The organism is Nocardia sp. NPDC055050 (genome assembly GCF_053608345.1).
Window position 1 is genome coordinate 1 of the sequence record NZ_JBSGVG010000016.1, and the last position, 56,638, is coordinate 56,638.

General features: G+C 69.0%; 51 protein-coding genes and 1 riboswitch (1 of these 52 cut by a window edge). Of the genes, 12 read left to right on the plus strand and 39 right to left on the minus strand.

The window, feature by feature from the left end; translation table 11 throughout:
• Window positions 1-83 precede the first annotated feature (83 nt).
• From ACWGCN_RS18430 to ACWGCN_RS18495, 14 genes are all read right to left on the minus strand, one after another.
• Window positions 84-1,577, minus strand: coding sequence for an MFS transporter (locus ACWGCN_RS18430; RefSeq protein WP_378992529.1), 1,494 nt, complete (start codon window positions 1,575-1,577; stop codon window positions 84-86).
• A gap of 232 nt (window positions 1,578-1,809) precedes the next feature.
• Window positions 1,810-3,081, minus strand: a complete 1,272-nt coding sequence (locus ACWGCN_RS18435) for an FAD-binding oxidoreductase (RefSeq protein ID WP_378660387.1) — start codon at window positions 3,079-3,081, stop codon at window positions 1,810-1,812.
• Between the two features lie 51 nt (window positions 3,082-3,132).
• A complete protein-coding gene (locus ACWGCN_RS18440; RefSeq protein ID WP_452460162.1) occupies window positions 3,133-4,686 on the minus strand; it encodes an alkaline phosphatase D family protein in 1,554 nt (517 codons plus the stop codon).
• A 97-nt stretch (window positions 4,687-4,783) separates the two neighbouring features.
• On the minus strand, window positions 4,784-6,163 hold the full coding sequence (locus tag ACWGCN_RS18445) for an ABC1 kinase family protein (RefSeq protein ID WP_379313483.1): 1,380 nt from the start codon (window positions 6,161-6,163) through the stop codon (window positions 4,784-4,786).
• Window positions 6,164-6,337: 174 nt separating this feature from the next.
• Window positions 6,338-7,066: a lysophospholipid acyltransferase family protein gene (locus ACWGCN_RS18450; RefSeq protein ID WP_378992532.1), complete on the minus strand. Its 729-nt coding sequence runs from the start codon at window positions 7,064-7,066 to the stop codon at window positions 6,338-6,340.
• Window positions 7,067-7,179: 113 nt separating this feature from the next.
• Window positions 7,180-8,175 carry an ROK family protein gene (locus ACWGCN_RS18455; RefSeq protein WP_378636564.1) on the minus strand — a complete coding sequence of 332 codons (996 nt, stop codon included), beginning with the start codon at window positions 8,173-8,175 and terminating at the stop codon, window positions 7,180-7,182.
• Window positions 8,172-8,873 (minus strand): hypothetical protein, encoded by a 702-nt coding sequence (locus ACWGCN_RS18460; RefSeq protein WP_452460163.1) that lies wholly within the window; start codon window positions 8,871-8,873, stop codon window positions 8,172-8,174. Before ACWGCN_RS18460 ends, ACWGCN_RS18455 begins: the two co-directional genes overlap by 4 nt.
• The gene (locus tag ACWGCN_RS18465; RefSeq protein WP_452460165.1) at window positions 8,863-10,143 is read right to left on the minus strand and encodes an ArsA family ATPase; all 1,281 of its coding nucleotides are present in this window, start codon (window positions 10,141-10,143) and stop codon (window positions 8,863-8,865) included. Before ACWGCN_RS18465 ends, ACWGCN_RS18460 begins: the two co-directional genes overlap by 11 nt.
• Complete coding sequence (locus tag ACWGCN_RS18470; RefSeq protein ID WP_378992534.1) at window positions 10,140-10,577, minus strand: SRPBCC family protein; 438 nt, start codon at window positions 10,575-10,577, stop codon at window positions 10,140-10,142. The genes ACWGCN_RS18465 and ACWGCN_RS18470 overlap by 4 nt, the downstream gene beginning before the upstream one ends.
• A 39-nt stretch (window positions 10,578-10,616) precedes the next feature.
• Complete coding sequence (locus ACWGCN_RS18475) at window positions 10,617-11,012, minus strand: polyketide cyclase / dehydrase and lipid transport (protein WP_378992536.1); 396 nt, start codon at window positions 11,010-11,012, stop codon at window positions 10,617-10,619.
• A 43-nt stretch (window positions 11,013-11,055) separates the two neighbouring features.
• Entirely contained in the window at window positions 11,056-12,183 is a 1,128-nt protein-coding gene (locus ACWGCN_RS18480; protein ID WP_452460164.1) for a glycosyltransferase family 4 protein, read from the minus strand.
• Window positions 12,184-12,252: 69 nt separating this feature from the next.
• Entirely contained in the window at window positions 12,253-13,260 is a 1,008-nt protein-coding gene (locus ACWGCN_RS18485) for a peptidase MA family metallohydrolase (RefSeq protein ID WP_378992540.1), read from the minus strand.
• 9 nt (window positions 13,261-13,269) lie between these two features.
• Window positions 13,270-14,334, minus strand: coding sequence for an NlpC/P60 family protein (locus tag ACWGCN_RS18490; protein WP_379314817.1), 1,065 nt, complete (start codon window positions 14,332-14,334; stop codon window positions 13,270-13,272).
• A gap of 224 nt (window positions 14,335-14,558) precedes the next feature.
• Entirely contained in the window at window positions 14,559-15,128 is a 570-nt protein-coding gene (locus ACWGCN_RS18495) for a C40 family peptidase (RefSeq protein ID WP_378636581.1), read from the minus strand.
• A gap of 712 nt (window positions 15,129-15,840) precedes the next feature.
• Between ACWGCN_RS18495 and ACWGCN_RS18500 the strand changes: the two genes are divergently transcribed.
• From ACWGCN_RS18500 to ACWGCN_RS18510, 3 genes are all read left to right on the plus strand, one after another.
• On the plus strand, window positions 15,841-17,700 hold the full coding sequence (locus tag ACWGCN_RS18500) for a DEDD exonuclease domain-containing protein (RefSeq protein WP_452458760.1): 1,860 nt from the start codon (window positions 15,841-15,843) through the stop codon (window positions 17,698-17,700).
• 105 nt (window positions 17,701-17,805) lie between these two features.
• Window positions 17,806-18,357, plus strand: a complete 552-nt coding sequence (trpF, locus tag ACWGCN_RS18505; protein ID WP_452458759.1) for a phosphoribosylanthranilate isomerase — start codon at window positions 17,806-17,808, stop codon at window positions 18,355-18,357.
• Window positions 18,358-18,361: 4 nt separating this feature from the next.
• Window positions 18,362-18,637, plus strand: coding sequence for an Lrp/AsnC family transcriptional regulator (locus ACWGCN_RS18510; RefSeq protein WP_101463603.1), 276 nt, complete (start codon window positions 18,362-18,364; stop codon window positions 18,635-18,637).
• Between the two features lie 10 nt (window positions 18,638-18,647).
• Here ACWGCN_RS18510 and trpD read toward each other — a convergent pair whose 3' ends face one another.
• Entirely contained in the window at window positions 18,648-19,709 is a 1,062-nt protein-coding gene (gene trpD, locus ACWGCN_RS18515; protein WP_378992544.1) for an anthranilate phosphoribosyltransferase, read from the minus strand.
• A gap of 91 nt (window positions 19,710-19,800) precedes the next feature.
• Window positions 19,801-20,217 (minus strand): hypothetical protein, encoded by a 417-nt coding sequence (locus ACWGCN_RS18520; RefSeq protein WP_378992545.1) that lies wholly within the window; start codon window positions 20,215-20,217, stop codon window positions 19,801-19,803.
• Between the two features lie 179 nt (window positions 20,218-20,396).
• On the opposite strand from ACWGCN_RS18520, the gene ctaE reads away from it, so the two are divergent.
• From ctaE to qcrB, 4 genes are all read left to right on the plus strand, one after another.
• Window positions 20,397-21,008, plus strand: coding sequence for an aa3-type cytochrome oxidase subunit III (gene ctaE, locus ACWGCN_RS18525; protein WP_378712418.1), 612 nt, complete (start codon window positions 20,397-20,399; stop codon window positions 21,006-21,008).
• Between the two features lie 57 nt (window positions 21,009-21,065).
• Window positions 21,066-21,938 (plus strand): cytochrome bc1 complex diheme cytochrome c subunit, encoded by an 873-nt coding sequence (qcrC, locus tag ACWGCN_RS18530; RefSeq protein ID WP_452458758.1) that lies wholly within the window; start codon window positions 21,066-21,068, stop codon window positions 21,936-21,938.
• 73 nt (window positions 21,939-22,011) lie between these two features.
• Window positions 22,012-23,151: a cytochrome bc1 complex Rieske iron-sulfur subunit gene (gene qcrA / locus ACWGCN_RS18535; protein ID WP_378992547.1), complete on the plus strand. Its 1,140-nt coding sequence runs from the start codon at window positions 22,012-22,014 to the stop codon at window positions 23,149-23,151.
• Entirely contained in the window at window positions 23,148-24,770 is a 1,623-nt protein-coding gene (gene qcrB, locus ACWGCN_RS18540) for a cytochrome bc1 complex cytochrome b subunit (protein ID WP_378992549.1), read from the plus strand. Before qcrA ends, qcrB begins: the two co-directional genes overlap by 4 nt.
• A gap of 77 nt (window positions 24,771-24,847) precedes the next feature.
• Here the strand turns inward: qcrB and ACWGCN_RS18545 are convergent, their stop codons facing one another.
• The gene (locus ACWGCN_RS18545; protein WP_378992678.1) at window positions 24,848-25,345 is read right to left on the minus strand and encodes a polyadenylate-specific 3'-exoribonuclease AS; all 498 of its coding nucleotides are present in this window, start codon (window positions 25,343-25,345) and stop codon (window positions 24,848-24,850) included.
• 179 nt (window positions 25,346-25,524) lie between these two features.
• Here ACWGCN_RS18545 and ACWGCN_RS18550 point away from each other — a divergent pair, with 179 nt between their 5' ends.
• Complete coding sequence (locus ACWGCN_RS18550) at window positions 25,525-26,910, plus strand: class II 3-deoxy-7-phosphoheptulonate synthase (RefSeq protein WP_452458757.1); 1,386 nt, start codon at window positions 25,525-25,527, stop codon at window positions 26,908-26,910.
• A gap of 78 nt (window positions 26,911-26,988) precedes the next feature.
• On the opposite strand, the gene pknB is transcribed toward ACWGCN_RS18550, so the two are convergent.
• The gene (gene pknB, locus ACWGCN_RS18555; RefSeq protein WP_378992680.1) at window positions 26,989-28,908 is read right to left on the minus strand and encodes a Stk1 family PASTA domain-containing Ser/Thr kinase; all 1,920 of its coding nucleotides are present in this window, start codon (window positions 28,906-28,908) and stop codon (window positions 26,989-26,991) included.
• A 125-nt stretch (window positions 28,909-29,033) separates the two neighbouring features.
• On the opposite strand from pknB, the gene ACWGCN_RS18560 reads away from it, so the two are divergent.
• The gene (locus tag ACWGCN_RS18560; protein ID WP_379312815.1) at window positions 29,034-29,402 is read left to right on the plus strand and encodes an Rv2175c family DNA-binding protein; all 369 of its coding nucleotides are present in this window, start codon (window positions 29,034-29,036) and stop codon (window positions 29,400-29,402) included.
• 62 nt (window positions 29,403-29,464) lie between these two features.
• Here the strand turns inward: ACWGCN_RS18560 and ACWGCN_RS18565 are convergent, their stop codons facing one another.
• The 4 genes from ACWGCN_RS18565 to ACWGCN_RS18580 all read right to left on the minus strand — a co-directional run bounded on the left by ACWGCN_RS18565 (window position 29,465) and on the right by ACWGCN_RS18580 (window position 35,085).
• Window positions 29,465-30,529 carry a phytoene/squalene synthase family protein gene (locus ACWGCN_RS18565; protein ID WP_452458756.1) on the minus strand — a complete coding sequence of 355 codons (1,065 nt, stop codon included), beginning with the start codon at window positions 30,527-30,529 and terminating at the stop codon, window positions 29,465-29,467.
• Window positions 30,530-30,561: 32 nt separating this feature from the next.
• Window positions 30,562-32,223 carry an alpha-(1->6)-mannopyranosyltransferase A gene (locus tag ACWGCN_RS18570; protein ID WP_378660424.1) on the minus strand — a complete coding sequence of 554 codons (1,662 nt, stop codon included), beginning with the start codon at window positions 32,221-32,223 and terminating at the stop codon, window positions 30,562-30,564.
• A gap of 101 nt (window positions 32,224-32,324) precedes the next feature.
• The gene (gene crtI, locus ACWGCN_RS18575) at window positions 32,325-33,917 is read right to left on the minus strand and encodes a phytoene desaturase family protein (protein ID WP_452458755.1); all 1,593 of its coding nucleotides are present in this window, start codon (window positions 33,915-33,917) and stop codon (window positions 32,325-32,327) included.
• 13 nt (window positions 33,918-33,930) lie between these two features.
• Window positions 33,931-35,085, minus strand: a complete 1,155-nt coding sequence (locus tag ACWGCN_RS18580; protein ID WP_379312817.1) for a polyprenyl synthetase family protein — start codon at window positions 35,083-35,085, stop codon at window positions 33,931-33,933.
• A gap of 251 nt (window positions 35,086-35,336) precedes the next feature.
• Here ACWGCN_RS18580 and ACWGCN_RS18585 point away from each other — a divergent pair, with 251 nt between their 5' ends.
• Window positions 35,337-36,338, plus strand: coding sequence for a methylenetetrahydrofolate reductase (locus ACWGCN_RS18585; RefSeq protein WP_378636616.1), 1,002 nt, complete (start codon window positions 35,337-35,339; stop codon window positions 36,336-36,338).
• A 9-nt stretch (window positions 36,339-36,347) separates the two neighbouring features.
• On the opposite strand, the gene ACWGCN_RS18590 is transcribed toward ACWGCN_RS18585, so the two are convergent.
• Window positions 36,348-36,926 (minus strand): DUF2867 domain-containing protein, encoded by a 579-nt coding sequence (locus ACWGCN_RS18590; protein WP_452458754.1) that lies wholly within the window; start codon window positions 36,924-36,926, stop codon window positions 36,348-36,350.
• A gap of 151 nt (window positions 36,927-37,077) precedes the next feature.
• Window positions 37,078-38,655, minus strand: a complete 1,578-nt coding sequence (locus ACWGCN_RS18595) for a DHA2 family efflux MFS transporter permease subunit (RefSeq protein ID WP_452458753.1) — start codon at window positions 38,653-38,655, stop codon at window positions 37,078-37,080.
• 84 nt (window positions 38,656-38,739) lie between these two features.
• Between ACWGCN_RS18595 and ACWGCN_RS18600 the strand changes: the two genes are divergently transcribed.
• Entirely contained in the window at window positions 38,740-39,222 is a 483-nt protein-coding gene (locus tag ACWGCN_RS18600; protein WP_378992558.1) for a MarR family winged helix-turn-helix transcriptional regulator, read from the plus strand.
• Between the two features lie 39 nt (window positions 39,223-39,261).
• Here the strand turns inward: ACWGCN_RS18600 and ACWGCN_RS18605 are convergent, their stop codons facing one another.
• The 12 genes from ACWGCN_RS18605 to ACWGCN_RS18660 are packed head-to-tail and all read right to left on the minus strand — an operon-like array spanning window position 39,262 to window position 52,814.
• Window positions 39,262-40,410 carry an LLM class flavin-dependent oxidoreductase gene (locus tag ACWGCN_RS18605; RefSeq protein WP_452458752.1) on the minus strand — a complete coding sequence of 383 codons (1,149 nt, stop codon included), beginning with the start codon at window positions 40,408-40,410 and terminating at the stop codon, window positions 39,262-39,264.
• Window positions 40,407-41,216 carry a DUF1684 domain-containing protein gene (locus ACWGCN_RS18610; RefSeq protein ID WP_387447625.1) on the minus strand — a complete coding sequence of 270 codons (810 nt, stop codon included), beginning with the start codon at window positions 41,214-41,216 and terminating at the stop codon, window positions 40,407-40,409. The genes ACWGCN_RS18605 and ACWGCN_RS18610 overlap by 4 nt, the downstream gene beginning before the upstream one ends.
• Window positions 41,213-42,580 carry an NtaA/DmoA family FMN-dependent monooxygenase gene (locus ACWGCN_RS18615; RefSeq protein WP_452458751.1) on the minus strand — a complete coding sequence of 456 codons (1,368 nt, stop codon included), beginning with the start codon at window positions 42,578-42,580 and terminating at the stop codon, window positions 41,213-41,215. The genes ACWGCN_RS18610 and ACWGCN_RS18615 overlap by 4 nt, the downstream gene beginning before the upstream one ends.
• Window positions 42,577-43,704 (minus strand): LLM class flavin-dependent oxidoreductase, encoded by a 1,128-nt coding sequence (locus ACWGCN_RS18620; protein ID WP_452458750.1) that lies wholly within the window; start codon window positions 43,702-43,704, stop codon window positions 42,577-42,579. The genes ACWGCN_RS18615 and ACWGCN_RS18620 overlap by 4 nt, the downstream gene beginning before the upstream one ends.
• On the minus strand, window positions 43,701-45,368 hold the full coding sequence (locus ACWGCN_RS18625) for a dipeptide ABC transporter ATP-binding protein (RefSeq protein ID WP_449971340.1): 1,668 nt from the start codon (window positions 45,366-45,368) through the stop codon (window positions 43,701-43,703). The genes ACWGCN_RS18620 and ACWGCN_RS18625 overlap by 4 nt, the downstream gene beginning before the upstream one ends.
• Window positions 45,365-46,300, minus strand: a complete 936-nt coding sequence (locus tag ACWGCN_RS18630) for an ABC transporter permease (protein WP_378992566.1) — start codon at window positions 46,298-46,300, stop codon at window positions 45,365-45,367. Before ACWGCN_RS18630 ends, ACWGCN_RS18625 begins: the two co-directional genes overlap by 4 nt.
• Entirely contained in the window at window positions 46,260-47,384 is a 1,125-nt protein-coding gene (locus ACWGCN_RS18635; RefSeq protein ID WP_378992568.1) for an ABC transporter permease, read from the minus strand. Before ACWGCN_RS18635 ends, ACWGCN_RS18630 begins: the two co-directional genes overlap by 41 nt.
• A 1-nt stretch (window position 47,385) precedes the next feature.
• The gene (locus ACWGCN_RS18640; protein ID WP_452458749.1) at window positions 47,386-49,005 is read right to left on the minus strand and encodes an ABC transporter substrate-binding protein; all 1,620 of its coding nucleotides are present in this window, start codon (window positions 49,003-49,005) and stop codon (window positions 47,386-47,388) included.
• Entirely contained in the window at window positions 49,002-50,072 is a 1,071-nt protein-coding gene (locus tag ACWGCN_RS18645) for an LLM class flavin-dependent oxidoreductase (RefSeq protein ID WP_452452188.1), read from the minus strand. Before ACWGCN_RS18645 ends, ACWGCN_RS18640 begins: the two co-directional genes overlap by 4 nt.
• Window positions 50,069-51,028, minus strand: a complete 960-nt coding sequence (locus tag ACWGCN_RS18650) for an ABC transporter substrate-binding protein (protein ID WP_378992572.1) — start codon at window positions 51,026-51,028, stop codon at window positions 50,069-50,071. Before ACWGCN_RS18650 ends, ACWGCN_RS18645 begins: the two co-directional genes overlap by 4 nt.
• Before the next feature lie 32 nt (window positions 51,029-51,060).
• Window positions 51,061-51,822, minus strand: a complete 762-nt coding sequence (locus ACWGCN_RS18655) for an amino acid ABC transporter ATP-binding protein (RefSeq protein ID WP_452452191.1) — start codon at window positions 51,820-51,822, stop codon at window positions 51,061-51,063.
• Entirely contained in the window at window positions 51,819-52,814 is a 996-nt protein-coding gene (locus ACWGCN_RS18660) for an amino acid ABC transporter permease (RefSeq protein WP_379312187.1), read from the minus strand. Before ACWGCN_RS18660 ends, ACWGCN_RS18655 begins: the two co-directional genes overlap by 4 nt.
• Window positions 52,815-52,924: 110 nt before the next feature.
• Window positions 52,925-53,018, minus strand: a riboswitch (SAM riboswitch).
• A 366-nt stretch (window positions 53,019-53,384) separates the two neighbouring features.
• Here ACWGCN_RS18660 and ACWGCN_RS18665 point away from each other — a divergent pair.
• Entirely contained in the window at window positions 53,385-54,104 is a 720-nt protein-coding gene (locus ACWGCN_RS18665; RefSeq protein WP_378992576.1) for a hypothetical protein, read from the plus strand.
• A gap of 252 nt (window positions 54,105-54,356) precedes the next feature.
• Here the strand turns inward: ACWGCN_RS18665 and ACWGCN_RS18670 are convergent, their stop codons facing one another.
• The 3 genes from ACWGCN_RS18670 to ACWGCN_RS18680 all read right to left on the minus strand — a co-directional run.
• Complete coding sequence (locus ACWGCN_RS18670) at window positions 54,357-55,529, minus strand: glycosyltransferase family 2 protein (protein ID WP_452458748.1); 1,173 nt, start codon at window positions 55,527-55,529, stop codon at window positions 54,357-54,359.
• A 1-nt stretch (window position 55,530) separates the two neighbouring features.
• The gene (locus ACWGCN_RS18675; RefSeq protein WP_378992682.1) at window positions 55,531-56,286 is read right to left on the minus strand and encodes an LppM family (lipo)protein; all 756 of its coding nucleotides are present in this window, start codon (window positions 56,284-56,286) and stop codon (window positions 55,531-55,533) included.
• A gap of 147 nt (window positions 56,287-56,433) precedes the next feature.
• Window positions 56,434-56,638, minus strand: the 3' portion of a protein-coding gene (locus ACWGCN_RS18680; RefSeq protein ID WP_452458747.1) for a carotenoid biosynthesis protein. Its footprint extends 731 nt past the window's final position; only the last 205 of its 936 coding nucleotides appear in the window; the start codon falls outside the window, past its right edge; its stop codon occupies window positions 56,434-56,436.

The following is a 56,638-nucleotide window of genomic DNA, read 5'->3' on the forward strand; positions in this document are numbered from 1 at the left end:
CCGTTTTCGTTGTCGGAGGATGTCTCCCGAGAACGGCAGAGCCGGTCGTGCGAGCGCACGACCGGCTCTGGGCATCGAATGCCTCAGTGCGCGAACACCAGTCCTTCCTCCGGCCCTTCCACCGTGCGCGGAGCGGACAGCTGCACGATCCGGCGGGGCAGCGCCGCCGCGACCACCGCACCGATGAGCGCGGTCGCACCACCGATCAGGAAGGCGATCGTGAAGCCGCGGTCCAGATAGAACACCGCGCCCTGCGTCATCTCCGGCGGGATCGGCGCGATGTAGGAGTTGTTCATGATCGTGAAGGCGATAACCGGCAGGACGGCGGGGAACACGCTCTGCGAGACGCCGACGATGCTCGCGGTGCCTGCCTGCAACTGCGGCGGCACGGCCTCGATCAGCAGATTCGGGATCGCGGCGTAGGCCATGCCCATGCCCGTGCCGAAGATGCCCGCGAAGACGATCAGCAGGGGCTTGCTGTCGTGCACGGCGGCGGTCAGCACGAATCCGACGGCCATCAGCAGCATGCCGCAGGTCATCAGGATGCGGGGGCGGACGTCGCGGCGGCCGACGAGCACACCCACGAGCACGCCGCCGACCACCACCATCAGCCCCACCGGCGCCTGGAAGATCGCGAAACCCTCCGCGGTGACGCCGAATCCGTAGTCGAGCCCGAACACGGCGGGCGTCATGGCCATCATCGGCAGCAGGATGGTGAACAGCCCGCTGGCGCCGTAGCAGAGTCCGGCGCCGATCGTGGTGAGCAGCACCGAACGGCGGCCGAGCACATCGAGGTCGATCAGCGGTTCCCGGATCATTCGCGCGCTCGCCAGCCAGGCCAGCAGCAGCACCACGCCACCGAAGAGGTACGCCATGGTCGTACTGTCACGCCAGCCCCAGGTCGGTCCGAAGCTGACCGCGATGAGGATGCCGGCGATGCCGCCGCCGAGCAGAATCGCTCCGAGCGGGTCGATCCGTGAGCGCAGCCGCACCGACGACTCGGCCGTCGTGAAGAAGATCAGCGCGCCCAGCACGGCGAGACCGATGACGAAGAACCAGAAGATGCTGCGGAATCCGTGGTTGTCGATCAGCCACCCGGTGAGGAACGGCGCGGGAATCGCGATCAACCCCATGCCGCTGGTCGCGATGCTCACCGCCAGCGCGATCGTCTTCGCCGGGAACACGTCCCGGATCAGCGAGTAGCTCAGGAACAGGCAGGGGATGAGCAGGCCGGTCAGCGCACGGCCCGCGATCAGGACGGCGTAGCTGCCCGCGATCGCCGACAGCAGCGATCCCGCCGCTGCCACGGTCACGCACCCGAGCAGGGCTTTGCGCTTGCCGTACATGTCCGCCAGCTTGCCGATCAGCGGCGCGGTGACGGCGCCGACCAGCAGGAACGACGTCAGCAGCCAGGCGCCCTGGGTGGTCTGGTAGTGCGCGGCGATCGACGGTAGCGCCGTCGAGATCATCATGTAGCTCACCGCGAGCATCTCCAGCAGGAGCACGATCGAGGCGAGCGAGAAGATCAGGCGTGGGGTCCAGCGGTCCACGGCGGGTGTCGGAGTGGGAGCGACCATCAGAGGTCCTTTCGAGGATGGGGCCCGCATTCGACGAACGATCGAAATGCGTAACCGACATCACACTTTCTCCGCGTGATCCGTAGAGCCGACTATCCCATCCACTGGGAGATGGATATGACTGATAGTCAGATAGCCGCCGTCGGACCCGACGTGACCAGCGGGTTCGGCGTGTAACACAGTGCGCGAATACGCGCAGCCGGGCGAAACGCCGAACCCGCCGAGTCCGTCCTCAGACGCTGTAGCGCAGGCCCTGCTCCGAGCGGCAGATGTCGTCGATGCCCGAGACGATCTCGCGCAGCTGCTCCGAGGGCAGGGCCGAGGGACGCAGGCGGCAGGTGAAGGTGATCAGGCCGTAGTCGGCGGGCGTGAGGCCGCGGGCGGCGGCTTCGGCGCGCAGGTACTCCGAGCGCACGCCGTAGGTCATCGCGGAGATGACGGTGAAGCAGCCCGAGCGCTCGCGGTGCGCCGAGAACAGATCGTGCAGGCCGTAGAAGACCGAACCGTAGTTGGCCAGCGGGGCGAACACGCCGACGCGGTAGGCGGGGCCGCGTTCGGAGGAGTTGATGACGGTGTCGGCCAGGTACTCGGCGTCGCGCATGGTGAGGACCTTCGGCGCGAACATCAGCGCGCCCGCCGCCGCGTTGCGGACCGGCATGCCCGCGCGGCCGCCCGCGGCGGAAGCGATGGCGCCCAGCGACTTCCGAGTCCGCGTGCCGACCTCACGCCGGGCCCGCAGGCCGCGCGTGGGGGCGGTGGGGTACAGGCTCGACCACTGACCGAAACGGACGGCACCGAGGGTCACCTGGCCGGTGCCGACCGGGCGCGCCACCTTCAGCGGGGCGGTGTCGACCCAGCGACCGACCTGCAGCGCCGCGCTGCCGGGGTTGGTGATCTCGTTGGTCGCGTGCTCGACGAAGGAGTCGAAGTCGAGGAACCGGTCGGCGTCGGTGGTGAGCATGGTGTGGTCTTTGTCGACCTCGACCACGTCCAGGGTGAGGGCGGTGATGATGCCCGCGCGACCGCCCGCGCCGAGGATGCGGTGGAACCGCTCGGTGTGGTGGCCGCGCCCGCAGGTGCCGATCCGGCCGTCGGGGTCGACGTACTCGAGGTCGACGATCTGGTCGATGAACATGCCGTAGCGGTGTGAGGCGGTGCTCACCCCGCCGACGGAGGCGAAGCCGCCCGCGGTGATGTCGCGATGATCGCCGACCACCGGCAGGCCGAGACCGTGCGCGCCGAGCCTGCGGTCGATCTCGGACAGCTTCGCGCCCGCCTGCACGCGCACGGTGCGCCGGCCCAGGTTGATGTCGAGCACCGAATTCATCTTGCGCAGCGAGAGCGCCCCGCGCTGATCGGTCAGGCCATAGGACTCTTCGGTCTGTTCACCGCCGCGCACCGTCAACCGTTCCGACCGACCGCGCGAATCACGCACAGTGCGAACGACATCCGCCGTATCGGTGGGGAGATATTCTTCGGAGATGACGGTATGCGGCGTGCCCATGACCGCATAGCTAACCATAGGTGCGCGGTTCTTGCGCAGGGTACTTCGCACCTATTTCCGCGTGGGCGCGAGTTGCTTGGTGAACAGGACTTTTCCGGTCGCGTCGCACAAGTTGACGGTCATTTCTCCGGTGCGGCCGTCGATTTTCACCTCGCCGAAGTGCTGGTACTCCGGATCCATCGGGGAGGTGTTCGCGGTGGGCGGCGCGTGGACGTAGACCGCCTCGGGCCCGAAGGTGGGATCGAGAGGGTTGGGGCCGAACGCGCCCGCGTTGAGCGGGCCCGAGACGAACTCCCAGAACTCGTCGAAATCGGTGAAGGCGGCGCGGGCGGGGGAGTAGTGGTGCGCGGCGGTGTAGTGGACATCCGCGGTGAGCCAGACGACATCGCCGACCTTGTTCGCCTTGATCGCCGAGAGCACCTGGGCGATCTCGGTCTCGCGGCCCGACGGTGCGCCGGGGGCGGCGTTGGCGGGGCCTTCGAAGGCGGTCTTGCCGTCGGGGACGACCACACCCAGCGGCAGGTCGGCGGCGACGATCTTCCAGGTGGCCTTGGAGTTCTTCAACCCCTCGGTGAGCCAGGCGATCTGGGCGGCGCCGAGGATCTGGCCCTGGGGCGCGGTATTGGCGGTGTTGGCGTCCTTGTAGGCGCGCATGTCCAGGACGAACACGTCCAGCAGCGGGCCGTAGGAGATCTTGCGGTAGAGGCGGCCGTCGACGGCTTCCTTGGGCTCCAACGGCATCCACTCGTGGAAGGCCTGCCACGAACGCGTAGCGAGGGTGTCCATGCTGCGCTCGGTGTAGCCCTTGTCGGCGGCGACCGTGCCGCCGGGGGACCAGTTGTTGGTGGTCTCGTGGTCGTCCCACTGGACGATCTGGGCGACGGCGGCGTTGAACCGGCGGTAGTTGTCGTCGGTGAGGTTGTAGGCGTAGTTGCCGCGGAACTGGTCGAGGGTTTCCGCGGGGGCGTTTTTCGCTTCGGCGGTGATGTTGCGCCAGATCCGCCCGTCGGGCAGCGTCACCGATTCCTTCAGCGCGTTGTCGGCGTAGATGCAGTCGCCGGAATGCAGGAACAGGTGCGGGTCGCGAGCGGCCATGGCGGAGAACACCTTCATGCCGCCCAGGTCCGGGTTGATCCCGAAACCCTGGCCGGCGACGTCACCGGACCACAGCAGCGAGATGTCGGCGGGCGCGGTCGGCGCCGTGCGGAACACGCCGGTGAGCGTCTCCGAGCTGGCGCCGCCCTCCCTGTCGAGGCGTACCCGGTAGTGCACGAGCTGCCCGGCGGGCAGACCGTTCACCCGCACCCGTCCGGTGCCGTCGGTAGCCGGGGTGAGCAGCGGCCCCGTGAATCGCTTGACGTCGGTGAACTTCTCGCTCGCCGACGTCTCCACCACCAGCGTCGCGGGCGTATCCGAGCGAGCCCAGATCAGGGCGCCATCACTACGCGGATCCCCGACCGCCACCCCGTGCGTGAGCGAAGGCCTGGCTCGTACCAATGCGGGCCCATCGTCACCGCAGGCCACCAGGGCGGGAGCGGTCACCACACCGAGGGCGGTTGCGCGCAGCAGCGTGCGCCGAGACATCGCGAAATCCGAAACAGCCATGAACGTCACGGTGCGCCACCGGTCGGAACACCCGGTCGTTAGCAAGGCAACGGAACATGAACGATGCCGTACGGCAGACCGAACTCGGGTGAGGCGTCTACAGCCCCGCGGCGGCGGCGGTTTCGGGGTACCAGCGGGTGCATTCGGCGCGGAGGGGGACGGCGGTGTGGAGTTGGCACAGCACTGCCAGACCGCCGAGGAAGGAGCGCAGGATCGGGGTGTGGGCGGGGGGCATGGTGAGTTGGCGCAGGATGTTCGTCAGACGCAGGTCGGTGGCGAGGCGGACCTGTTCGCGGAGCCAGTCGGCCGAGAGCGGGTAGGTGGGGGCGAGGAGGGCTTCGCGGACCGGTTGCAGGCGGGCGGCGACGGTGGCGATGTCGAGGTCGCGGTCGGGGGCGACGAAGCCGTGGCGGCGCATGGCGGCCTCGAGGTCGGCGGGGGAGTCGGCGATGACGGCGGCGCCGACATCGCTCGCGACGTCGAGGAAGGTGCCGGGCCACGGTGTGCAGGCGCCGAAGTCGACCACGCCGAGCCGGCCGTCGGGCATGCGAAGGAAATTACCGGGGTGCGGGTCGCCGTAGACGAGGGCGGCGCGGGCGGGAGCGGAGAACAGGAAGCGCATGATCAGCACGCCGAGCCGGTCGAGTTCGTTCGCATTGCCGCGAATGATCAACCGGGACAGGGGAACACCGTCGAGCCATTCGGTGACCAGTACGTCACCGTGCTGGGCGATCACCCGGCTCACCACGACATCGGGGTCGTCGGCGAAGGCGGTGGCGAAGGCGCGCTGGTTGACGGCCTCGCGGGCGTAGTCGAGTTCGTCGCGGATCTCGTTGCACAGCGCCTCCACCACCGGGCGGGTGTCGGCGCCGGGCAGCAGTGCGGTGAACAACGGTGTGGCGCGTCGCAGAGCTTGCAGGTCGGCCAGCACCGCGCGGCGGGAGCCGGGGTACATGACCTTGACCGCGACCTGCGTGCCGTCGTGCCAGCGGGCCCGATGGACCTGGCCGACCGAGGCGGCGGCGGAGGCGCGGTCGTCGAATTCGAGGAACAGCGAGCGCCAGTCCGGGCCGAGATGGGTGGCGAGCTCGGCGTGGACCGCGCCCGGAAGCATGGCGGGCGCCGAATCGTGCAGTCGGGCAAGGGCTTGGCGATACGGTTCGGCCAGGTCGGGGGCCAGGCCGAGTTCGAGCAGGCCGAGGAGTTGGCCCAGTTTCGCGACACAGCCCTTGAGCTCGCCGAGTACCTGGAAGAGGTGTTCGGCGGTGCGAACGCGGATGTCGCGGTCGACGGCGGCGGGGTCGCGACCCGCGGCGCGTTTGCCGAAGCCCGCGATGCGGCGGCCCGCGTAGGCCACCGGTACCGCGGCCAAGCGCGCGCTGCGCACTACCCGGCCGGTGGGCGGATTGCCGTCACGCGGGGTCGTCCGCCGGGCGAACGGCATGACGCGGCCCTCGTCGGATTCGCCTCCGGCCATCGTCTACCTCGCTGTCCCCGACGCCCGCCACCTGTGGTGGCCGCCCGCCCGTGCCTGGCAAAGGTTACCAATCGGGCGCGAAGGTGTCCGGGCAACGGCGGACGCGTGCGCGGAGAAACGATCCGGGCAACGACGACGTACGCCGGTTCATCGTGTGGCGCACCAGGGTTCGGCTCAGCCGGCCTTGGTCTCGGGGATGCGGGTGGCGTCGATCTGGTTGTCGGTGGGCGCGACGCCCTTCTTGAGGCTGTGCGCGTACACGTCGACATATTCCTGGCCGGTGAGCCGCATCAGCTCGTACATCACCTCGTCGGTGACAGCGCGTTCGACGAAGCGGTTACCGCTCATGCCCTCGTAGCGCGAGAAATCAAGAGGCGCACCGAACTTCAGCGTGACCTTCTGGCGACGCCACTTGAACGGTCCGGGCGGGCTCACCTTGTCGGTGCCGATCACCGCGACCGGGATCACCGGGACGCCGGTCTCCAGCGCGAGGCGCGCCATGCCGGTCTTGCCCTTGTAGAGGCGGCCGTCGGGGGAGCGGGTGCCCTCGGGGTACAGGCCGACGAGGCGACCTTCGTCGAGGAGTTTGGTGGCGGCGATGAGTGCGTCGTCGGCAGCCGAGGCGCCACTGCGATCGATCGGGTACTGGCCGGTGCCGCTGAAGAAGAACTTCTGCAGGCGCCCCTTGAAGCCGGGGGTGGTGAAGTACTCCGCCTTGGCGAGGTAGTTGATCCGCCGCGGGCTCAGCAGCGGTGCGAACAGCCAGTCGGAGAACGACAGATGGTTACCCGCCATGATCGCCGGTCCATCGGCCGGGACGTTCTCGAGGCCCTCGACAACGGGCCGGTTGTACAGATGCATGAACGGTCCCGGGAAGACGTACTTGAGCAGCCAATAGAACATGGCGTCCTTTCTTCGGACCGGGATCGTGGTGTGCGGCTTCGGACAACGACTTTACCGCTGGTCGCAGGTCACAACCAACCCGAGCTGGTAGCTGGAGCACATGGCTGTGACCCTTATCTCGCCGCGCGACCGGCCACCGGCGCATCGACCGCCGCCCTGGCCAATTCCGCGGCGCCGATCATGCCCGCGGCCTCCCCGAGCTGCGTGGTGCGCAGACGCGCCAGCGGCCGATGCCCGGCTCCGGTGACCGCGCTCGCGTAGTGTTCGCGAGCCTCGTCGAGGAACAGCGGCGCCGAACTGCTCACCCCGCCCGCGATCACCACGAGGTCGGGATCGAACAGATCGCTGACGAAGGCGAGGCCGAGTCCGAGCCACCGCGCGAAGTCGGCCATCACCCGCACCGCGAGCGGATCGCCGTCCTGTGCGGCGCCCGCGACCCGGCGGCCGGTGAGCGAGCCGGGGTCGCGCAGCACATCGCGCGCCAGCACCGAACGCACGGGGTCGGTGGCGAGCATTTCGATGGCGGTGTCGGCCAGCGCCGTTCCGCTGCAGTAGCGCTCCCAGCATCCGTGTTTGCCGCACGGACAGGCACGGCCCTCGGGCACGACCTGGAGATGGCCGAGTTCGGGGGCGATGCCGTGGCTGCCGCGATAGAGCTGACCGTCGATGAGCAGCGCGGCGCCGATGCCGGTGCCGATCGCGACGAGCACCACCGTCTGCCCGCCCGCCGCCGCACCGAAGCGGTACTCGGCCCAGCCCGCGGCGTTCGCGTCGTGTTCGAGGATCACCGGCAGGCCCAGCCGCGCGGTGAGCCGTTGGGCGACCGGGGCGTTCTGCCACGGCAGGTGCGGTGCGAACAGGACCGTCGATTGATCGGTCGAGATGAAACCGGCGACGGCCAGCCCCACCGCCGCGATCGGATGCCGCCGGGCCAGCTCGCGCACCGAGCGGTCGATCGCGTCCTCGAGGGCGCGCGCCGAATGCGGGGTCGGCGCCTGCACAGTGTCGAGCACCTCGCCGTCGACGTCGACCACCGAGGCACGAATGTTGGTGCCACCCACATCGATGCCGACGGTGAGCAGGTGTTGAGGGTCGATCCTGCTGGTCATCCCCGGATCGTCACCGGAATGTCGACATATTGCGAGCGCGGCGCGCGGGCAGCGGCCGACCGATCCTCGGCGGTGGGCCTGGGGCGCTGGTTCGGGTTGGCGGCCGTCGGCGGCGCGGTGGTGGCGAATGCGTCAGCGTCCGGCGCGGTCGCGTCGGCGCGGTCGGGTTCGGGGGTGATGTGTGGTGTGCGCGTGGTCCGCGGCGCGTTGTACTCGTCGACCCGGCGCGGGCGAGGGGCGCTGGACTGGTCCGGGCGCGGGGCTCGCGAGCGCGGGCTGGAACCCGGATCCTGCAGACCCGTGGCACCGCTGGGGCGTGGGGGCTGACCTGTGGGCTCGTGTGCGGTGGCATGGTCGTCGGCCGAATTCGGGTGTCCCGCAGCGTGCTCGGCCCATTCCGGCGGGAGGACCGGTTCGACGGGAATGCCCGCGAGGGCTTCGCGCAGGACCGTCACCATGGAGGTGCCGTGGTCGGCGAGGGCCGCGACGACGTCGTGGTGGTCGCCGCGCAGCAGGGCCGCGGCCGCACAGACCGGGCACCAGGCGCAACCGCCCAGGTCGGCCCGACCGTCGGCGGCGGTGCGGCGTAGCACGGGTTCGACCCGGGCGAGGAGAACTTCGGAGAGTAGGCGCAGCTCCTCGGTGAACTCGGCGAAGCCGTCGTGGCCGTGGCGCTCGGACTGGGAGTCAGTGCTCATCTGCGGTGGCCTTCGTGTAGTTCGGATCGGCGGGCCACACCCGCGGATCGGGCCGGAAGCGGACCACGAGGTGACCGGTGTCGAGTTCGGCGCCCGCCACTGTGCAGCGTCGCAGCACCGGCGCGAGGCGTACGCGTGTGCGTACCCCGTCGGCTCCCACGATCAGATCGTCCTCCACTCGGCCCAGCCGCAAGGTGCCGGGATCGACTACCGGCAGCCGCATCCGCATCGCGTACACGGAGTCGACACCGGAGCCGGACTCCCATCGAACCATCGGTTCGCCCGAATCCGCGCCCTGAGCGTGTTGTGCGGGCAGCGTGTCGACCGAATGCGAGAAGGCCGCCAGCGAATTCACCCCCACCGGCTCGGCGCCGGCGTGCTGGGCGATCAGGATCGGGACATCGGTGAGTTGCTCGTGCAGCCGGGCCACCACCTCGAGTTGCTCGGCGCGGCGGTTCAGATACCAGTGCACGGCCGGGTGGGCGTTGTCGCTTGGCGGTGGCACCGGGGCCAGCACCTTGTTCACCACCACCGCGTCCATCCGCAGGCCCAGCAACGCGGCCGCCGAACGCACCCGCCGCGCCTCGGCGACGGCGACCTGTTCGGGCCCGGTGATCAGGCGGGCGCTGGTGCGGGTGCGGTCGGCGAGGAGATCGCGGACCTGGGTCACCGCGACCACGACCCGTTCGACCGCGGCCGCGAGCACCGCCTTGCGGAGATCCAGTCCGATCGCGCTCATCGTGCGCGCATGCCGGGGCCAGAGGCGTTCGAGATAGTTGAGCATGGTGTCGGGGGCGGTGACGATGCGCAGCATGTCGGCCGAGGGCGGGCAATCGACGACGATGACGTCCCAGTCGTTCTCCTCGGCGTACTGGGCGATCTCGACCAGCATCAGCAGTTCCTGCACACCGGGCAGCCCGGTCAGCTCGGCCGGGTCCAGCGCGGCGAGGTCGAAGCCGTGATCGTGGCCGCCGCCTGTGGCGAGCATCGTCACCACATCGCGGAAACGGTCCTCGAGCAGGGCGAGGGAATCGATCTCGATCACCTCGATGCCGGGCGCCACCCGGGCCACCCCGGCGACGGTGCCCGGATCGTGCGGGAAACGGAAACCGAGCGCGTCGCCGAGCGAATGGGCCTGATCCAGCGAGGCGATCAGCACACGCTGACCCGAGCGGGCATAGGTCATGCTCGTCGCGCAGGCCAGCGTCGTCTTCCCGACACCACCCTTGCCGACGAACAGTTCGACGCGGGTACCGCCCGGGGCGCTCAGCCTTCGACCCGCTTCTTGAGCTCGTTGAGCGCGGTGTCGGTGATGACCTTCTCGGCTTTACGTTTGAACATGCCGATCATCGGGATGTTCAGGTCGACGGTGAGTTCGTAGACCACCTCGGTGCCACCCCCCGGCCGGTCCCGGAGTTCGTAGCTGCCGTCCTGGGCCTTCTGCAGGTCACCTTCGAGCAGCCGCCAGCTCACCGCTTTGCCGTCGGCGCGCCAGGTGTAGGACAGCACGTAGGTGTCCTTGACGACGCCGGCGTCGAGCACGAACCGTGCGGTGGCCGCGCGCCCTTCGGCATCGCGATCGACGACTTCGACCGACTTCGCGGCGGCCACCCACTCCGGATAGGACTCCAGATCCGCGATAACGGCCATCACCTGCTGCGACGGTGCGTCGATGAGAATCGATCTCTGAGTCCGGTCGGCCATGGCAGCCAAGCCCTCATTTCTGTCTGGGAACGATGCCTGTCAGGGGGCGGCGGGGATCGCGGGCGCGACGCCCGCGGGGCGACCGGCTTCTAGTCGTGCTTTGAGTTCGAAGGCCATGTTGCGGCCCGCGACCCGGCGGGCGCGATTGGCCGCGGCCAGCGCGCGCGGCGGCTTCGACGCGGCCGTGGTGGGCTCGGCGTGCAGGAAGTAGTGCAGGATGGCGCCCTCGGGGACGGCCTCGAGCCATACCTCCATGGTGCCGGTCAGCGCGCCTGCCACCGTCCAGCGGATGCCTTTGTCGCCGCGATCCTCGCGCACATCGAGGCGCAGGTCGGGCCACCAGCGGCGCCAGTTGTTCGCGGCGCTGAGCACCTCGGCGATCGCGGTGCCGGGTGCGGCGAGGAAGGTCTGATCTGCGACCTGGATACTGCTCACCCGGCTGAGCGTAGTGGACGCCACATCGGGCCCGGCCAAGGTGTCACCGCAGCAGTTCCCGCAACCGGGCGCCCTGACGGTCCCAATGCCAGTTCCGCTCCACCCAGGCCCGGCCCGCGGCGCCCATCTCGGCCGCCTTGTCCCGGTCGGTGAGCAGCTCGACGATGGCATCGCTGATCTGCGGGACCGACCGGCCGTGCACCACGATGCCGGTCTCGCCCTCGCACACCGTCTCGGGGGCGCCGCCGGAGTCACCCGCCACGACCGGGACCCCGGTCGCGGATGCCTCGAGGAAGACGATCCCGAGCCCCTCGACGTCCAGGCCCGCCCCGCGTGTGCGGCACGGCATCGCGAACACATCGGCGATCGTGTGATGGGCGGCCAGCTCGCCGGAGGGCACCCGCCCGGTGAACACCACACTGTCCTGCACGCCGAGCGCCTCGGCCAGCGCGCGCAGGCGCGTCTCGTACGGTCCACCGCCGGCGATCACCAGCACCGCGCCGTCGACGCGCTCGCGGATCTCGCTCATCGCCACGATCAGCATGTCCTGGCCCTTGCGCGGGACCAGCCGCGACAGGCACAGCACGGTCGGGCGCTGGCCGAGGCCGTAGCGGGCGCGCAGCTCCTCCCGGGCGGCCGGGTCGGGCCGGAACTCGGTGGGGTCGACGCCCGGCGGCAGATGCTCGAGGGCCGCGCGCGGACCGAAGGCCGAGGCGAAACGGCCGCGGGTGTACTTGCTGACGTAGGTCACCACATCGGTGTGCTCGCCGATCGACCGCAGCACCTGGCGCGAACCGGGCAGCATCGACCAGCCGACCTCGTGACCGTGGGTACTGGCCAGGATGCGCTCCGCGCCCGCGCGCCGCAGCATCGGCGCCATCGCCGCCAGGGGAGCGGCCGCGCCGAACCACACGGTGTCGCAGCCGTGTTCGCGCAGCAGCGCACTCGCCCGCTTGATGACCGCGGGGGTCGGCAACATCAGTGTCGTCGGATGACGCACCACCTGGAACTTCTGCGCGGCGTCGAACTTCTCGTGGCTGTCACCGCGCCAGCGCGGGGCGTACACCACCAGGTCCTCGGGCGGCAGCTGATTCGACAGCGCCTGCAGATACGACTGGATTCCGCCCGGCCGAGGCGGGAAATCGTTGGTAACCAGCAGAGTTCGGGCCATAAGAGAACAACCTAATCGGTCGGCTGACGGGTGGGCGGACGTGGTCGGGCGTACCCGCGCCTGCGCCCGTCATGCGGCGCGGCCGCGCAACCAGGCCCGCCACCCGTCCAGCAACTCGGCGCGCGAGGCCCCGAGCACGGCGGTGAACGCCGCATCCTGGGCCGCGGGGGATTGCGGGCCGGTGGCCAGGCGCTTGTACAAGGTGGTGAGGGCGGCGGTGCCGTAGCGGTCGGCGAGGAAGGCGCAGGTGCTCCACGCGCTTTCGTAGGCGTAGGCCGCGTCGACACCGGTGAAATCGGTATCGGCGACGAGTTCGGTGGGTAGGGCGCCGCCGCGCAACCGGGTGGTCAGCGTGGGCGCGATCTGGGAGAAGGTGGTCTGCTGATCGCGCTGAGCGACGTACTCCGCGAAGCCCTCCAGCATCCACAGCGGTGCGCCGTCGGCGGTGTCGGCTCGGGTGGCGAGGTGGGTGAGTTCGTGGCGCAGCAGCGTGGCCATGCCCTCGTTGCCGACCCGCCTGCGGGCGTCGGGGTTGAACACGATGCGCTGGTCGGTGGGCTGGGTGCCCGGGGTGTAGGACCCGGTGAGCGACACGGCGGCCACGTCGGCGCCGGTGGCGCCCGCGGACCTGGTCAGCGCGGTGAATTCGGCGGGAGTGCTCGCCACGACCACCACGGGCGCGCGATTCCACTCGGTGCCCCACACCGCGCTCACATCCGAAATGGCTCGGCCCAGCTGTTGTTCGAGGACATCGAGATCGGCGCGATGGCTGGGGTGGGCCACCAGCAGCGCCGGGGCCGCGGCACCGTCGGCGACTTCACGCACCAGGATCGGGCCATAGGGTTGCAGCTCGCGGCGCACCGGACTCAAGCGCGGATTGTCGATGCCCTCGGAGGTGTCGAGTACTTCGGCCTCGTCGGTGGCCAGCTGCAACGGACCCGCGTTGCGCGGCACCAGGATCAGTGCCACGCACGCCCCGGTCAGCAGTGTGACCGAGGCGAGCGTGATGCAGAATTCCAGGCGGCCGTTCGACGAGAACCACGAACGCAGGCCCGAGCGGGGGGACGGATCGGTCACCGGTCTTGCTCAGTATCGCCGGGCCGAGTGGTACGGGGTGGTGTTGATCGGCGCGACAGCGACCGGCACGCCGAACGTGGAGGCGTGCACCATCATTCCGTTGCCCGCGTAGATGCCGACGTGGGTGATGTCGGGATAGAACAGGATCACGTCGCCGGGCAGCAGTTCGTCCTTGGACACCGGCGTGCCGTAGCCCGCCTGCTGGGAACTGGTGCGCGGCACGTTCTTGCCGACCTGCTTGAACGCCCACTGCACGAGACCGGAGCAGTCGAACTGATCGGGCCCGGTGGCGCCCCAGACATACGGATCGCCGACGCGGGTGAGGGCGGCGGCCAGCGCGCTGGTGCCGCTGCCGGGGACCAGGCCCGCGAGCAGCGAATCACGGTCGAAGCCAGGGGGGAACGGTGAACCGGCCAGCGTCGACTTGTCGCGCGCCGAGAGCTGGCTCCACGCCTCGACCACCGAGGTGGTCGAGGCGGCGAGGTCCTGGCGTTTGCGTTCGACGTCGGCGCGCACCGCGTCGGCGGCGGTGGTCGCGGCGTGCGCCGCCTCGGCGGCGGTGCGGGCGACGGCGTCGGCCGCGGTGGCGGCGTCGGCGGCCTGCTTGAACTGGCGGACCGTGTCGGTGGTCTGCTGGGCGAGCACGTCCAGCGTCGACATCTTGTCCAGCAACTGCTGCGGTGAACCGCTCGACAGCACAGCGAACATGCTGTTGGTGCGTACGCCGGTATAGGCGGCCACGGCGGTGCGGTCGATCATCGGCTGGAACCTGCGCACTTCGGCGCGGGCGGCCTCGACGACCGCGGAGGTGGCGGCGACCTTGTCGTCGGCTTCGCGTTGCAGCGCGAGCTTGGCGTCGAGATCGCCTTGCGCGGTGAGTGCGAGCTGGTTGAGCTGCTCGGACTGGCGAGAGAGGTCGACCATGCGCGAGATCGCGTCGGTCGCGGTGGTCGGCAGGGCCACGGGGTCGGCACCGGAGGGGCCGGCGGTGTAGATCGCGCACACCAGGATCGCGGCGGAAAGGGCTCCGGCGAAACCACGCGTGGCGTGCGAATTCCGGTGGTGTGCAGTCACAGTGGCCCGTGCCCCGTTCTCTCGTTGTCCGCCGATACAGCGCACTACCTGAGCGCGATCTCCTCGTCAGCCGAGAAGGTCTCGATCAGGTTACGGAACTGTATGCAGTCGTGTCCAGTAAAGGTACGTGCGCCGTCCAACCCAGTGGACGGCGCACGTACCCGGACGATCAGTGCCGTGACGGTGCGCACTTCCCCGCGAACTGCGCATCATGCGGCATTCGATCAGAAGCGTCGAGCACCCGCGAACGGCATCGACGACAGCGACGCGATCTGAACGGGGGTGCCCGCGGTGGAGGCGTGCACGACATTGCCGTCACCGGCGTACAGGCCGGAGTGGCCGCCGCCGTAGAACGACACCATGTCGCCGGGCTGCAGGGCATCGATGGAGACCGGGGTGCCGGCGCCCAGCTGGGCGTCGCTGGTGCGCGGAATGTCCATGCCGGCCTGGGCGTAGGCCCACTGGACCAGACCCGAGCAGTCGAAGGCGTTCGGGCCCGCGGCGCCGTAGACGTAAGGCGAGCCGATCTTGCTCAGCGCGGCATCGAGGGCGATGTCGGCGGCGGTGGCGCGCGGTGCGGTGAAAACCTGCGGCGCGGCCGGGATCTCGATGCCGGGGACGCCCTGGGGCAGCGGAATCTCGTTCGGAACCTCGAAAGTGCCGATGCCGGGCACGGTCACCGGGGTGGCCGATGCCGGGGCGGCCGGCAGGAGGAACGCGCCGATGGTGGCAGCGCCGACGGCTCCGACGGCAACGGCACGCTGCGCCTGACGCTTGACGGTGTTGTTCGCCATGATGCGGAACTTCCAATCTGCCCCACGACGCCGTGTCCGTTTGACGCGGCGGGCTTCGTCTCGCTGACCGTTTCCGATCGGCGGGACTCCGTGAGGTCTCAAAAAGGTTACGAAGACATCACGGGGGTTTGTAAAGTCGGACATCGGTCCAAGGGGGGTTTCGGCTGATATCACCGAAGAATGTGTGCGAGCTGAGTCACACCCGATCACGAAACGATAACGCCAGGTCGCGGCGATCGAGATTTCCGGGCGCTACCGGCGCGTCGCCAATAGGGTTCGCGCGGCGATTTCGGTACCCAGAATCGGTAAATCCGCAGGTCGTACACGCTCGGAGTGCGGTTTGCCTGCGTGTCGGACGGTCCGCCTCACGGGCGGCGCGCCGTAAGCTGCGGCGCGCGCAGAGCGGTAAGGCCGATTACCCATTGAAATCTGATGAACTCATGTGAATTCGATAAGAATGTGAGCCCGGTCACAAATCAGTTTGATCTTGGGCATTTTGTTCGCATCAGAACGAAAGTCTCGCGCCGAATTGTCGGCTCCGAAGATCACGGCCCCGGGTTGTGCCGGGTCGCGGGACGGGTCGCCGGGTGGTTCTCTCCGACATCTACTGGCCATGGCCGACTCGATGCGCTCGGAGGAGGTGCGCCCGAGCGGCTGGGCGGTCATCGAGTTCGGGCCGAGCTTGTCGGACCCCCGTCCTACGCTGCTCGCCGTGCCCGATCCCGTTCCGCTCCCGGCTGCCGCTCGGCAGTTGGCCTTCGACGAGCTCGATACCCCGCTGTATGCCACCACTTTCGTCGTCGTCGACCTCGAAACGACCGGGACCAGCGCTGATCGGGACGCGATCACCGAGATCGGGGCGGTGAAGGTGCGCGGCGGTGAGGTGCTGGGGGAGTTCGCGACCCTGGTGAATCCGGGGTACGCGATTCCGCCCGCCATCGTGCAGATCACCGGGATCACCACGGCGATGGTGTACGAGGCGCCGCGGATCGAGGGGGTGCTGCCGGGGTTCTTCGAGTTCGCCGCCGGGGCAGTGCTGGTGGCGCACAACGCGCGGTTCGACACCGCGTTTCTCAAAGCGGCCGCGGCGCGTCAGGACATCGCGTGGCCCAATCCGCAGGTGTTGTGCACCGTGAAGCTGGCGCGGCGGGTGCTCACGCGTGACGAGGCCCCGTCGGCACGACTCGGGGTGCTGGCACAGCTCCTCGGTGCGTCGACGACACCGACGCACCGCGCGCTCGACGACGCCCGCGCCACCGTCGACGTGCTGCACGCGTTGATCGGCCGGGTCGGCAATCAGGGCGTACACAGCCTGACCGAGCTGCTCGACTACCTGCCCGGCGTCACCGGAACCCAGCGCGCCAAGCGCACTTTCGCGACCGATCTGCCTGCCGCGCCCGGCGTCTATCTCTTCCGCGGACCGTCGGACGAAGTCCTCTATATAGGGACTGCGGTGAATCTGCGCCGTCGCGTCCGCAACTACTTCACCGGTTCGGAGACCCGCGGCCGGATGAAAGAGATGGTGACACTGGCGATTCGGGTCGACCATGTGGTGTGCGCGCACGGCCTCGAAGCCGGGGTGCGCGAGCTGCGGTTGCTCGCCGCGCACGCGCCGCCGTACAACCGCCGCTCCAAATTCCCCAAGCGTGGGTGGTGGCTCACCCTGAGCGAGGAGGCGTTCCCCCGGTTGACCGCGGTGCGCACCCCGACCCGAACCGCGGTGGGGCCGTTCAATTCCCGGACCGACGCCGTCGACGTGGCGTCCACGATCGCCGAATTCGCCGGAATCCGAACCTGCGCCACCCGCCTCACCCGCACGGCCAAACACACCTGCCCGCCCGCGGTGGTCGGCGGCTGTCCCGCCGCACGCCACGACGGTGACCACGACGCCACGAGCTACGCTCCGGCCGTCGACGCGGTCCGCGACCTGTTCACCGGCCGCGCCGACACCCTGCTCCGCGCGATGATAGATCGAATCGAAACATATTCCACCGCAGAGCATTTCGAGGCAGCGGCGCGCTTGCGCGACCGCACCGCCACCGTGGTCACGAAACTGCACCGCACCCAGCGTCTCGCCGCCCTCGCTCGCCTCGCGGAACTGATCATCGCTCTCCCCGACGGTGCGGGCGGCTGGGAATTCTCTGTCATCCGCTACGGCCGCCTCGCCGCCGCGGGCACCGCTGCGCGCGGCACCCCACCGATGGCCGTTGTCGATCAGATCGTCGCCGCCGCCGAAACAGTGATCCCCGACCTGGGCATCGCGTCGCCGGGTAGCGGGACCCAGCGTTCGGCAGCTGAGTCCGATCGGGTGAATGCGCCGGAAGTAGCGTTCTTCCTCGACGGTGCGGTCGTCGACCTCGGCGACCGCATCCCACCCCTGCGCGGAGCCCCACCGGAGGAAGTCGGCGTCATCGCTCGCTGGCTTGCCAAACCCGGCGCGCGGATCGTGCGGACCAGCGACGGGTACCACGAACCGCTGCACGGTGCGGCGCGCTGGGTGGGCTGGGCGCAGCTCGCGCGCACGGCCGCGACCACCAGGAGCGAACAGGAGGAGTATCTGGCCGAACGCTGACGAGCCACACCGGGGCGGCCGAGGCAGGCGAGAACAACCCGTCCTGGATCATGGACGACGACTCCGCGCACGGTGGCGGGGCCCGAGGACAAGGAGCAGCGGCGAATGTTCGTGAAGGTGTGCGGTCTGACCACCGAGGAACAGATCGACTGGGCGATCGAGCTCGGGTACTCCGCGATCGGCGTCATGGTGACGACGAAGAGCAAGCGCTACCGCACCCCCGAACAGGCACGCGCGCTCGCCGGCTACGCGGGTGGTCGCATCACCACCTTCGCTGTCGCCCTCGAGGCGAGCGAGGTCGCCGAGGTAGCGGACGCGTTCGACGTCGTGCAGCTCTATGAGTGGACCGACCTGCCGAACCTGGCCTTCTGCTCCTCGAACCCGCCGGAACCGGGTCAGACCAGCGAATACTTCTTCTACGACGCCAGCGCGGGCTCCGGTGTGTTCGAGGAATTCCCCGATTGGGTCCGCGCGCAACCGGGCCGGGTGGTGCTGGCGGGCGGCCTGGACCCCGACAACGTCGCCGATGTGATCGCCCGGCACCGTCCCTATGGCGTGGACGTGTCCAGTTCGGTGGAAGCGGCACCCGGGGTGAAGAGCTATGACCTGATGCGTCGATTCAAAGCGGCCACCGAGCGGCCCGAAGTTCTAGAGTGATCCCATGATTACCGCGATCGTGATGATCCAGGCGCAGAACTCTCGCATCCCCGAGACCGCGCAGGCCCTCGCCGACACCGAAGGAGTCGCCGAGGTGTACTCCTGCGCCGGTGACGTGGACCTGATCGCGATCGTGCGCGTGCGCGACCACGCGCGCATCGCCGAAGTGGTCACCGCGGGCATCGACAAGGTGGACGGCGTGGTCCGCACCACCACCCACATCGCGTTCAAGTCCTATTCCAGCGCCGACGTGGAAGCCGGATTCTCGCTGGGGGAGTGAGCCTTCGGGGTCAGTTCTCGTCGAGCGTCCTGGTGAGTTCGGCCCAGCTCTGCAGCAGCTTCGCCGCCGCCCCGCTGTCCACCGCGGCGGCGGCGCGCTCTAGCCCGTCGGTCAGTGCCGCGTCCAGGTCGAGATCGACATCGCCGACCCCGCGCGAGAGGTCGTAAGCCACGATCGCCGCGGCCGAGTTCAACAGCACCGCGTCACGGACAGGTCCGGCCGTCCCCGCGAAGACATCGCGCGCGACCTGGGCGTTGACCTCGGCATCTCCGCCACGCAGGTCGTCCAGGTCCACCCTCGCGATGCCGAGCCGCGTCGGATCGATCAGCGTTCGACGGATCCGCCCACCACTGACCACCCACACGTCGGTCAGATCCGAAGTGGTGATCTCGTCGAGCCCGTCACGCCCACGCACGACCAGCGCACTCGACCCACGCGCCTCGAACACCCCGGCGATCACGGGCGCGAGATCGGCGAACGCGCACCCGATCAGCCCGGCGCGCGGCTGGGCCGGATTGGTCAGCGGGCCCAACACGTTGAACACGGTCGGAATGCCGATCTCCTTGCGCGCCGCCCCGGCGAAACGCAGCCCGGAGTGGAACAGCGGCGCGAAACAGAACCCGATCCCCGCCTCGCGCACCGATCGCGCCACCGACCCGGGTCCGAGCGCGAGCTTCACACCCAGCGCTTCGAGCACATCGGCACCACCGGACTTCGACGACGCCGCCCGGTTCCCGTGCTTGACCACGGGGACCCCGGCCGCGGCCACGACCACCGCGGACATGGTCGAGATGTTCACCGACCCCGAACGATCGCCGCCGGTGCCGACGACATCGACCGCGTCGCCGTCGACGTGAACCAGCCGCGCGTGCCCGAGCATCCCGGCCACCATGCCCGCCAGTTCGGTCGGCGTGGGGCCCTTGATCTTCATGGCGACCCCGAACGCCGCGATCTGGGCGGCGGTGGCGTTGTCGGTGAAGATCTCGTCGATCACCCAGGTGGTGTCGTCCGCGGCCAGGTCGCCACCGTCGGCGAGGGTTCCGAGCACCTGGGCCCAGCTGCGCACGCTCATCTGCTCTGCTTCTCCTTCGACGACACCGTTGCGCCACTGTAGATCGGGCGCGCGGAGGTGGCGCAAGGTCTTTTGCGCCGTCGGGCAAAGTTTACGGGGCGGTGCGCGGGGGTTGCAGCGCGTCCCAGCCGTCGGCGACGCCGTCGTGGCGCTGGGCGAGCCCGGCCATCCGCGAGCGTTCCTGCGAGCAGGTCAGCGGATCGAGCCGTTGCACCCGCTGCAGGATGATCGGGACCAGGTCCGCGGCCGGCGCGGCGGGCTCGGCGCGTTCGTATCCGTCATACCCGGCGATCTCGCACGCGGCCTCGATCTGCCCGGCGGGCAGCCGCAGATGGTGGCGCAACACCGCATCGGCCTCCCGATCCAGCTCGCTCGCCCGATCCAGCGCCGTCGAACAAGCCTCGACATCGTCGAAACTCGACGCGACCACCACAAGATCGTCGCGCCCCGGGTCCAACTCCCGCGCCGACCCACCGAACAGCCGCCGCCACATCCGCACCACGACCATCGCCGCCTCCTCGTCTCAGCCTATCCACATCCAACGCTGTCACAATGAGTTGTCGCGCGGTCGTCGCCAACACGCCGACGGAAGTCGTAGACCCCCTCTGTGCGTGGGTTTTCCGACTGGCGCCACAAACTTTCGTACCCGGGTACATGTGTCGTACTACGAAGAGTCATACTTACCCCGTGACGACCGCAGTAGGCACCCCAGGATCGGCCATTACTCAGCGTGTGCATTCGCTGAACCGGCCCAACATGGTCAGCGTCGGAACCATCATCTGGCTGTCGAGCGAGCTGATGTTCTTCGCCGGGCTGTTCGCCATGTACTTCGTTGCTCGCGCGCAGGCGCACGGGAACTGGCCCCCGGAGCCGACCGAGCTGAACATGAAGCTCGCGATTCCGGTGACGGCCGTGCTGATCGCGTCCTCGTTCACCTGCCAGATGGGTGTGTTCGCGGCGGAGAAGGGCGACGTGTTCGGCCTTCGTCGCTGGTACAGCATCACCCTGCTGATGGGCGCGTTCTTCGTCGCCGGGCAGGGCTACGAGTACTACCACCTGGTGGAGGAGGGAACTTCGATCGCCGGCAGCTCGTACGGCTCGGTTTTCTACATCACCACCGGCTTCCACGGTCTGCACGTGATCGGCGGTCTGATCGCGTTCGTGTTCCTGCTCGTCCGCACCACGCTGAGCAAGTTCACCCCCGCCCAGGCCACCGCCGCGATCGTGGTGTCCTACTACTGGCACTTCGTCGACATCGTCTGGATCGGGCTGTTCGCCACGATCTACTTCGTCCGATAGCGCGCGGCGCGCACAGCATTTGCACAAGTCGGTTCCGTCTACTCCAAAGGGACACAGATGAGTTCATCTCCCCCGTCGGCCCCAGAGCCCGCCGGCCCCGGCGCCGGGCAGGACGCACAGGCCGCCAAGGCGCGTAAGCAGCGCCGCGCCCGTCGTCGTATCGCGGGTGCTCTCGCGCTGATGATCGGCTTGGTCGGAGCCGGCTTCCTGGCGACCGCGCTCACCCCGCAGGCGCAGGTCGCGACCGCGCACGAGGACCAGTCCGCGCTCATCCGCGAGGGCAAGCAGCTCTACGACACCTCCTGCATCACGTGCCACGGCGCGAACCTGCAGGGTGTCGCCGACCGTGGTCCGAGCCTGATCGGCGTCGGCGAGGCCGCGGTCTACTTCCAGGTCTCCTCCGGCCGCATGCCGATGGCCGCCAACGGTGCCCAGGCGCTGCGCAAGCCGGAGAAGTTCGACGCGCACCAGACCGACGCGCTCGGCGCGTACGTCGCCGCCAACGGCGGTGGCCCCTCGGTGATCCGCGACGCCAACGGTGAGATCGCCCAGGAGTCGCTGCGCGGCGACGACATCGCCCGTGGCTCGGAGCTGTTCCGCATGAACTGCGCCTCCTGCCACAACTTCACCGGTCGCGGTGGCGCGCTCTCCGGCGGCAAGTTCGCGCCGCCGCTGGCCGAGGCCACTGAGCAGCAGATCTACCAGGCGATGGTCACCGGCCCGCAGAACATGCCCAAGTTCTCCGACCGGCAGCTGACGTCGGAGGAGAAGCGCGACATCGTCGCCTACGTCAAGAACTCCGCCGAGGAGAAGTCGCCCGGCGGCTGGGATCTCGGCGGGTTCGGTCCGGCGACCGAAGGTTTGGCGATCTGGGTCATCGGCATCACCGCCGTGGTCGGCGCCGCGATGTGGATCGGATCGCGGTCATGATCGGTCAGTGCGCGGAGGCGGCAGCGCAGCGTAACCACGCAGCGTGCCCGAGCATGACGAATTGGATGCAGCCATGAGTGGACAGGAGCACAGCGACATGGGTCGCGAACCCACCGAAGACGAACTGGACGCGATGTCGCGTGACGAGCTGGTCGAGCTCGGCACCAATCGCGACGACGTCGATGTCGTCTACCGCAACGAGCGGTGGCCGGTGCCGGGCACCAAGGCCGAGAAGCGCGCCGAACGTGCGGTCACGTTCTGGTTCGCCATCTCCGGCCTCGCCGCCGCCGCGCTCATCGGTGTCTTCCTGTTCTGGCCGTGGGAGTGGAAGGGCTACGGCGACGAGGGCCACAGCGCCTACTCGCTGTTCACCCCGCTCGTCGGCCTGACCTTCGGCATCTCGGTGCTGGTCATCGGTGTCGCCGTGGTGCTGATCCGCAAGCGGTTCATCCCCGCCGAGATCTCGATCCAGCAGCGCCACGACGGCCCCTCCGACGAGGTCGAGCGGCGCACCCTCGCGGCCGAGCTGCAGGACGCGCTCGACACCTCCACCCTCGGTCGTCGCAAGATGATGCTCGGTACCGCGGGCGCCGGTGTCGGTGTGCTCGGTATCGGCGCACTGCTGGTGTTCGTCGGCGGCATGGTGAAGAACCCGTGGGCCAAGGGCGACAAGTCGCCGCTGTGGGTCTCGGGCTGGACCCCGGACTACCCGGGCGAGACCGTCTACATCCGCCGCGACACCGGTCGCCCCGGCGACATCGTGCTGGTGCGTCCCGAAGACCTGGACGCCGGCTCGATGGAAACCGTGTTCCCGTGGAAAGAGAAGTGGCGCGGCGATGAGCACGCCACGCTCGAGTCGCTGCGCGGTATCCGCAACGCGGTCATGATGATCCGGTTGCGCACCGAAGACGCCGAGAAGGCGATCAAGCGCAAGGGCCAGGAGAGCTTCAACTTCGGCGACTACTTCGCCTACTCGAAGATCTGCACCCACCTCGGCTGCCCCACCTCGCTGTTCGAGCAGCAGACCAACCGGATCCTGTGCCCCTGCCACCAGTCGCAGTTCCTCGCGACCGAGTGGGCAAAGCCGGTCTTCGGTCCTGCCGCCCGCGCACTGCCTCAGCTGCCGATCACCGTCAACTCCGAGGGCTATTTGGTCGCCGCGGGCGACTTCATCGAGCCGCTCGGCCCGGCCTTCTGGGAGCGTCGTTCATGAGCGTTGTGGCCAATCAGGCAAATGAGATGGACGAGCGGTACCGCGCCGCCGCGTTCATGAAGCGTTCGATCAACAAGGTCTTCCCGACCCACTGGTCGTTCCTGCTGGGTGAGATCGCGCTCTACGCGTTCATCATCCTGCTGCTGTCGGGTGTGTACCTGACGCTGTTCTTCGACCCGTCGATGACCCACGTGGTCTACGACGGCGCCTACCAGCCGCTGCGCGGCGTCGGTATGTCGCGGGCCTACGAGACCGCGCTGAACATCTCCTTCGAGGTGCGCGGCGGTCTGTTCGTCCGGCAGATCCACCACTGGGCGGCCCTGCTGTTCGCGGCGTCGATCATCATCCACCTGTTCCGCATCTTCTTCACCGGCGCGTTCCGCAAGCCGCGTGAGGCGAACTGGGTGATCGGCTCGCTGCTGCTGATCCTGGCGATGTTCGAAGGCTTCTTCGGCTACTCGCTGCCCGACGATCTGCTCTCGGGCACCGGCCTGCGTGCCGCGTTCGGCGGTATCACCATGAGCCTGCCGGTCATCGGTACCTGGATGCACTGGCTGATGTTCGGCGGCGACTTCCCCGGCGACATCATCATCCCGCGCCTCTACATCGCGCACGTGCTGCTGCTGCCCGGCATCATCCTGGCGTTGATCGGCGCGCACGTCGCGCTGGTCTGGTACCAGAAGCACACCCAGTTCCCCGGACCGGCCCGCACCGAGCACAACGTCGTCGGCGCGCGCATCATCCCGGTGTTCGCCGCCGACCAGGGTGCGTTCTTCGCGTTCACCCTCGGCATCGTCGGCATCATGGGCGGTGTCCTGCAGATCAACCCGATCTGGAACCTGGGCCCGTACAACCCCTCTCAGGTCTCGGCGGGTTCACAGCCCGACTTCTACATGATGTGGACCGACGGTTTGGCGCGTCTGATGCCGCCGTGGGAGCTCTACCTCGGTCGCTACACGGTCCCGGCCGTGGTCTGGGTCGCGCTGATCATGGGCCTGGTGTTCACGCTGCTGATCGCCTACCCGTGGATCGAGAAGCGCCTCACCAACGACCACTCGGCGCATCACAACCTGCTCCAGCGTCCGCGCGACGTGCCGGTGCGTACCGCGATCGGTGCCATGGCGATCGCGTTCTACGTGGTGCTCACGCTCTCGTGTGTCAACGACATCATCGCGCTGAAGTTCGACATCTCGCTGAACGCGACCACCTGGATCGGTCGTATCGGCGTGCTGCTGCTGCCGCCGATCGCGTACTTCGTGACCTACCGGTTCTGCATCGGTCTGCAGCGCAGTGACCGGGCGGTGCTCGAGCACGGTATCGAGACCGGTGTGATCAAGCGTCTGCCGCACGGCGAGTACATCGAGGTGCACCAGCCGCTGGGCGGGGTCGACGCACACGGCCACGCCATCCCGCTGGAATACCAGGGCGCCCCGGTGCCCAAGAAGATGAACAAGCTCGGTTCGGCGGGCAAGCCCGGCACCGGTAGCTTCCTCAAGGCCGATCCCAAGGCCGAGGGTGAGTCCTGGGCCGAGATCGAGGAGAACGAGGAGCACCGGATGCTCACGGTTCTCGCCGAGCAGCAGGCGATCGCGAACAACAGCGAGCCGTTCGGTCACTGATCGAACATCGCGAACAACGAAGGCCCCGAGTCGAATTCGACTCGGGGTCTTCGCTTTTGTCCTACCGGCGCTGTGTTCTACAGGCGCGGGGTGCGCCGGTATGTCTCGATGGCCTCGAACTTGGCCAGGTTGTGGCGGGCGTCGGCGAGTGCGTCGTGCGCGTCGTCCGGGATCGGCGGCAGGTCGGGGCTGCCGTGCGCGGCCCAGTGCTGGCGCAGCTCGTTGGTGTAGCGGGGCATGCCCTTGGGCAGCGCCGTCATGTCACCCCACAGCTGGCACAGCGCCACATGGTCGTAGGCGGACACCCACGCCCACAGCTCCGGCTGCACGCTCGGGCGCGGCAGGAAGAACTTGAACAGGTCGTCGCGGATCTGTTCCCTGGTGCGATACAGCGGCGACCCGGCGGCAGGCAGCTTCGGCAGCACATGCTTGCGCACCCACGGCCCGGCCCGCTTCGCATCGAATTCGGTGGAGACCGCGTAGTACTCGCGCCCGTCCTCACAGACGACGCCGATCGAGATCAGGTCGATCGTCACCCCATCCTCGATGAATTCCGAATCGTAGAAATATCGCAGGGAGATCGCCTCTTCGTGCCGGTGGGTTGCTCGTGGGGCTCCGGCGCGACGGGCGATGGACCCCACGACGGGTCGACGAAACCCTATGTGGGCGTCCTGTGCGTGCTTCGCACGGGTCGGCGGTGGCTTCGCGGGTACGCCGGATAGTCGCTCGGACGCGCGGGTCGTATTCTGATCTGGTGACCTGGACCGTCGACGTACCCATTGACCGTTTGCCGGAACTGCCGCCGCTGCCCGAAGAGCTGCGTGGTCGCCTCGATGCCGCGCTGGCCCGGCCCGCTCTGCAGCAGCCGTCCTGGGACGCCGACGAGGCCGCCACCATGCGCACCGTGCTGGAGAGCGTGCCACCGATCTGCCTGCCCGCCGAGGTGGAGGACCTCAAGGCGCAGCTGGCCGCTGTCGCGCGCGGTGAGGCGTTCCTCATGCAGGGCGGTGACTGCGCGGAGACCTTCGCCGACAACACCGAGCCCCACATCCGCGGCAATATCCGCACGTTGCTGCAGATGGCCGTGGTACTCACCTACGGCGCGAGTATGCCGGTGGTGAAGGTGGCACGGATCGCGGGCCAGTACGCCAAGCCGCGTTCGTCCGACACCGACTCGCTGGGCCTGAAGTCCTACCGCGGCGACATGGTGAACTCGCTCGTCGCCGACGAGGCCCTGCGTCGTCACGACCCGTCGCGTCTGGTCCGTGCCTACGCCAACGCCAGCGCCGCGATGAACCTGGTTCGCGCCCTGACCAGCGCGGGCACCGCCGACCTGCACCGCCTGCACGACTGGAACCGTGACTTCGTCGCCCAGTCGCCCGCGGGCGCGCGCTACGAGACCCTCGCCGAGGAGATCGACCGCGGTCTGCGCTTCATGGCCGCCTGCCAGGTCAACGACCCGAGCCTGAAGACGGCGCGTATCTACGCCTCGCACGAGGCGCTCGTCCTCGACTACGAGCGCGCGATGCTGCGGCTGAGCGAGTCCGAGACCGGCGAACCGCTGCTCTACGACCTGTCCGCGCACTTCCTGTGGATCGGCGAGCGCACCCGTCAGCTCGACGGCGCCCACATCGCGCTGGCCGAACTCCTCGCGAACCCGATCGGGCTCAAGATCGGGCCCACCACCACGCCGGAACTGGCCGTGGAATACGTCGAGCGGCTCGACCCGAACAACGAGCCCGGCCGGCTCACCCTGGTCGCCCGCATGGGCAACGGCAAGGTGCGTGATGTGCTGCCCCCGATCATCGAGAAGGTGCAGGCCACCGGCCACCAGGTCATCTGGCAGTGCGACCCCATGCACGGCAACACCCATGAGTCGTCCACCGGTTTCAAGACCCGCCACTTCGACCGCATCGTCGACGAGGTCCAGGGCTTCTTCGAGGTGCACCACGCCCTCGGTACCCACCCCGGCGGCCTGCACATCGAGCTGACCGGCGAGAACGTCACCGAGTGCCTCGGCGGCGCCCAGGACATCTCCGATCTCGACCTGGGCGGCCGCTACGAAACGGCCTGCGATCCCCGCCTGAACACCCAGCAATCGCTGGAACTGTCGTTCCTGGTCGCGGAAATGCTGCGCTGAATCAGCGGGACGAGCCCGGGGCGGTCAGCGGGGACCGCGCCCGGGTTTTTCTTTGTCCTTCTCGGGATCCTTGCCCCTTCAAGGCAGGGCGGTGAGCGTTACGACGCTGCCCGCCTCCACATTCGAGTTGAAGCCGGGCACCTGGCCGATGACCAGGGAACTGTCCGAGTCGGTGAGGGATTTGACCTCTACCCGCAGGCCGAGCTGTTGCAGTTTGGAGCGGGCGTTGCCGACGCTTTGACCCATCACGTTGGGGACCTTCACCGCGTTCGACACGATCAGCGTCACGGTGTCGCCCGATTGCAGGGTGGTGCCGACGGCGGGCTCGGTCGCGATCGCCTTGTCGCCTTCGACACTCTTGTCGAACTGCACGCGCGTGTCGCGAACGACCAGGCCCGCGGTGGTCAGCGCGGCGGCAGCCTCCTCGGCGGTCTTGCCCCGGACATCGGGCACGTTGACAGGCTGGGAGCCCTTGCTGCGGTACACCTTCACCTGCGCGCCCATCGGCAGGATCGTGCCGGGCGCCGGCTCCACCTTGGCCAGCGAACCCTTCGGCGCGGTACTGGCCGCCTCGCCGCTGTCGATCGGCTGCAAACCGGCATCGCGGATCGCCTGGTTGGTGGCGGCGAGCTGGTCGCCGGGCTTGATATCGGGCACCCGCGGTTTGCCGTTGGAGATCAGCACCGCGACCGTGGAACTCTTGGTCACCCGCGACCCGGCCGACGGCTCGGAGCCGACGACCCCGCCCACCGGCACCGTGTCGGAGGCCTTCTGCCGCAACTCCGTCTCGAAACCGGCTTCCTGCAGGACCGCGACGGCCCGCTGGGAGTCCATGCCCGCGATCGGCGGCACCGCGGTGTAGCGACCGACGCCGAGCCACCAGCCGCCGATACCGACCAGCAGGGTCAGCGCGGTGACGATGCCCACCCACACCAAACCTGTTCGGCGCGAATGATCGTCGCCACCGCCGAACGCGCTCGCCGCCGGTGCGGGGGCGTACTCCTCCGGGCGCGGGCGCGGTGCGGTGACCACCCGGGTGTGGTGCGGTTCGGGCGCGGGGGAATGGTGCGCGGCCATCGGCGGCGGGGTTGCCGGGCGCTCGCCGGGATGATGCGCGGCGCCGGTCTGATAGCTCTCGCTGAGATGTTCGGCCGAATCGCGCGGTGCGGGCACCCGGTATGGCGGCAGATTCAGTTCCATCGCGATCGTCTGCAGTTTCGCCGCCATCTCGTTGGCGTCGGCGAAGCGCTGCGCGGGGTCGCGGGAGGTGGCCTTGGCGACCAACGCGTCGAATTCGGGCGGTACGCCACCGATGAAGTTGCTCGGGGCGGGCACATCGTTCTCGACCCGCTGATACGCCACCGACAGCGAGTTGTCGCCGGTGAACGGCACCCGCCCGGTGAGCAGTTCGAAGATCAGGACGCCGAAGGAGTACACATCGCTGCGGGCATCGGCGGTACCGGTGGTGACCTGCTCGGGGGACAGGTAGGCGGCCGTGCCGAGGATCACGCTCGCGGAGGTGGTGTTGGCCGCGGCCACGGCGCGGACCAGGCCGAAGTCGGCGATCTTCACCTCGCCCGCGTCGGAGATCAGCACGTTCTCCGGCTTCACATCGCGGTGCACCAGGCCTGCGTCGTGGGCGGTGCCGATCGCGCGCAGCACCGGCTCGGCCACGGCGCGCACGGCGTGCGGCGGCATCGGCCCGCGTTCGCGCAGCAGCTCGCGCAGCGTGCCGCCCTCGACCAGTTCCATGATCAGGAACGGGTATTCGCCATCGACGCCCTGGTCGTACACGGCGACCAGCGACGGATGCTTGAGCTTGGCCACCGCCCGGGCCTCGAACTCGAAACGGCTGAGGAACTGCGGGTCAGCGGCGAACTTCGGGTCCATCACCTTGATCGCGACGGGGCGATCGAGCCGGGTGTCGGTCCCGCGGAAGACCATCGACATCCCGCCGCGAGCGATCGGCGCATCGATGCGATAGCGCCCTTCCAGCATCTGGCCGATCAAGTGATGTCCTCCGGCATTCAACCGGCCGCCGTGTGCGGCCACCACGATGGTAACCGGGTGGTGTGGGCATGCCAGACGATGCGTGCGCGCTGACACGTACTACCGTTGTGGGAGTGAGTGCCTTCCCCTGCAGCGACGACGTGCTGCCCGACACCGAAACCATCGTCTCGCTTCCCGAGGCGGCCGATATACTCGGCGTCCCGGTCACCTCGGTGCACCAATTGCTGCGTGACCACCAGATCCTCGCGATCCGCCGGCACGGCGTCGTGGGCATTCCGTCCCGCTTCTTCGATTCCGAGGACGAGATCGTCCGCATGCTTCCCGGCGTGATCACCGTCATGCGCGACGCCAAGTACACCGACGAGGACATCCTCGGCTGGCTCTACACCGACGATCCTTCCCTGCCCGGGCGCCCGGTGGACGCTCTACACGGGCAATTGGCCCGCGAGGTAGTTCGCCGCGCGCACGCTGAACCCTTCTGATCGTCACACCGCAGGATCGCGCGCGGCCGCGGGCAGTGGCCGTCGCGAGCGAACCGCGGTAACTAGCCGCCGGTGAAACCCTTGGCGGCGACCAGGATCCGGCGACGGCGGGGGACCGTGGCCCGGGTGGTGAAGACCTGGTAGTCGGCCGCTTCGATGCGGTCGAGGATTTCGGCGTAGAGGATGGCCGCGGTGGTGATCGCCGGGCGTACGCGGGGGGCGAGCAGGGCGATGCCGGGGACGGCTTGCCGGTAGATGTCGCGGTTGACGGCGATCAAGTGGGCCAGCGCGCGCCGCAGTGGTGCGTCGGTGTGGCCCCGATGACGGCAGTCGCGCAGGTGGGCTTCGTCTACGCCGAACGCCGTCAGCTCGTCGGTGGGCAGGTAGACGCGGTCGCGGTCGAGGTCTTCGGCGACATCGCGCAGGAAATTGGTGAGTTGGAAGGCCTCGCCGAGGGCAGCGGCGGCCGGTTCGGCCTCGGCGACGGGGACGACGGTGCCCAGGACCGGCAGTAGCTGCAGGCCGATGACGGCGGCGGACCCGCGCATGTACTCGCGGAGCTCGCTCATCGTGGCGTAGCGGGTGCGGTGGGTGGCCGTACCGGGGACGTCCATGCGCATGGCGTCGAGGAATGTCCAGAGGTGGGTGTGCGCGATGTCGTAGCGGCTGATGGTGTCCGCGGCCGCGGTGATGATCTGGCGGCGGCGCGGGTCGGTGCTGTCGATGTCGCCGTGTTCGAGGGCCAGTCGCAGGTGTTTCTCGACGAGGTCGAGGTGCTGGGCGGGGGAGACGTCGACGACCTGCGCGGGTTCACTCGGCACGTGCCGCTGGGTCGTGGTGAGCCGCGCAGGGGCGCGTCCGCCGGCGACGAGGTGGGTCGGGGCGAGGCTGTGCCGGGCGCCGTCGCGGGGGTCGAGGACGCGCGCGGGGTTGTCGGCATGGTCGACGATGTCGTCGACCATCCGGGCGAAGGCGTACAGCGCGTGTACCGCTCGCCGACGTTCCGGTGAGAGCAGTGTGGTGGCCAGGTAGTAGGTGCGCCCGTGCTCGGCGGCGATCCGCCGGCAACTCGCGTAGGCCGCATCCAGCTCGCTGGTCAGCGGTCGGGCATCTCCGGGAACGTTCACGGTGTCGCGTCGAAGCCTCTGCGCGCGAGGGCTCATGCTCGAACTGGCGGCGCCGATTCCGTGGCAACGGCCTTCGAACCGGCCGAACGCAGATGCAGCGGATCGACGGTGCGCAGCGACACCGCCGCGACCACGGCGGCGAAGGTCGCCAGCGCGACATGCCAGAAGTTGTAGAGGCCGATCGACCCGTCGGGCTGGAACACCAGCATCAGCCACGTGCAGATCCCGACCAGCCACATCAACGTGCGGGTCGACATCGCGAACCCGGCGGCCAGCGCGAGCGGCCACGAGTAGTACCAGGGCAGCGCGGCGGGGGAGAGCAGCACGATCGCGACGAACGCGATGATGATGCCCATCACGGCCTCGCGCTCACTGTGCCGGAACCGCCACCAGGTCGCGACGAGCAGCGCGACCATGGCGATCTGGCACAGCAGGCGGGTCACGTCCAGTACGGAGTTGAAATCGAGCGGGGTCACCCAGGTGACCATGTGCGCGAGAATCGTCGGCAGCGACAGCCAATTGATGATCTTGTTCGAGCCCTGCAACGCGGTGACCCAGCCGAAGCCGACTCCCGCGATCACCGACGCCGCGCCGAACACCAGCGCGAACACGCCGACGCCGATACCGGCGATCTTGGCGAAGACGAACAGCGGGTGCGGCATGTCCGCGGACGGTCTGGCAGCGTCGGGGTGTTTCTGTTCCTCGGCGAGTGCGGCGTCGGAATCCACCGCGGCTCGCCGCTCGGCGGCTCGCCGTTCCTTCTCGTGCAGAATCCAGATCCACACCAGGAACGGCAGCGCCACGCCTGCCGTCGCCTTGATCGCCACGCCGATGGCGACCACCACGATGCCGGCCACATGATGGCGTTCGAGCACGAGCGCGACGCCCGCGCACATCAGCCCGACCATCAGCATCTCGTTGTGCACGCCACCGATCAGGTGCACCAGCACCAGCGGGTTGAGCACGGCCAGCCACAGCGCGACCGTCGGCTTTCCGCCCAGATGCTTGGTCAGATACGGCACCGCCCACATCATCAGCGCCAGTCCGGGCAGCATGACGACGCGCAGCGCGATGGTCCCGGCGATGACGTTCTCGCCGGTGAGCGAGGTGATCGCACGGCCCATCAACAAGAAGACGGGGCCGTACGGTGCGGTGGTGGTGGTCCAGACCGGGCTCACGTTGTCCAGCAGCACGCCGGGATTGGCGACGGGACCCACCTGATAGGGGTCGAAACCGTCACGCAACAGGGCACCCTGGGCGAGGTAGGAGTAGGAGTCACGGCTGAACATCGGCGCCGCGAACAGCAGGGGCGTGATCCAGATTCCGACGATCGCCCGCAACTCGTTGAGCGTGACCGTCGATTCGCCCTTGCCGATGGTGGTGCGACCCAGCCGGACCCACGCCGTGATCATCAGCAGCACGCCGATCCAGATCACGATCGTCGACAGCACGTATCCGTGGCCGAATCGCAGCCACGACAGGTGCAGCGCTTCGAGCAGCGGATCGCGCTTGCGAACAGCCCCCGCACCGAAGCCACCGAAGGTGATCATCATGGCGCCGAAGAAACCCATCAGAGCAGCGTGGCCCTCGGGGCTCCTGGCGAACTCGCCTGCGGTGCGCAGCCAGGTCCGGACGCCCGGGTCGCTCCCGGCGGGTAGGTGACGCTGGCGCTCGAGGGTGCGCGTGTTGTCCATGGTGCCTACGGTCGTCTCGGAGGGCGGCATGTTCGGTCGGTCCCCCCGGATGGTCGGCGGTCGCAACCGCGAGCTGATAAGTCGGCCGTCAGTTTACGGCTTCAAGTTGGAACACTAACCCGGTGGTCGGTACCGGCGTGTGCCCGGCTGCCGGTGATTCGTGCCGCCGCCAGCTTGCCGGACAGCAGTGTGGTGGGCACACCCACCCCCGGAGTGGTGCCGCAACCTGCGAGAACGACGTTGTCCACGCCCCTTGGCAGATTGCGTGGCCGGAAGGGCCCGGTTTGCCGGAATACGTGGGCGAGGGAGAACGGTGTGCCCGCGATCATGCCCTGGGCGGCCCAGGTGGCGGGCGTGTCGAGGTGGTCGACGCGGAAATGTTCGGCGATGCCGGTGTAGCCGCGCCGCTCCAGTTCCGCGAGCAGCTCGCGCAGGTAGGCGGGGGCGAGCCGGTCCCAGTCGAGCGGGGCGGCGGTCAGGTTGGGGCACGGCGCGAGCACCGACAGCGGTTCGAAGCGCCCGGTGGCCCGGTCGACGAACTGGTCGGCGTCGGTGAGCGCGGGCCGGGTGAGCAGCAGCGACGGATCGCTCATGAGCCGGCCGCGACCCTTGCGCGCGGCGATCTCGGCGAAGGTCTGTGCCCAGGCGGCGCCGAACTCGATGGTGTGATGGGCCTGCACGGGCCAGCGCGCGGCGATCTCGGCCGCGATGGTGCCGTGGGCGACGACGGCCGACGGTGAGGCGCGCAGGCCGCGACGGTGGCGCAGGCCGAATGTCGGCAGTGACGCGATGTCGGCGGTGAGGACCACCGCGTCGCAGGGGTAGGTGCGCCCGTCGGCGGTGCGCACGGCTTCGGCACGTCGCCCACGGGCCGCGCCCTTCTGCCCCTGTCCGTTCGGTGTCCGTCCGGGGCGATAGTCGATGCCGTCGACCTCGGCATTCAGTACGAGCTGACCACCCGCGGCTGTGAACGCCTCGGCGAGCGCCGCCGTGATCGCGCGCATTCCGCCTTCGGGGAAGTAGACACCCAGGCAGGTGTCCATGTTCGGGATCGCGCCGTAGACGGCGAGCGCGTCATCCGGCGACATGCCCGCGTACAGCGCCTGGAAGGTGAACAGCCTGGTCAGCCGTTCGTCGCCCAGAAAGGACCGTACGCGCGGCCCGAGTTTTCCGAAGCCGCCGAGCTTGGCGAGTGCGGTGAGCGCGGCCCTGGAGCGCGGTGTGCGCACCATGTCGAGCGGCGAATCGAAATCGGCGTTCATGAACTCATCGAACTCGGCGTCGTAGACGCGGCCGAGCCAGTCGCGCAGTCGGCGGTAGTTGCGCGCTTCAGCGGGCCCGCAAGCACTTTCGACCTCGGCGGCCATCTGGTCGGCGTCGTCGAAGACGCGGATGTCGCTGCCGTCGGCGAAGCGTGCGTGATAGGCGGGAGCGAGGCGGTGGATGCGCAGGCCGACGCTCTGCCTGGTGTGCCCGACGGCGGCCAGCGCGTCGTCGATCACTTCAGGCAAGGTGAGTACCGTTGCGCCGCTGTCGATCTCGTAGTCGTCGAACCGGTATCGGCCCACCCGGCCGCCCGGATGATCGGCCCGTTCCAGCACCGTCACCTCGCGACCAGCGCCCCGCAGGTGCAGCGCGGCCGCCAGACCTGCCAGCCCGGCCCCGACTACGACGACATGATTCGCTTGTCCCACAACACTTTTCCTATCAGGCCGCGCGGCGAGTGGCAGCCAGTGCCATGGCGTGGAGCAACTGCTTGGCCTCCGGCGTCGCGGAACTGGTCGCGATCGCGGCGAGCCCGGTGTCGGTGAGCTCGGTGATCCGGCGCTCCACCTCGTCGACCGCACCCAGGTCGGTGAGCACTGTGCGCAGCCGGTCGACGGCGGCATCGTCGAGGTCCGTGCCGAGGCCGGTCCGGATCAGGGCGGCGGCGGCCGGATCGGCCCGGCGCAGCGCCTCCGCGATCAACACGGTCCGCTTGCCCTCCCGCAGGTCGTCGCCCGACGGCTTTCCGGTCACCGCCGGGTCGCCGAACACGCCGAGCAGGTCGTCACGCAGCTGGAACGCGATCCCCACGTCGGTTCCGTAGATCCGCAGCGCGTCCACCAGCGCCTCGTCGGCACCCGCCAGCGCCGCGCCCAGATGCAACGGCCGTTCGATCGTGTACGCGGCGGTTTTGTACCGGTTGATCCGCAATGCGGCCTCGACCGACTCGTCGCCGCCCGCCTCGCCGTTGATGTCGAGGAGTTGCCCACCGAGCACCTCGGTCCGCATCCGGGCCCACACCGGTGCGAACCGGGCCAGCGCCCGTGGGCTCAAACCGGCCTCGTGCACCAGATCGTCCGCCCAGGCCAGCGCGAGATCGCCGATCAGAATCGCGACCGCCGAGCCGTAGGCGGCGCCGTCGCCGGGCCAGCCCGCCGCCGCGTGCCGATCCTCGAACTCGATGTGCACGGTCGGGAACCCGCGCCGAGTGCGCGAGGAGTCGATGATGTCGTCGTGCACGAGCGCGCACGCCTGCACCAATTCCAGTGCCGAACAGGCGGTGAGTACCGCGGCGGCATCCGGCCCGGCGGGATCGCCACCGGCGCCCAGCCAGCCGGTCCACGCGAATCCCGGTCGCGTCCGCTTGCCGCCCCGAACCACGAACTGTCCGAGCGCCTCGACGGCGTCGAGGAAGACGGGCCCCAGCGGCTCGACGATCTCACGCCGGGTGGCGAAGAAGCTGGTCAGCACCTGTTCGACAGCGGCGACGAAGGCCGGCGTGCCCGGGGTCAGCGCGACGAGGTCGACCGAGGTCAGAGCGTCGGCGGCGGACCGGGATAGCGGGGTACCGATTCCGGCGGACAGGGCGGCCTCCAGGGGCGAAGTGGGCGAACAGCGGGACCGGTTGGGCACTCGGTGGTGCGGTCACCAGCGTTGTCCCGAACGATACGCGGGCGGACCGGGCGCGCTCTCGGCGCACAGGGCCGCTGCGACGCAGCCCACATCCGGGTTTCCGCGGTGCTACCGTGCCGCGGGCACGTTCATCGGCCTTGACGCGTTGCTGGGTGTTCGGCGCCCGGTTTCCCAGTCGGTGCCGGGGCGCCATCGCCTCCCACTAGACTGAGCCGGTGGATTTCGACAATGGACGGGGAAGTTCGACCCCAGATCGACCCGCCCAGCGGCCGTCGATCGTCTCGAACACCCCCTCGGTGGTGCAGAGTCTGCGCACCCATTCGGGCAACGGCGTGCCGTTCTCCGTGGAGTTCAACCCTCCGCGAGACGAAGCGGGCGAGGCTCGGTTGTGGCGCGCGGTCCGCGAGTTCGAACGCATGCATCCCGCCTTCGTGTCGATGACCTACGGCGCGGGCGGTTCCACCCGCGACCGCACCGTGCGCATCACCGGTGCGCTCGCGCAGGAAACCACCCTGCTCCCGGTCGCCCACCTCACCGCGGTCGGGCACAGCATCGCCGAACTGCGCTCCCTGATCGGGTCCTACGCCGACTCCGGCATCTGCAATGTCCTGGTTCTGCGTGGTGACCCGCCCGGTGACCCGCTGGGTGAATGGGCCAAGCACCCCGGCGGGGTCGAATACGCGGAGGAGCTGGTCCGCATCGTGCGCGATCTCGGCGACTTCCACGTCGGCGTCGCCTCGTTCCCCCAGGGCCACCACCGCTCGCCCGACCTCGACCACGACACCCACCACCTGGCGGCGAAACTCCGTGCGGGAGCGGAGTATTCGATCACCCAGATGTTCTTCGACGTCGAGCACTATCTGCGTCTGCGTGATCGCGTGATCGCCATGGACCCCATCGAGGGCGCCAAGCCGATCATCCCCGAGCTGATGCCCATCACCTCCCTGCGCACGGTCGCCCGCGCCGAAGAACTCAGCGGCCGCCCCGTCCCCGCCGACGTGGTAGCCCGCCTCACCCGCGCGGCAGGTACCGGCCCGGAGGAGGACCGCGCCGCCGTCCGCGCCGAGGGCATCCAGATCGCCACCGAAATGGCCCAGCGCCTCACCGAAGAAGGCGCCCCCTGCCTCCACTTCATCACCTTGAACTTCGCCAAGGCCACCAGCGAAGTCCTCACCAACCTCGGCTACGGAGTATCCGCCGCCCCGCTCAGCGCGTAGGAACAGCGCTTACCGCGTCACGGCGAGGTCGTTCCAGGTGCGTTCCCAGCTGCGGGTCATCGCCGGGTAGACGATGCCGTAGCGGAAGGGCTTGATCAGGGCCATGTAGAGGCGGCCGAAGCGGCCGTTGGGCTTCACCAGGACCGCCATTTGTAGGTGGTAGCCGGTGGTGTCTGGGACCCAGCCCAGGTGCATGATGCCGTGCATCGTGCCGTTGGCGATTTCGGCGGCGTATTCGTTGTCGAGGACATAGAGGGCGGTGAGTGGGCCGGCTTCGGCGGGGATGTCGGTGTCGCGCAGGTCGGCGGGCAGGCGCTCGCGCAGAGACGGGACGCGGGTGCCGGTGCCTGCCTCTTCGCGGTCCCAGCCGAACAGTTCGCCCAGCTTCCAGCGGATCTTGAACAGCAGGCCGCTGATGCCGGTGGACTCGGAGGCGCGTTCGGCCTGAAGGGCGGCGAGTAGGGCGGGGAAGTCGTCGGGGCCCGCGCCGGGGGTGCGGAACTGCCAGATGTCCTCGACGTCGAAGTCGGGGGCGATCTCGTGGATGCGCCAGGGCTGGTCGGTGTGGGCCGATTCGGGTAGTCGCATAGCGGGGACCTCCATGTGTACGGCGGCGTATATGTCGAGAGTACCGCTGATATACGCCTACGTATAGAAAGGGGGAGTGTGATTGATACGGGCTTGACGACCGGGCAGCGTGGGGGCCGCGGAACGAGTCCGGGCCCCCGGTGGACCGGTGCTACTCGTGTCGTTCGGGTTTGACGAATGCCGTAGTGGCCAAGGCGAGCACGAGCAGGCCGGCGCACAGGTAGCTCGCCACCTCGATGCCCGCGGCCATGGCCGCGCGCGCCGCTTCCGCGATGGGCAGTGTGTTCGGGTTTTCGGCGAACGCCCCGATCACCGAACCGGCGCTGTCGGTGACGGTCGACTCCAGTTGCCGCACTTCGGGTTCGGGCAGGCCCGCGTCGGTCAGGCGGTCGCGCAGGCCGGTGCCGACGGTACTGAAGTAGATGGTGGTGAGGACGGCGATGCCCAATGCTGAGCCGAGTTCGCGTGCCGCGCTTTGAATTCCCGAGCCCTGTCCCGCGCTCTCGCCCGGCACGTCGGCGAGCACGATATTGGTGACCTGGGCGGTCGCGAAGCCGACGCCGATGCCGTAGACGAACAGTGCGAGCGCGATCGACCACCAGCTGCTGTCCGCCGCGGCGAACAGTCCGAGCAGCGCCAGTCCGGCCGCTTCCAGCAGCAAGCCGATCCTGACCTGGCCCAAGGCCGAGATCGAGGCCGTCAACGAGAAACTCGCGCCGCTGGCGACGAAACTGCCGATCGCGAGCGGCATGAGGGCGAGCCCGGCCTGCAGTGCGGTGTAGTCGAGGGCGAATTGCATCCACAGCGGCAGGACCGCGATGATGCCGAACTCGCCGACGCCGACGATCAGTGTCACCACATTTCCCCTGCGGAACGAATCGATCGAGAACAGCCGCACGTCGACCAGCGGTTCCCCTTCGGTGCGTCCGAGTCGCGCCTGCCTGCGCCAGAAGAGCCCGAGGACGAGTGCGGCGCCTGTGAACGCGACGAGAACCGGTGAAGGCCCGCTGCGCCAAGCGAACCCGCCGATGCTCAGCGGCTCGGTCACGAACAGCCAGCCATAATGCCGACCCTCGATCATGGCGAAGGCGAGCAGGCCGAGGCCGAGTGCGGACTGGGCCGCCCCGAGCCAATCGACGCGACCGGCGTTCTTCGGTGCGGCGGGGAGGTAGACCAGCACGGCCACCATGATCAGCGCGACCGCGGGGATGTTGATGCCGAAAGCCCACCGCCAGGAGAAGCCGGCGAGCCAGCCGCCGAGCAGCGGGCCGAGCGCCGCGGCCGCGCCGATCGTGGATCCCCAGATCGCGAAGGCCTGTCCGCGAGCCTTTCCGGTGAATGCCGCGTTCACCAGAGCCAGCGAGGTCGGCAGGATCATCGCCCCGCCGACGCCCTGCAGGAAGCGGGCCGCGATGAGCAGGCCGCCACTGGGCGCGAGCGCGGCGAGCAGGCTGGTGGCGCCGAAGACGACCAACCCGATCAGGAACAGCCTGCGCGCGCCGTAGAGATCGCTGAGTCGACCGGCGACCAGGAGGAGCGCGGCGAAAACGATCGCGTACGACTCCTGGATCCATTGCGCCTGAATCGAGGTGATCGCCAGGTCCTCGACGATCGGCGCGAGGATCACGTTCACGATCGTCAGGTCGACCACGATCAACGCGACGCCGAGTGAGACGGCGATCAGCCCCAGCCACAAGCGCAGCGGTGGAGTCTCGGTTTCTGTCCGCACTATACCTCCGTCATAAAGTGACTTTACGATGAAGGTAAATGGCGGGCCGGTAAGTTGTCAATCGGTGATCGACGAGAGGACGAGATGGTGGAGCAGACATCCGGCGATGTCGCGATGCGGCGGCAGCGGCTCGCCGCGGGGCTCATCGACTACGGCGCGAGCTTCACCGAACTGGGCCGCCGATTCGCGGAAACGCTCGGCGTGCACTCCACCGACGCCTTCGCGCTGATGGAGATCGCGGCCGCCGAACACGCCGAAGAACCGCTGTCTCCCGCGCTGCTGAGCAAACGGATCACCCTGACCTCGGGGGCGATGACCACCCTGCTCAACCGGCTGGAGCAGGCGGGATACATCACCCGCAGCCGCGAGCACACCGATCGCCGGGTCGTGACGTTGCGGTGCAGCGCGAACGCTCGACAGCTGGCCGACGAGTTCTTCCACCCGATCAACGCCGAGCAGGACGCGATCCTCGCCGAATACGAGCCTGCCCAGCTCGCGCAGTTCGAGCGGTTGCTCGAGCGATTGCGCACGGCGATGGACCCCGGACAGCCGAAGGGCGCCCCGTAGTCGAGTCGACGTTGCGGGGCGCCCGAGGGAGTAGGCCGGTCATGCCGCGCGGGCGGCTCGCAGTCCCCACGCGTCGGCCAGCAGGCGGTGTGATTCGAGCCGGTCGGCGTGGTCGTGGGTGATGGTGGTGATGAGCAATTCGTCTGCGCCGGTAACCCTTTGGAGGGCCTCGAGCCGCTCGACCACGGTGGTGGGCGAGCCGACGATCTGCGAAGCCAGGCGGTCGTCGACGAGGCGGAGTTGATCCGGGGTGAGCGGGGACGCTGTTGCGGGATCGGGGTATTCGGCCGCGCCGCCGCTGCGGATGCTGTGCACCCAATGTCCGTACGTGCTCGCGAGGTGGCGGGCGGTGTCGTCGTCGGCCGCGGTGACCACGTCCGCCGAGACGATCACGTGCGGTTCGGCCAGCTGCGCCGACGGCCGGAACGCCGCCCGATACGCCTCGACCGCGTCCAGCGCGGACCCCGGTGCGACGTGGTAGGCGGCTGCGAACGGCAATCCCGACTTGCCCGCCAGCTCGGCGCTTTCGCCCGCCGAACTGCCGAACAGCCACAGCTCGGTGTCGATGCCCTCGCCGGGAACGGCGTGCAGCTCGACACCACCCGGGGTGAAGTAGCGGCCGTCGAGGAGCGCCTGCACCTCGGCCACCTGGTCGGCGAAGTCCAACGACTCCGCGCCGGGCTGCTGCAGCGCCTCGGCCGAGGCCAGGAACTTCGTGCGGTCGGTGACCCGGCGTGGATCGAACGGTGGCGGCACCACCACACCGTCACGCACCTCGGTCCGGCCGGTGACCGTGTCCACTATCGGGTGCCCGCCCTTGGTGGTCGTGGCCGCGGCGCCGAACTGGCTGCGCCGATGCCCCGACCGGCCCAGACCCAGATCGAGTCGTCCCGGGTACAGCGCGTCGACGGTGCCGAAGGCCTCCACGATCGAGGCGGAGGTGTGATGGCCCACCTGCACCGCGCCGGTCCCCACCCGGATACGCGAGGTCGCCGCGGCGACCAACCCGAGCAGCGTCAGCGACGACGAACTCGCCACCGACACGAAATGGTGTTCGGCCAGCCAGTATCGGCGATACCCCCACTGCTCGGCCTGCCGGGCGAGGTCGACGGTATTGCGCAGTGCCTGTGCGGCACTGAACCCTTCGCTGATCGGTGACAGATCGAGAATCGACAGCGGCACGCTCATAGCTTCGGATCCTGTTCTCCCGCTTCGATCGCCACGCGCAGCCGGTTCTCACGGGGGGCGACAGGGCAGGTGGCGAAGTCGGTGAACGCGCACGGCAGATTCACCGCCCGGTTGAAGTCGAGGGTGACGGTGCCGTCGGCCTCGACTGCGCCGAGGGCGAGCGAGCGGGCGGCCGGGTAGGTGGTGACGCCGCTGGTGGCGTCGGTGAACAGCACCTTCAGGTCGTCGGGGGTGCCGAAGGCGAGCAGCGCCTCGTGGCTGTCGCCGATGCGGAACTCGATGATTCCCGCGGCGCTGTGGTGGTGCTCGAGCCCGTCGACCACGGCGCCGGTGGTGACGGTGCGTGCTTGCCCGAACGCGGTGAAACGCCCGGTCACCACCCAGCGCGGGTCGGCCGGGTAGGCCGCGACCCCGGTGAACGCGGTCAGTGTCGGCGTGGCCGGATCGTGCACCCGCACCGCGTACTGTCCGGAGCGCCGGATCACCTCGAGGACCCTCTCCTCGTTGAGCACGCTCACCCCCGGGGCGCCCTCCACGGGCGTCACGATCTGCACGCCGCCGATCCGCTCGCCGTCGACATCGAGCCGGTCGGCGGGCTGCGCGGTGATGAACACCTTGTCGTCGGTGACCCACCAGGTGCCGGGGACGCCGTCCAGGCGGGCCGGGCTGTCGGTGAGCCAGTGCAACCCCGCCAGGCTGAGCCAGCCGAGGGGATCGCGCAGGCCGTCTTCGCGGGCGTGATGCCAGCGCGCCCAGTCGTCGGCGAATGTCGTGGTGGGGGTCGGGTTCTCGACGGTGATCGTCATGACGCGCGTGCTCCTTCGGCGACGGTGTGGTGGTGGGGGTGACGCAGACCGAGATGGTCGCGCAAGGTAGTGCCGGTGTATTCAGTGCGGAAGCTGCCGCGTTCCTGCAGTTCGGGGACCACGGTGTCGACGAATTCGTCGAGCCCGCCGGGTGTCAGGTGCGGGACGAGGATGAAACCGTCGGACGCGTCGGACTGCACGTACTGGTCGATCTGCTCGGCGACCTGGGCGGGTGTGCCGATGAACTGCTGGCGGGCGGTGACCTCGATGATGAGTTCGCGGATGCTGAGGTCGCCCGCCTCGGCCTGTTCACGCCACGCCTTCGCCACGGCCAGTGGATCTTTCGTGTGCCGGACCCGGCCCCGGGTGATCTCCGCGGCGGCGTCGGGCTCGGCATCGGGCAGCGGGCCGTCGGGGTCGTAACCGGAAAGGTCACGGCCCCAGACCTGTTCGAGGAAGGCGATCGCGGTCTGCGGGCTCACCTGCTGGTAGCGGATGTCGCGGGCCCGTTCGTGCGCCTCGTCGGTGGTGTCGCCGAGGACGAACGTGGCCGCGGGCAGCACCAGCAGATCGCCGTGTGCGCGACCGTATTTCGCCAGCCGGCCCTTGACGTCGGCGTAGAACTTCTGGCCCGCCTCCAGAGTGCCGTGCCCGGTGAAGATCGCGTCGGCGGTCTTCGCGCCGAACTCGCGGCCCTCGTCGGAATCGCCCGCCTGCAACAGCACCGGATGCCCCTGCGGGCTCGGCGGGACGACGAACGGTGCCGCGAAGTCGAACTGTGAACTGCGGAACGCGGTGTCGGGAATGTCGCGGGCGAAGATCCCCCGCTCGCGATCGATCACCAGCGAGTCGGTGGGCCAGCTGTCCCACAGTGCCCTGGTCGCGGCGACCACCTGTTCGGCCCGCCGATACCGCTCACCGTGTTCGAGGTAACCACCGCGCCGGAAGTTCTCGCCGGTGAACGCGTCCGAGGAGGTGACCACATTCCACGCGGCCCGGCCGCCGGAGAGGTGATCGAGCGAGGCGAACTGCTTGGCGACCTCGAAGGGTTCGTTGTAGGTGCTGTTGATGGTGCCCGCCAGCCCGAGCCGCTCGGTCACCGCCGCCACAGCGTTGAGCACGGTGAAGGTATCCGGCCTGCCGACCACATCCAGGTCGTGGATCTGCCCGCGATGCTCGCGCAGCCGCAATCCCTCGGCCAGGAAGAAGAAGTCGAACAGGCCGCGTTCGGCGGTGCGCGCCAGATGCTCGAAGGACACGAAATCGACCTGCGATTTCGAGGCCGGATCGGCCCAGACGGTGGTGTTGTTGACGCCGGGGAAGTGCGCGGCGAGGTGGACTTGCTTGCGTGGTTTCGAGGTCACCGCGCTGCTCCTGTCGTGGCGTATCGGCTGAGTGGACGGGGGAGACCGAGGCGCTCACGCAGGGTCGCGGTGGTGGTGGTCGGCGCGAGCGCGGATCGGTGGGTGGCGAGCTCGGCCAGCGAGGCGTGCAGGGCCAGCGGTCGCAGGACCACGCCGTCGACGGCGTCGGCGTTCGTGATCTCCGTGAGGAGATCGTCGAGCGCGGCGGCGGTACCGACGTGGTGGAATCCGAGCGGCGGGTGGTCCGCCGCCCAGCGATCGAGCTCGCGCACCTCGGCGAGTGCAGTGTCTGCCGAATCTGCCAGGTGCACAGGCAGATCCAGCAGGATCTGCACGGTGCCGGGATCGCGGCCCTGCGCGGCGATCGCCGCGCGCAAGGCCGCGCGATGCGCGGCGGCGGTCGCGAGATCGGGGGCGCTGACGCGGATGATGTCGGCTCGGCGGACGGCGACCTCGGTCGACTCGGGGGTGTCGGCGCGGACCGTGATGACGGGTTGGCCCTGCGGCGAGCGCGGGGTGATCGACGGGCCCTTGACCGAGAAGTTGTCGCCGGCGAAGTCGATGTAGTGCAGGCGGTCACGGTCGATGAACCGGCCGGTGGGTACGTCGCGGATCTCGGCGCCGTCCTCCCAGCTGTCCCACAACCGGGTCACCACCTCGATCGCCTCGTCGGCCTCGTGCCACAGCGACTTCGGATCTTGCACCTGCTTGCGCCCGAAGGCCTTCGCCTCGACCTCGGTGGTGGACACGGTCACCTCCCACCCCGCGCGGCCCAGGCTCGCGAAGTCGAGCGCGGTCACGGCCTTGGACGCGTGGAACGGTTCGGTGTGGGTGACCGGTACCTGCGGGATCAAGCCGATTCGGCTGGTCAGCGGGGCGGTGCGGGCGGCGATCGCGACGGCGTCGAGCCTGCCGCGGGTCACGGCCGCGCCACCGGACTGGATGCCGAACGCGTCGGGCAGGAAGACGGCGTCGAACCCGAGCTGCTCGGCCGAGGAGATCACGGCGGTCCAGTAGCCGGCGGTGAACAGGTCTTCGGCGCCGGAATCAGTGCGCCGCCAGGACGCGGGATGCGTTCCGGTGCCTACCGTTTCGATGCCGAGGAACAGTCTGGGCTGGCTCATCGGGTGAGGTCCTTTCCGTCGAGGGGATCGATCCGGGTGCCCGGCGCGGGAATCGCCGCGAGCAGCTCCCTCGTGTACGGGTGCCGCGGATCGGTGAACAGGGTTGCGGTGGGCCCGGTTTCGACGACGCGACCGTGGCGCATCACCGCGACCCGGTCGCTGATCCGGCGCACCACGGCCAGGTCGTGGGAGATGAACAGGTAGCCGAGGGCGAGTTCGCGCTGGAGAGTGTCGAGCAGGTCGAGGATCTGCGCCTGCACCGAGGCGTCGAGCGCGGAGACCGGTTCGTCGAGCACCAGCAGGTCGGGGTGCAGGGCCAGCGCGCGGGCGATCGCCACGCGCTGTCGTTGCCCGCCCGACAGTTCCGCGGGCCTGCGTTTCGTGAAATCCGCCGGTAGCGCGACCTGTTCGAGCAGCTCGGCGACTCGTTTCGTCCGGTCGCCGATCCCATAGGCGCGCAGGGGTTCGGCGATGATGTCGGCGACCTCCCAGCGCGGATCCAGCGAGGAGTACGGGTTCTGGTACACCACCTGGAACCGTCGGCGCAGCGTGCGCAGGCGGTTTCGGCGGGCGCTGGTGAGGTCGTGGCCGTCGAAGGTGACCGTCCCGCTGTCGGCGTCGGTGAGTCGCAGAGCGATGCGCGCCGTCGTCGACTTGCCCGAACCGGATTCGCCGACCAGCGCGAGCGTTTCCCCGCGATCGAGACTGAACTGCACATCGTCGACGGCGGTGATGGAGCCCGCTCCCGCGTGGAAGCGCTTGTGCAGGGCGTGAACCGACAGCAACGGTTTTTCCGCTCGGGGTCGCAGGGGCCGGAATTCGGTGGGCGACAGCGCGGGGGACGCGGCGAGCAGGCGCTGCGTGTACGGCTGTGCCGGGTGGTGCAGAACCTGTGCGGTAGTGCCGGATTCGACGACCTTGCCCTGCTCGAGCACCACCAGTCGATCGGCCCGTTCCGCGGCAACGGCCAGGTCGTGGGTGATCAGCAGGACGGCCGTCCCGCGGGCCGCGATCCGCTCGGCCAGCCGATCCAGCACCTGCCGCGCCACCGTCGCGTCGAGGGCGCTCGTCGGCTCGTCCGCGATGATCAGTTCCGGCCCGCACGCCAGCGCGATCGCGATCAGCACGCGTTGACGCTGCCCGCCGGACAGCTCGTGCGGATACTGCCGCGCCCGCAACTGCGGGCGATCCAGCCCGACCTCTTCCAGCAGGTCGAGGGCCTGGAGCGCCGCCCCGCGCCGGTCGGCCAGCCGATGCACCAGCAGCGCCTCGGCCACCTGATCGCCCACCCGCAACACCGGATTGAGCGACAGACCCGGATCCTGCGGCACGAATCCCACCCGCGCCCCGCGCAGCCGCCGCAGGGCCTTCTCGTCGTCCGGGTCGATCCGCTCACCGGCGAACTCGACCTTGCCCGCCACGATTCCCGCCGAATCCCCGAGCAGCCCGATCACCGCGTGCGCCAATGTCGATTTGCCCGACCCCGACTCGCCGACGAGGGCGACGACCTCTCCGCGCGCCACCTCGATCGACACGCCGCGCAGCGCGGACACCGACCCCGCGCCGGTCCGATATTCGATGTGCAGATCTTCCACCTGTAGCAACGGCTGGTCCGGCGTGGCCGAACTCCGCGTCGGGTTCGTTCCGTTCGTCTTGTCGCTCATCGTGTTTCGGTCCTTCCCACGAATCGACCCACACGCTGAGCCGACAACACCACGGCGATGATGACCAGGCCCGGCAGCGTCGTCAGCCACCAGGCGGAGGCGAGGAAGTTGCGGCCCTCCGAGATCAGCGAACCCCATTCGGGGGTGGGCGGTTTGGTGCCGTAGCCGAGGAAGCTCAGCGAGGACACGGCCAGCACCGCCATACCGAACTCGACCGCGGCCAAGGCCAGCACCGGCTGGAACGCATTGGGCAGCACGTGCCGAACGAGCACCGCGTACCAGCGCACGCCGGACGCGTGCGCGGCCTCGACATACGGCGCGTGCCGCACCCGCAGCACCTCCGAGCGCATCACCCTGGCGAAGTTCGCGATCAGCGAGACACCCACGGCGACAGCCACATTGCGGGTGCCGAAGCCGAGCGCGGTGACCAGGGCCAGCGCGAGCAGCAGCGACGGGATGGACAACAGCACATCGACGACCCGCATGATCGCGGTGTCGACGATGCCGCCCGCGGCGCCCGACAGCAGCCCGAGTACCGACCCGACCACCAACGCGATCCCGACCGCGGTGAGCGTGGCGGTGAGCGAGAGCCCCGCACCGTGCACCATCCGCGTGTACAGGTCGCGTCCGAGATTGTCGGTGCCGAACCAGTGCGCCGCGCTGGGGGCCTGGAACTTGTCCGCGGGCACGCCGATCAGCGGATCGCCGGAGGCGAACACCGAGGGCGCCACCGCCCAGCCGACCGCGACGGCCAGCACCACGCCCGACACCACCAGGCCCAGGTGTGCGCGGGCCCATCGGGCAGTTCGGGCCACTCGGTGCACGCGCGCGACGCCGTGATCGGTCACCGATTCGGGCCGTGCGGTCGGCGCCGGTCGGCGCACGAGGATGTCAACCACGTTCACTCCGTTCGGTGTCGGTGTTCGAGCCATCCGATTCGCCGGATTTCCCAGCGACGGACACGGCGTCGGCGGGGGTGCCCGCGACCGGCACGCCACGAGCGCGACGTGTCCCGGTGATGCGCGGATCGAGCAGCGGATAGAGCAGGTCGACCGCCAGATTCACGCCGACGAAGATCAGCGCCGAGAGCAGCACCACGCCCTGGACCACGGGGATGTCCTGGTTGAGCACGGAGGTCTGGGTGAGCCGGCCGACGCCCGCCCGGGCGAACACCGACTCCACCACCACCGACCCGGCCAGCATCGTGCCGACCAGCACCCCCGCGATGGTGAACGCGGGCACGCTGGCCAACCGGGCGATATGACGACGCTGCACCCACCAGCGCGACGCGCCCTTGGCCAGCGCCACATCGGTGAACGGCTGACGCCAGGTCTGTTCCAGCCCGGCAGCGAGAACCTGGGCCAGCACCGCCCCGATCGGTAGCGCCAGCGTCAGCGCGGGCAGTAGCGTCCCGCGCAGCCCGGTCCCGCCGAAGGCGGGGAACCAGTGCAGCCGGAAGGAGAACAGCTGCAACAGGAGCAGACCGGTCCAGAAGGTCGGCACCGAAACGCCCAGCGGCGGTAGCGCACTCAAGGTATTGCGAAGCCACGGCCGCCGTGTGTAGGTGGCGGCGAACGCGAGGATCGTCCCGCCGACGATCGCGAAAAGCAGTGCGAGAGAAGCCAGTCCGAGCGTGGCCGGTAGAACGTCGCCGAGGGCTTCGGTCACGGGCTGACCGGTGTTGATGGAGCGCCCCAGATCGCCGGTGACGGCATTGCCGAGTGCGGTCACATACTGGTCCCACAGCGGCTTGTCCAGCCCGTAGCGAGCCTGCAACTCGGCGATCGCCGCCTGGTCCACCGGCGCACCGGTGCCCGCGCTGTCGGCCGCCATCGAGACCGGATCCGCGGGCAGCAGGTACAGCACCACGAAGGAGATCGTGAATGCCGCCCACAACACCCAGATCGCCTGTAGCAAACGAGAACCCACGTAGCGTGCGAAGTCCGCCCGGCCGTCCGCGCGCCGGATCTCGCTACCCGCGCCGTCGCGCCGCGGACTCCCGACCACCTCGCTCATCTCAGTGCCCGCTCAACCAGGTGTCGAAGAACTGCAGTCGTGCCGAAGCCTCGAACTTCAGATCCTGGGTGTGCGCGGCCGCGCCGACTGCCTGCGACAACTCGACCGTCGGGATCAACAGACCGTTGTCGAGCACCTGCCGCTGCGCGGATCCGATCAGTTCCGCACGGGCGGCCGGATCACTGGTGGCGAGCTGCTTGTCGAGGGTCTCGTCGAGCTGGGGGATCGGGCCACGCGCGGTGATGTTGCGCCCGGCGAGTCCGAACGACGTGCGCAGGATGTCGCCGTCGGCGCGGGTGGTGTTGCCGTAACCGGCGTCGATATCGTGCGTGTTCTGCCGGGTGATGGCCTCCGGGGTGGACACGAGATCGAGCTTCAGGTCCACCCCGACCTGGCGCAGTTGCTGCTGCACCAGCTCGAGAATCGCCTGATTGCCCGCGAATACCTGGCTGAACGTCACCGCGAAACTCAGTCGCTCACCGTTCTTCGCCCGGACACCGTCCGCGCCGAGGACCCAGCCTGCCTGATCGAGGATCGACTTCGCCTTGGCCGGTTCATAGGCCAGCCGCGCCGACTGATCCAGGTACGCCGGGGTCGCCGATGCCAGGCTCGAGGTCGCAGGCTTGAACTGGGGACCGAGCACGGTCTCGACGAGCTGCTTGCGGTCGATCGCGGGGAGCAGCGCCTGCCGGACGGCCGGATCACGCAGTGGGCCGCGAGTCACGTTGACCTGAAAACCGAACGGAGTGCCGGGGTTGGATGTCGACAGGATCCGCCCGCCGACGGCCTCGATCTGCGGAGCGTCCTGGGGCAGCGCGTCGCTGACGGCGTCGAGCTGGCCCGATGCCAGGCTGCCGGTGCGCACACCCGATTCGGGAACGACGGTGAACTCGATCCGGTCCAGATACGCCTCGCCCTGGTGGCCGAATACAGCGGAGCCCCAGTTGTATCCGGCGCGTTTGGCCAGCGTCACCGAGGTGTCCTGCTTGTAGGAGGCGTAGGTGAACGGCCCGCTGCCGATGTTGTCACCCGCGCACCGGGCTTCGGCCGGTTTGGCATTGGTCGACTGCGCCAGGATGCCGAGCTGCGTGGTCGAGGACGCCTGCAGGAACTGGGCGTTCGGCGCACTGAATTCGACACGGGCCGTGAGCTTGTCGACCGCCGTCGTGCCGACGTAGCCGGTCAGATAGCTGGCGCCCAGCTGCGCCTTCGCGGCACCGAGCTTCACGATCGCGTCGAACGTATCGCGCACCGAATCGGCGGTGAGCGCGGTGCCGTCACTGAAAGTGACCCCATCGGCCAACTTGAAGGTGAACACCTTGGCGTCGGGACTGACCTCCCAGCTCTTGGCCAGCCACGGGGTGATCGCGCCGGTCTTCGGGTCCTGATCGGTCAGCGAGTCGACGATCTGGCGGGCCACATAGATGGTCTGGTTGGTGCCCGACTGCGCCGGATCCGAGCAGGTCGGAGCGCCGGACAGCCCGTAGCGCAACGTGCCGCCCGGCTGCGGCGGACCGGCTTGAGCACCGGAGCCTGCGGTGTCGCTGCCACAGGCGACCACCGTGGTGACGGCGGCCAGTGCGCCGACGGCGGCGGCGATGCGATGACGAGGACGGATCACGAGACAACTCCAGAGAATTGGCGGCCAGCGGCCAGGGGACGACTCGGAATGCGGCGGCGCAGCTCGGGCGCCACCTCGGCCTGGAACAGTTCGAGACTGCCCAGGTACTCGGATTCGGTGCGGCCGTCACGTTCGGCGGACAGGTGGATCACCTCGTGCCCGAACTGTTCGTGATAGCGGCCGACCTTGTCGATCACCTGCTCCGGGCTGCCGACCAGCGCCGACGAGCGGGTGACGAAGTCTTCGACGGTCTCGAACACGACCGGATTGCCGACCTTGCGCTGCAGCGAGGTCCGCGCCTCGAACAGCGGGCGGAACACCGCGACGGCCTCCTGCGAGGTCCGCGCCACATGGAAGCCCGCGGTGCCCGCGCCGACCAGCGCATCGGCTGGGTCGTGACCGTAGTGCGCCCACCGCTCGCGATAGTGGCGGATCAGCGCGGCGTACGGCTCGATCGGATTGGTGACGTTCGCCGAGAACACCGGATCACCGTGGCGCGCGGCCAGTTCCACCGACTCCAGGCTCGTCGCACTCCCGTGCCAGATCCGCACCCGCGGCTGCAGCGGCCGGGGCAACGCCTTGGCCGCGGCGAGCGAGGGCCGGAACTGTCCCGACCACGTCACTTCCTCGCTGTCCCACAGCGCCCGGAACAGCTCGTACCCTTCCCGATTGCGCTCCCACTGATCCTCGGTGGTGACGTGATAGAGCTGCGCCTGCGCCGCGCCGTTGCCCTTGCCGATGATCAGCTCGAGCCGGCCCTCGGACAGGTTGTCGAGGGTGGAATAGTCCTCGAACGCGCGCACCGGATCGAGCAGGCTCAAGGTGGTGACCGCGGTGAACAGGCTGATCCGCGAGGTGAGGGCCGCGATGTGGCTCAACACCACCGGGGGAGCGGCCGACAGGAACGGATCCTCGTGCCGCTCACCGACCGCGAACCCGTCGTAGCCGAGTTCCTCGGCGCGCCTGGCCTGTTCGACCACCTCGTGCAGGCGATCGCGCGTCGTCGGGACCACGCCGGTGACCGGATCGGGCACCCGCGTGATCAGCGTCATCAGTAGGAACTTCATGCGGCGGGCTTCTTCGGCAGACCGGGCGGGTTGATCCGCGACTCGGTGACCTTCTCCGAATTCAGGCCCCAGCGATCGAGGATCTTCTGGTAGCTGCCGTCGGCGATCGCGTGCTGCAGCGCCTTGTGGATCGGGCCGATCAGGCCGTTGTCCTTCTTGGTGAGCGCCGCGATCTCGCCCTGCAGCTGCTCACCCGCGCCGGAGAAGGTGGCGATGATCTTGCCGTCGCTGGTGGCGGAGTGATAGACGGCCGCGGGGTTCGGGCCGATGTAGCCGTCGATGCGCTTGGAGGCCAGCGCGAGGTAGTAGTCGGTGCTCTGCTGGTAGTAGGCGATGTCGACCGGGGGCAGGCCCTCGGCGACGTTCTTCTCGTTCCAGCTCACCAGCAGCTGTTCCTGATTGGTGCCCGCGCCGATCCCGATCCGCTTACCCGCCAGGCTCTTGCGGTCGGTGTAGGTCAGCGTGCTGTCCTTCGGGACCTCGAGGGCGACGGTGTCGGTGCGGTAGGTGGCGAAGTCGTACTTCTCCTTGCGCTCCTCGGTGACGGTCACGTTCGAGATGAACGCGTCCACCTCACCGGAATCCACCCGCACGAAGTTCTGCGACCAGTCGGCCACCTGGATGTCGAGCTTCAGGCCCAGGATGTCGGCCACCAGGGTGGCGAAGTCGACCTCGGAGCCGATGACGGTCCGGTCGTCGGTGGCGTAGAACCGCAGCGGCGGCACGGAACCGGCGGGACCGGTCACCACCAGCGTGCCGCGGTCGCGGATGGCCTTGGGCACCTCGGCGGCGATCGCGTCGACCTTGGCGGCGCGCACCCTGCCCTCCTGGGCGGGGGACAGGTCGTAGGTGATCGCACCGGCCTGCACGGTGTCGGCGGCCTCGGGCTCGGCGGTGCAGCCTGCCGTCAACAGCGTGGCCGCCGCGACGATGCCGATCAGAGTGGAGAGCTTCATCAGTGTCGAAACCTGTTCGTGGGAAGGGATGTTCAGCGGACGCGGGACAGGAACGCCTGCGTACGCGGGTGTTCGGGGTGATCGAGAACGCTGGCGGCCTCGCCCTGCTCGACGATCACGCCCTCGTCGAGGAACACGACCGTGTCGGCGACCTCGCGGGCGAAACCGATCTCGTGGGTGACGATCACCAGCGCGGTGCCGCTGTGCGCGAGATCGCGGATCACCGCGAGGACCTCGCCGACCAGCTCCGGGTCGAGTGCGGAGGTGGGTTCGTCGAACAGGATCAGCCGTGGTTTCAAGGCCAGGGCCCGTGCGATGGCCACGCGCTGCTGCTGACCACCGGACAGACGCCGGGGGTAGGCGTCGACGAAATCGGCCAGGCCCACCCGTTCCAAAAGCTGTGTCGCCTCGGCGATCACCTCGCCGCGCGGACGGCGCTGCGCCGAGACCGGGGCGAGCACCACGTTGTCGAGCACCGTGAGATGCGGGAACAGATTGAACTGCTGGAACACGAAGCCGATGCGGCTGCGCTGGGCGCGCACCGCGTGGTCGGGCAGCGAACGCAGGGTATTGCCGCGTTGGCGGTAGCCGATCAGCTCACCGTCGATGTGTACGGTGCCCGCGTCCTGCGCTTCCAGATGGTTGAGCACCCGCAGCAGTGTGGACTTGCCGGAGCCGGACGGCCCGATCAGCGCGACCACCTCACCGGCGCGTACGGCCAGATCCACGCCACGCAGTACCTCGGTGCCGCTGTAGGACTTGCGGATTCCGCGCGCCAGCACCGCTGCGGTCATCGGGTTGCTCCTCGGGGTGCGGCCGCACCGGCGGCGATCTCGGTGACCTTGGCGCGGACCCGCTGCCACGGTGTCGGCGGCAGCTCACGCTGCGCGCCCTTGGCGTAGTGCCGTTCGATGTAGTACTGCAGGATCGACAGCGCCGTGGTGAGCACGATGTACCAGACGGTCGCCACCATCAGCAGCGGCACCACCCGGCCGTTGCGGCCGAAGATCACCTGCACCTGGTAGAACAGCTCGGCGATCGCCATCACCGACACGATCGAGGTGCCCTTGAACAGGCTGATCACCTCATTGGCCGCGTTCGGCAGAATCGAGCGCATCGCCTGCGGCAACACGATCGTGCGGAACTGGCGCCAGCGTGGAATCCCCAGCGCCGCCGCCGCTTCGAGCTGACCGTCGTCGACGGCGAGCAGACCCGCCCGGATCAGTTCGGCCGAATACGCCGCCTGATGCAGGGCCAGCCCGATCACCGCCGCGGTGAAACCGCTGATCACACCATTGACATCGAACTCGTAGAAGCCGGGGCCGAACGGAATGCCCACGGACAGGCGGGGATACAGGTAGGCGATGTTGAACCAGAACAGCAGCTGCACGATCAGCGGGATCGAACGGAAAGCCCAGATATAGGTCCAGGCGATCACCCGCAGCACGGGATTGTTCGACACCCGCCCGATCGCCAGCAGCGTGCCGATCGCGAAACCGAGGGCGGTGCCCCACAGGGTGAGCTCGATGGTCACCCGGAGTGCGGCCAGCACCGACTTCGCGGTGAAGTACTGGGCGAAAGTGCCCCAGTCCCAACCCGGATTGGTGATCAGGCCGTGCGCGAACTGGGCCACCAGCAGTAGGGCGATCGCCGCGACGGCCCAGCGCCACGGGTGCCACGACCCGGCGATCCGGGGCAGGTCGTCGACGGGCGCCTTGTCGGCGGGGAGAGCGTCGCCGGGCGGTGCGGGCGCGGTCTCGGCGCCGGATACGGCAGACGCGGTCATGGGAATCCTTCGGAAAACAGTCGAACGAGGCACAGTGACCTCCACCCGGCCAGCAACGGGTTCGCGATCTGGCGGCGCTCAGGCCGGACAGGTGGACAGCACGAAAATCTCCTCCATCGAACCCGGCAGAAGCACCCACACCCCGAAACGGGCGGGTTGCTGCGACGTCGTAGAGCCAGGTCTCTCGGTCGCTCTGGATGGTTGTGCCCGGCCGTCGTGGCCCGAGCTGAATCAGCATGTGGCATATGCACTAGTGCGCGCAACGATAGAAATCAACGTGAGCGCAGAGGTTGGAACCGATCGTGGGCACCGGCATAATTGCCCCGGTTCGGCGCGGTAGGTGATTCGCGCGCGGGCGCGTGCGCAGGGGTCTGGGCGAACGCGTCCGGGCATAGGGATCCTGCGGATGCGTCGTTGGGTCCGGTGCCGAGAAGGGGGCGGACACCGGGCCGCGGCGGCGGGTTCGCTGCGAGATTGCGACGCGCCGAACGGCCGGTGACTTCACCTGTCCGGATTCACCCACCGCACGCGGTAGCGTCGGCCTTCTCTGCGTCGATGAGGAGTTTCGCCGTGATCGTTGCACGTCGTTCCGCCACACTGACCTCGCTGACGGCCTGCGCCGCCGCGCTACTGCTGGCCGCGCCACCGGCCGCCGCCGAACCGGCCGCACCGGTGACGCCCGCTGTCACCCGGGATGCGCCGGCTGTTCGGCCATCGGCGGGCCCGGGTGATCTGCTCGGCGCCTACCAAACCGTCGTCGAGACGCTGAAATCCCTGGGTATCCAGCCGTTCCTGTACCCCACGGTCGCCGCGAACTGCACCGGTGACGGCGCGGGTCTCGTGCCGGCTGTCGCGGGCGCGGTCCCTGGGCCGTGGCCGGCGAACACCCTCCCGATCCCGGGCATCGACCTGTCGGCCGTGAAGTCCGGCCAGACCCTGTTCACCTTCCTGCCCTACGGCCTCGCCCCCGACACCGCCGCGACGAAAACCTCCGGTATGCAGGTGGCCTGGCTCAATATCAGCACCGGTCGCGGCGGCATGGCTTCGATGGGCTCGATCGCCGACATCGTTCGCGCCATGGTCCCGCCCGAGGTTCCCGCCGAACTGCGTCCCCTCGCCGAAACCGCCATCCGGGACTTCCTCTTCGCCGCCATCCCCGTCGGCGGCGTTCGCGCTGTCCCCGTAGACACCGGCCGCGGTACCGTCCTGGCCGCCGTCTTCGGCACCACCGACAATGCGGGCAGGTCTTGCTTCTTCTTTCCCACCATCGGCATTACCGAGGTCGCCTGAAACTCGCGGGTCGGCGTCAGGCTCGGCATCGCCCAGTACTGGATCGTCCGCATGGTCGACGACGACGGACCGGTGTCCTCCATCGAGCAACTGCGTCTCACTTCGGACGGCAGGGGCGTCACCGAGCGAATCGGGCTACGTGGTCAGGACCCTGTCACCGCAATCGACCTGGTCGAGGTCGAAATCGCCTGGGCAGATCTGGATCTGGACATCGAACAGTCGTCAACCGCCGGAGTGGCGACGGGGCGGTGGTCATGCCAGGCGGGTAACGGCGTCGTCGGGCGTCACCAAAGGTCGCTGTTTCCAGCGGAGGCGGCCGGTGCGGTGGCGGTGGTGGGAGCGGGTCCAGAGAACGAGGTAGTGGGCTACCGAGAGGGGGTGGGCCAGGGCTGAGGTGAGGTCGATGGCCGTTGGGGGGCGGCGGGTTTCGATGGTGCGGGCGGTCAGACGGCTTGTGACGGCGGCCAGGTAGCCGAGTAGGCCTGCTCGGCGGGTTCGGGTGCGGCCGAAGATCGCGGCCAGTGGGGGGATCCAATAGGCGAGGGCGGCGAGGATTCCGATGGCTGCGCCGGTGGCACGGCGGCCGCCGTAGGCCGACCACAGCCAGCGGGTGTAGCCGTCGGTGAGTTCGGTGGTGCCGGTATACATTCGGGTGCTCGCGGCGGGGCCCGCGGTCACCAGGGCGGTGCGATGGCCTGCTCGGCGGATGGCGCGGGCCAGGTCCAGGTCCTCGGTGGCGCTGGCTGCTACGGCCGCGTGGCCGCCGCCGGCGCGGTAGGCCGCGGCGTCGACGGCGAGGAACTGGCCGCACGCTACGGCGGTGGACGGGCGCAGGCTGTGATTGGCGGGCCCGACGGGCAGGGTCGAGGCCCACGACCAGGCCAGCAGTGGCTGGATGAGGCGCTCGGCGGTCGAACCGGCGTCCTGTCTCGGCCAGGCCGAGACCAGACCTGCTCCGCGCCTGCGCAATTCGGTCACCGCGGCGGCGATCGCATGGGGGGCCAGGCGGACGTCCGCGTCGATGAAGACCAGGGCGGCCGCGTCGGTGCGGGCGGCCAGGCGCGCGCACGCGGCGGCCTTGCCGGTCCAGCCGGGGGCGGGGTGGGCGGCCGAGCGCAGGACGGTGAAGCGCTCGTCGTCGGCGATCGCGTCGAGTGCGGCCTCGTAGGTGCCGTCGGTGGACGCGTCGTCGAGAATCAGCACGCTCAGGCGGGGGACGCCGACCTGCGCGCGAAGGTCGGCGATCAGCGCGGGCAGGCGCTGCGACTCGTCGCGGGCGGGGACGCACACTGTGACCGGTTCGATCACGCCCGCGACCCCGCGCGGCAGGGTGCGCAAGGTGACCAGGTTGTAGGCGGCGGTGGCCGCGCCGAGCGCGGCCAGACCGGTGCCCGCCCAGGTCAGGTAGCGGGCAGCCGCGCTCATGTCAGCGGCCCAGTCTGCGACTGGAGATTTCGCGCCACATCTCCGAGGGGGAGAAACCGCCACGCGGTGCGTTCGGCGGGCCGGGGTTGCGGTCGCGGAACGCCAGGCCCGCGATCAGCGCGGCCACCGCGAGGGTGATGCCGCCGACGATGCCCGCCCAGCCCGCGAACGAGCGGGTGTTGGGGTCGGCGTACTTCACCTCGGCACGCAGGGTCGACACCTCGCCCGCGGGCAGCTTCCACGAGACCGTGTTCTCACTGTCGGTGGTCTCCCGGGTGCCGTTGGTCTTGGCGACGCGGGCCGGGAACGCCACGGAGAACTGCACGTCCGAGCCGTGCGGCGGCACCGATTCCAGGTCGACCCGCCCGGTGAGACTCACCAGATCGCCGCTGCGCTGGAATTCGAGCGTGAACATGCCCTGGGTCTGATCCGACAGGCCACCGAGCTGGCCGACCTCGCCGAAGGACAGATCGTCGAAGAACACCTGGGTACCCATGTACCCGTCCTGGTTGTAGTTCTCCACCCGCACCTTCGCCGCCAGCTGCTCCGGCGCCTTCAGCTGCGGCCCCTTGTCTTCAGGCCCCGTCGGCACCACCGCGGCGACGATCCGCCCCGACACGCGATCGTTCGACGACACCCCCATCGACACCTGCACACGCAGGCACCCGGCGAGCGCGGGCACGAGCAATGCCAGCAGGACGGCAACGGCCGCGACGCGCCGCGCGGGCACGGAACGACGCGGCGAAGGAGCGGGCATGTCGGCGACGGGACTCGGCTGCACGGTTGACATCGTGCCAGGCTCAAGCCCGAGAGCCCACACGACGGGCCCAGCGCTCACCACCCACCCGTGCCGATCAGGCATTTTCGCCCCGAATCGGGGTGTGTCGCGGCGGGGCCTGCCCGCTCAGAACGCGCGTCGCGCGGCCCGCGCACGCAGAAACAACGGGATTCCGAGCACACCGAGACCGAGGAAACCCCAGATCGCCGACGCGGGAAGGCCGAGGAACACCGCGTGCGCGAGAGCCGAGCCGAGCCAGGTCCACCCGAAAACCGCGACCGGGACCGCCACCGACGGGTCGCGTGGCGGCGGCAGGAAATGATCGAGCAGG

What these genes read in the sequence shown, in the direction of transcription:
- ACWGCN_RS18430 (WP_378992529.1), bottom strand. Translation starts at nt 1,577, where the DNA reads ATGGTCGCTCCCACTCCGACACCCGCCGTGGACCGCTGGACCCCACGC.
- ACWGCN_RS18435 (WP_378660387.1), bottom strand. Translation starts at nt 3,081, where the DNA reads ATGGGCACGCCGCATACCGTCATCTCCGAAGAATATCTCCCCACCGAT.
- ACWGCN_RS18440 (WP_452460162.1), bottom strand. Translation starts at nt 4,686, where the DNA reads ATGGCTGTTTCGGATTTCGCGATGTCTCGGCGCACGCTGCTGCGCGCA.
- ACWGCN_RS18445 (WP_379313483.1), bottom strand. Translation starts at nt 6,163, where the DNA reads ATGGCCGGAGGCGAATCCGACGAGGGCCGCGTCATGCCGTTCGCCCGG.
- ACWGCN_RS18450 (WP_378992532.1), bottom strand. Translation starts at nt 7,066, where the DNA reads ATGTTCTATTGGCTGCTCAAGTACGTCTTCCCGGGACCGTTCATGCAT.
- ACWGCN_RS18455 (WP_378636564.1), bottom strand. Translation starts at nt 8,175, where the DNA reads ATGACCAGCAGGATCGACCCTCAACACCTGCTCACCGTCGGCATCGAT.
- ACWGCN_RS18460 (WP_452460163.1), bottom strand. Translation starts at nt 8,873, where the DNA reads ATGAGCACTGACTCCCAGTCCGAGCGCCACGGCCACGACGGCTTCGCC.
- ACWGCN_RS18470 (WP_378992534.1), bottom strand. Translation starts at nt 10,577, where the DNA reads ATGGCCGACCGGACTCAGAGATCGATTCTCATCGACGCACCGTCGCAG.
- ACWGCN_RS18480 (WP_452460164.1), bottom strand. Translation starts at nt 12,183, where the DNA reads ATGGCCCGAACTCTGCTGGTTACCAACGATTTCCCGCCTCGGCCGGGC.
- ACWGCN_RS18495 (WP_378636581.1), bottom strand. Translation starts at nt 15,128, where the DNA reads ATGGCGAACAACACCGTCAAGCGTCAGGCGCAGCGTGCCGTTGCCGTC.
- trpF (WP_452458759.1), top strand. Translation starts at nt 17,806, where the DNA reads ATGTTCGTGAAGGTGTGCGGTCTGACCACCGAGGAACAGATCGACTGG.
- ACWGCN_RS18510 (WP_101463603.1), top strand. Translation starts at nt 18,362, where the DNA reads ATGATTACCGCGATCGTGATGATCCAGGCGCAGAACTCTCGCATCCCC.
- trpD (WP_378992544.1), bottom strand. Translation starts at nt 19,709, where the DNA reads ATGAGCGTGCGCAGCTGGGCCCAGGTGCTCGGAACCCTCGCCGACGGT.
- ACWGCN_RS18520 (WP_378992545.1), bottom strand. Translation starts at nt 20,217, where the DNA reads ATGGTCGTGGTGCGGATGTGGCGGCGGCTGTTCGGTGGGTCGGCGCGG.
- qcrC (WP_452458758.1), top strand. Translation starts at nt 21,066, where the DNA reads ATGAGTTCATCTCCCCCGTCGGCCCCAGAGCCCGCCGGCCCCGGCGCC.
- qcrA (WP_378992547.1), top strand. Translation starts at nt 22,012, where the DNA reads ATGAGTGGACAGGAGCACAGCGACATGGGTCGCGAACCCACCGAAGAC.
- qcrB (WP_378992549.1), top strand. Translation starts at nt 23,148, where the DNA reads ATGAGCGTTGTGGCCAATCAGGCAAATGAGATGGACGAGCGGTACCGC.
- pknB (WP_378992680.1), bottom strand. Translation starts at nt 28,908, where the DNA reads ATGCTGGAAGGGCGCTATCGCATCGATGCGCCGATCGCTCGCGGCGGG.
- ACWGCN_RS18570 (WP_378660424.1), bottom strand. Translation starts at nt 32,223, where the DNA reads ATGGACAACACGCGCACCCTCGAGCGCCAGCGTCACCTACCCGCCGGG.
- ACWGCN_RS18590 (WP_452458754.1), bottom strand. Translation starts at nt 36,926, where the DNA reads ATGCGACTACCCGAATCGGCCCACACCGACCAGCCCTGGCGCATCCAC.
- ACWGCN_RS18600 (WP_378992558.1), top strand. Translation starts at nt 38,740, where the DNA reads ATGGTGGAGCAGACATCCGGCGATGTCGCGATGCGGCGGCAGCGGCTC.
- ACWGCN_RS18605 (WP_452458752.1), bottom strand. Translation starts at nt 40,410, where the DNA reads ATGAGCGTGCCGCTGTCGATTCTCGATCTGTCACCGATCAGCGAAGGG.
- ACWGCN_RS18610 (WP_387447625.1), bottom strand. Translation starts at nt 41,216, where the DNA reads ATGACGATCACCGTCGAGAACCCGACCCCCACCACGACATTCGCCGAC.
- ACWGCN_RS18620 (WP_452458750.1), bottom strand. Translation starts at nt 43,704, where the DNA reads ATGAGCCAGCCCAGACTGTTCCTCGGCATCGAAACGGTAGGCACCGGA.
- ACWGCN_RS18625 (WP_449971340.1), bottom strand. Translation starts at nt 45,368, where the DNA reads ATGAGCGACAAGACGAACGGAACGAACCCGACGCGGAGTTCGGCCACG.
- ACWGCN_RS18630 (WP_378992566.1), bottom strand. Translation starts at nt 46,300, where the DNA reads ATGGCTCGAACACCGACACCGAACGGAGTGAACGTGGTTGACATCCTC.
- ACWGCN_RS18635 (WP_378992568.1), bottom strand. Translation starts at nt 47,384, where the DNA reads ATGAGCGAGGTGGTCGGGAGTCCGCGGCGCGACGGCGCGGGTAGCGAG.
- ACWGCN_RS18645 (WP_452452188.1), bottom strand. Translation starts at nt 50,072, where the DNA reads ATGAAGTTCCTACTGATGACGCTGATCACGCGGGTGCCCGATCCGGTC.
- ACWGCN_RS18650 (WP_378992572.1), bottom strand. Translation starts at nt 51,028, where the DNA reads ATGAAGCTCTCCACTCTGATCGGCATCGTCGCGGCGGCCACGCTGTTG.
- ACWGCN_RS18655 (WP_452452191.1), bottom strand. Translation starts at nt 51,822, where the DNA reads ATGACCGCAGCGGTGCTGGCGCGCGGAATCCGCAAGTCCTACAGCGGC.
- ACWGCN_RS18660 (WP_379312187.1), bottom strand. Translation starts at nt 52,814, where the DNA reads ATGACCGCGTCTGCCGTATCCGGCGCCGAGACCGCGCCCGCACCGCCC.
- ACWGCN_RS18670 (WP_452458748.1), bottom strand. Translation starts at nt 55,529, where the DNA reads ATGAGCGCGGCTGCCCGCTACCTGACCTGGGCGGGCACCGGTCTGGCC.
- ACWGCN_RS18675 (WP_378992682.1), bottom strand. Translation starts at nt 56,286, where the DNA reads ATGCCCGCTCCTTCGCCGCGTCGTTCCGTGCCCGCGCGGCGCGTCGCG.